A 57671-nucleotide genomic window follows, 5' to 3' on the forward strand; every position below is an offset into this window, starting at 1 on the left:
ATTAGCCCCTTGAGTGTTGCACGCAACACTCAAGGGGCTAATTCTACCGATAAGTAAGTTTATAAAGTGAATTTAAACAATTACAATTTATGCATTCAATGCGTTCGTTTCAGTTTACCAACTTGCTCGGCGGAAAGTCCCGTTAATTCGGCTATAGTCTTGATGTCCATGTCTTTATCCAGCATGTTCTGCGCCACTTCTAGTTTCTCTTTAGAGCGACCAATGGACTCGCCCTCTGCTCTAGCGCCTTCCAACATCGAAGCTTCATCATGCAGGGCTTTTTGTCTCATCTCATACATGCGGCGTGCTTCTGCATCTTGGCTTAAATATTCTAATGCTGTCATTGCTTTGCCCAAGGTTGGCTCATTCACCTTCAACACCTCCCAGTTGGTCGTGTCTTCGCTTTTCAGGAACAACAGCCAGTTTAGCAGGCCGCCTTCATTTGGTATGATGTGCTTATTCAGCTTTGACAGTTCCATGATGTGTATTTCAATGTCATCGATTAACGTTAGTCCGCTATTATCTTCACGTAAATGGAAGACGTTATGATAACGCTCATTGGGCAAGATTGTGAAGTTGAGGATATTAATTGTCACACATTTTTTGAGCTTTTTGTAGGACTGGCCTTCCTCCAATTGCCCTGAATATTGTTTGCTCCAGTAGAACAGCGTGCGCTTCTCATTATCGTACTTATTGAACAGCTGCATTTCTACGTTGATTAACTTGCCTTCGGCTGTCTTGGCCTGAATGTCAAATATCGATTGCTTATCACGCGGCGAATCCTTGTCTGTGTATGGATTCAACAGGACGATTTCGGTTAGTGGTGGCTCCCCAGCTTCCATAAAAGTTCTGTTAAGGAAAGCGAGTAATATATCTTTATTTTCTTCGCTACCGAAGATGCGTTTGAATACGAAATCATTCTTGGGGTCAAGCAGATCATGCATCCGAATCAACTCCAATCCTTATCAATATTATACCATGATTTTCAGTTCTGTTGCATAATGACGCACAGCGCTTCAGTTGATATTTTCCTCCAAGGAGTTTGATGGATAATATGAGGACACAGCGCTAACCACAGTGGTAGCGATAAGGTCAGGACTTACCCAGACTCCATACAAAAGAAAACCGCTTAGACACAAGGGATTCCTAGTGTTTGGCGGTTTTTCATGTTCGAAACTCATTTAAACGTCCAACGGGCGTGCAGCAAATAATTGCTAAGGGGCACGACGAACAGCGCAACCACTTGGCCGCCCAAGTATGGCCATGAGAGCCAATGTACGGCGACGTACATAATGCCCGAATTCAACAGCAGTCCGATCAGCGATATCACACTGAACTTGACGAAGCGATGGCTCATCCGTCCCTCTCCGGAGGGAAGGGCAAACGTCCATCGTAGATTGAGATAGAAGGATAGGATCAGCGTCAGGATGAAGCCTGCCGTCGAGCCCAGCACCGGATCGACCCGAAGTCCCTCTACCAACGCAATCAGCGTCCCCCAATGGACTATTGTACCGAGTATGCCTACAAGACCGTATTTCAGGATACGCTTAGTCATCTCTAGCTTTCAGCTCGCGGCTAATCAGATAGCGCGGACGGCCTTTGATTTCTTTGTAGATGGCAGCCAAATACTCGCCAATGATGCCCAGACTCACCATGATGATACAGCCAATGATCAGTTGGAGCAATATAACCGTCGTGAAGCCCGTCACGGCATCGCCAGTCATCTTGCGCAGCAGCGTCTGCCCGCCGAGGACAAGCGCGCCGATCAGAAAGCCGATCCCGGCCAGACTGACCAACCGCAGTGGCAGCGAGGAAAAAGCGATAATTGCGCCCACAGCCAGCTTGATCAGATTGTAAAACCCCCAGCGGCTTACGCCTGTCTTCCGCTCCATCACGTCGAACTCCAGCTGCACCTTGGAAAAGCCCATCCACTGGGTCATGCCTCGAAAAAACACATTGCGTTCGCCCATGGATTGCCACGCTAACAAGACACGGCGATCGAGCAGCTTGTAGTCCGATGCGCCCTTAAGATTGTAGCCCGTTAGCTTGCTCAGCAGGCTATAGAACAGCTCCGAGCCCAGACGGTTGCGCAGCGGCTCCGTACCCCGCATACGCTTCGTACATTCGACGATATCCGCCTTGCCTTCGCGCCAGATCGCCACCATCTGCTCCAGCATAGCCGGGGGATGCTGCATATCGGCGTCCATGATGATGACCGCCTGGCCCCGCGCATGCTCCAAGCCTGCGCATAGCGCAGCTTCTTTGCCGAAGTTGCGGCTGAGTCGGTACCCGTGCACATTAGCCCCTTCGTATTGCGCCAGTTGCTCCCACATGCCGTCAGTCGAGCCGTCATCCACGACGATGATTTCATAACGGTCCGTGATTGACGCCAATCTCGCTCCGATTTCATCCAGCGTTGCGATGATTCCTTCCGCCTCGTTATAGGCGGGGATCACCACAGAGATTTCCTTTTCATCGCGCCCGCCTTCGTGCTTCCTGCCGATCATTGCTCCTCGTCCTTTCCGCTGGGGTCTATAATCCGGTAGAGCCGCCATTCCCCGTCGACATCATACACCAACTCGCTGAATTCCGATCCGTTGGCAAAGAAATTGGGGTACACGCTATTCAAGATGCTCATGGGCGCCGTCTCACGAGGGCGGGGGAGCAGGATATAATCGACTCCATATTCCCAAGGTGCCGAGATCGATGCCTTGAACTCATAGTCGCTGGTGATAAAAAACTTGCGCGGATACTCGCTGCTCACAATAATCAGATAGGCCGAGTAAGAATCGACCATAATGGTGGCATCCGGGTAATGCTCATCCAGGTATGCGGCCAAGGCCCGGTCCCGCGTCTGCTGCTCGGTATGGGCCCCGCGCGTAATCGTCGTGTATTCGTCAGGCGCAATCTGCGGTTGGGACAAGGCATACCCAAGTACTGCTGCGCTGATAAGCAACGCGCCCATACAGCTAATCACATAGCCCGTGCGCGCCCGTGCTTGGCTGATCTCATAGGGGAGCCAGGCCACCGTAATCGGAAACACGTATGAAAAATAACGAAACCACACAAAGCTGGATTCCTGCAGCACAAGCAAGTACTGGAGAGCCGGGATGGAGAAAACCGTGAGCGCCATAATCAAGACATCTTTGCGAAAAAGCCGACCCTCAAACAAACGCAGCAGCAATAACAGGTAAAACAACACGCCGAAGTAACTGCTCTTCTCCATCACGACGCCCAGCGCGTACAAGGGGTCGCTGAACAGCTTATCGCCTCCGTCGAAAGTCGCCATCTGCGCTTGGTTCGAATACTCGGAATTCAAAAAGTAAAACGGATTGTCCATAATAATGTAGTTGAACCATATCCACAGCAATCCAGAAACTACAGCAGGCATCAAAAAAAGGATCAGCGTGCCTTCCATCTTGTTGAGGTGTTCACGCTGCACTCCGGTCCCCTGCCTGCGCACTTGTTCTGCAGCGATGACTAGCACGATACCGACAGCGACAGCTGCCCCAAGCGGTACCGCCTCGTACCGCGTCCAGAACGCTAGCGCCAGTGCAAAGCTGCCGACAATGACGGCATTAATGCGCTTGAAGCTCATCCAGATGGCAAATTCGACGACGGTCATCATAATAAACAAGTTAAATGGCGCGTCGCTGAGCCCCGTAAAACCGAAATAAAAGGTCAGCGGATTGAACGAAAATAGAAGTGCGATCGCTACGCTGATGCCGCGATTTAATTTGAATTGGGCATGACACGCGTGGTAAAGATAAACCGCCGTCAGCGCCGTGAAGGTGCAGCTCATCAGAACACCCGCGACGCCATGGGTAGCCATGACCGGAAAAACGGGATATAACGTCAAAAAAAGCATATTGGCCAAGCTAGGCAATGGATTCCAGACGAATCCAATGGCAGCTAGGTGGGGATCCCGGCTAAACATCACATAGAAGGCATTCGCCACCCGGCTCATCGCATCGGAGTGCATATAATTCAAATTGACGGTCTGGTAGAAGCCATAAGCAAATGGAGCCCCAAATACGACGACAAATAGAGAAAGCAAAATCCAGCGATCGATACGCTTCACCTCAACCCCCCCTTTGTTGCGACTCGACCGGGTACGCTATAGCGTCGATGAGTGTGACTGCCCGTTCTGATCAGGCTTGGCATCAAGCCCATGGGTTGTTTTTTCCCAATAGAACGGTTTGGTAATTAGCTGCCAGGCTGCTTTGTAGGCTGCAATGCTCATCATCATCCAGTACAAAGGCGTCAACAAGGCATATTTGACGAGGCGATAGGATACGTAGGTCTGTTTTTGCTTCTCCAGGCTACTGACAACCCAATAGACACCAGCTATATTGCTGTACACAAAGAAGAAGTTCGCCAGATAAAGCTCAATCGCTGCCAAATAATAAATGACGCTTGGAAAAAACTTGGGGATAAACGACATCTGCCAACCGAACCAGAGCAGAAGCAGCATCCAGAAAATCGGGTTGAGCATCGGAATGATCGGTGTAGCTAGCACGACAACCTGGAAGCCGAAGAAGCCGCGTGTGCCGACTTCGCGCCACAGCTTGAGCGGATGGCGCATATGGACCAGCCAGGTTTGCATATACCCTTTGATCCATCGGGAACGTTGGCGTATCCAGTTGCCAAAACGGCTGTTTGCTTCTTCCCACGTATGCGAATCGACGATAGCTGTCTTGTAGCCTGCCTTGTAGAGCCGTATGCCCAAATCCGCATCCTCGGTGACATTATAGGGGTCCCATGCGCCCATCTCCTTCAGTGTTTCCGTCTTGAAGTGATTGGAGGTGCCCCCGAGCGGAATGGGAATGTCCAGCCGCATAATGCCAGGCAGCAGAAGCTCGAACCACATGCTGTATTCCTGGGTAAACCAGCGGGTCAATAAGTTCTGCTCGCTATTAAAGTAGTTCAGCTTGGCTTGAACGCACACCGTATTGGACGAGCAAGCCTGGAAGGTCAGGTGAACCTTCTTCAATTGATCCGAGTCCGGGCGATCTTCGGCATCATAGATGACCACATAGTCGCCCCGCGCGCGGATGAGACCGAAGTTGCACGCCTTGGGCTTGGTTTTGGGCAGGCTATCCGGTACGACGATGACCGTGTAATAGGAGGGGAGCTTCATATGCTTTAACAGCTCCTGAGCCTCGACATCATCGTATTCGATCAACAGCCGCACATCCAGCTTGGCCTTCGGATAGTCCAGGCGCTCCAGGTTGGCGAGCAGATGCGGTATTACCGCGCTCTCCTTGTACATCGGCACGAGAATCGTGTAGACGGGCAGCTCCCGTTCATCCACCGCTTCCAGCTGCTCGGGCGTGAAGCGGTATTGGGCCCCGCTGCGCGACCCGTACATAATAATGACAAACTTGAAAAAGGTCATGAAAAAATAAACCAACTGCACGCCTATATTGAGCGTAATGGCTGTTCCGAGCGGATGCAGCATCAACGAACCGGCAAGGAGCGCTAAAATAATCCATAACGCTGTATATTGCCTTCGGGTAATCGTCGTGCTGGCCGAGTTATGCGGCTGCTCAATCGCCAGCTTCGACGTGCTCTCCTCCAGCATTTCCTCCCCGTACACGCTGGAGTAGAACATCTCCATCTCATTCTGCGTCGCGAGCACTTGCTCGATCGGCAGCTTCAGCAGATCTTCAATCTCTGCCAGCCGGGCGCCCTCGAGCGGAGCGGTGACCGCAGCAACATAGCGGTTGGAATATTGATGGATAATGACTATCCCGTAGTTTCGGGCGAGCGCCTCTGGCAGCCTCGTCTGTGACTCAAGATCTACATAACTGCCGATTCTGCCTATGCTATTTTGGGTTGCAATGGCGCGGTACAACTGCTCCGGTTCAATGAAGCGCAGCGAGAGCAGAATATCGCCGAGCATGCCGCCGCTTTTCTTCTGGAAAGCCAGCGCTTTGTCCAATTGGCTTTTGGTAATCAAATTGTGCTGCAGCAGCATATCGCCAAGGCGCAGCTTGTCCTGATGGTTGCTGGCCAGGAGCGTTTCAAGCTGCTCTGGCGACACATAGTCCAGCTCAACGACGATATCCCCTAGCCTGCCGCCGTATTGCTGTTGCATCTCGAATGCATGATCCAACTGCTCTTGGGAGATAAGCCCGCTGGCGAGCAATTGCTCGCCAAGCCTTGGCTTGGGCGGCTCGATCGTCGGCGTTTCAGCTGCCGCTGCTGCACTTGCCTGTTGCAGTCGCTCCGTCTGTTTGGCTCGCTCAGCAATTACAGCTGTATAAGGATGACTCGCCGCCAGATAGCTGGCGCTCTCGTCCGCTTCCTTGCTTTGCAGAATGCTGATTCGCTGCTTGGCGGCCAGGATGCGACGGCGCAATTCCTCTGCTTCCTCGTCAAGCTGCCTCAGCAGCGCTTGCTGATCCGTGCGTTGCCGCTCAAGCATCTGTTGCCGTCGTTGCAAATATGTCGTGTCATCCGTTGCGGGAGCCTCCACCTTGCCAGTACCCTTGCCCTTGCGATGTTTTGGATAAAGGGAGCTGAATAGGCTCATAACGGATCACGCGCTGCAATAAGCTGCGCCTCAAGCTCCTGAAGCTGTGCCAGCTGCTCCCGAAGCTGTTCGTTTTCCTGCTGTTTCTGGGAATACAGTCCAAGGAACGCTTCGCATTCCTGGGTAATGGCGGCATCTACGAGTTCAATGGCCTGGCGAAGCCGTAACTTTGCAAGCTCGTTCATACATTAGCCTCCTTCGGCTTCGTAGCCTCGACCCCGATAGTGACCGTCTCTAGCAAGCGAGTGTCCACAGAAGCGATGAAGCCAAGGCTGCCATTGTCAGAATAAGCAATCCCAGCCGTGGCGGGTGTCGAATGGCTCTGGGAGATGATGAAGCCCCCGCCAGATGTTACGATCAGATTCGAATGAAAGCTGCTCTCGTAGGGCAACAGCTCCGCGCCAGCCGGCAAGTAGTGCAGGGTGGTAATAATGGTCTGGATGGAGGGAGCATCGACCGCTTTATCTACCAGCTTAGACCAGCCGTTGGTGACTCTCGCATGCTCGGGATCGTCGGATAGCTGGCGCACTTGCTCGACCAACTGCTTAATCGCAGGCGCGCGCTCCTTGCTGCAGACGAGTATGCCCTCTGAGCCAGCAACGATAATGGCATCCTCAATGCCGGATACTAACACGGGAATGGATAAATCATTCAGAATATGCGTATTGCTGCTGGCGTTATCCTTTAATCCCTTCCCGGTAACCGGTTCATCCATCGTATCGGCTATCGCATGCCAATTGCCCATGTCCTGCCATTTGCCGTCATACTGCAGGCAGGCGATATTCGGTTCATGCTCGACCACCTCGTAGTCGAAGCTGCGGATCGGCAAAGAGGCATATTGGCTGCGCAAAGCGCCGTACGTTGTCGGGAAGCCGCGCTCCTGCAAGTGCTCGATCATGTAACGGAGGCGAAATGCAAAAACGCCGCAATTCCACAGGGCATTCTCTTCGATCAGCCGGGCTGCCGCCGCTGTCTCCGGCTTTTCCTTGAAGCCTGACACGCTGCGAAAGCCGTCGCTTGCCGGCTCATGGCTCTGGATGTACCCGTATTGCTCGGACGGATAGGTAGGGATGGCGCCGACCAGCCCCAATTGGATATGCGGATGGGCATCCAGGTTTTGCTCCAGCTCGGCAGCGCGCTCGTAGAAGCTTATATCCGCTTTGCCATCGACAGGCATGATCAGAATGACCTCGTCGCCGCTCACATCAGACATACTGTGCAAATAGGCGGAAGCCAGGGCAATCGCAGGGAACGTATCGCGTCGCTCCGGCTCGCTCAGGCAAGGGATGGCTTGTCCGATCTGTTCTGCGATCAAGTCCGCTTGCTGCGCGGAAGCCGTAACGAGCGTGTCCTCCAGCAATCCAAGCCTGCCGAGCTGGGCAACGGTATTTTGCAGCATGGACATCATATCGCCGGATGAGTTTTTCATGATTTTCAAAAATTGCTTGGAATTAATGTCGCCCGATAATGGCCACAGCCGTTTGCCCGAGCCTCCAGATAGAAGGATGATTTTCATAGTCAAAACCCCCTGGATTTCATTAGGGTGTGCAGATACCCCCTAGTCGCCGCGTTTGCGCAGAAGCCAGTAGCCTGCAAATACGGCAATGAGAGCGAGCAAGAGAATGATGGCGAATGCAATCCCTGATATGGTGAAGTCTTGCCAACGCTCATTGACAGTTGGTTGGCTGATCGGGCTGGCGGCGACGACATCCTCTGTCTCTGGAAAATTGAACATCTCGCCCTCTGCATCCAGAGCAACGAGACGTCCGCTGAGTTGGCCGCTCTGCTCTCCGTCAGCGATGGCCGTCCGCAAGTCCTGCAGTCGCTCTGGCGTTGCTGCTGCTGCGAGCAACAGGTAACGCTCCTGATTGAGCGGAGAGCGAGTAAGCTGCAGAGCAGCATAGTTGTGTGCCAGCGGGTCCAGCAGTTGCACCTCAGGCGTTTGCGAGTTCATCTTGTCCCCGGCAAAAGCGACATAGCTGGTATCGTAACCGTTGAATGCCTCAGGCATGGATGCTTGCGTGCCAATAAAAATCACATGCCGGTTTTTCGCTTCTTGCTGCCACTCTCCGCTAAGGTCCTGAACCAGTTGCAGTGCCGATACGTCGGGAAGGCTAGCGCCGATTTGCCCGATCAGGCCTAGTGCAAGCTGGAGCTCGCGGGTTCCCAATACGGGTGCGACCAGTGTAGTCGGCTCCCAGGCAGCGGCATTGGCGAACGGGTAAGGGAGGCTCTGCAAATTAGCCGTTTTGCGGCCAGTCGGGATGAAAGATAACGTCGTATGCTTACTTATAACAGCCCAATTGCCCAAGTTGTTGTCCTGGCAACGGAGCTCGCCGCCCACAGTCTCGCCGCTTCCATCGTTGGCAAATTGGACTTTAATATCGATGTTCAACGTACGGTTGACGTCGATAGCCGCAGGCGGGATGAACACATCCAGCACTTCCTCGGCATTGGCAGACTCGCTAAGTGTAATGCTTTTGACTGGCGTGCCGTTCACCGTTACCGTCAGCATCGATTTATTGTGATCGATGGCATCGGAATGGGAATAGGCAAGCTGAAGCTGTGCCCCGTCCGTGATATCCCGGTCGGCGGGAATGATGTATTGGAACTGGGTTGCGCCTTCGATGGCATTTTCAATCTTTAGATCACTGTAACCCATCTCTTGCAAGGTAATCGTATAACGCTCATCCACCGTAAGCTCTTGTGCCTCTGCAGGGAGCGTGAACTGCTGCGGTAGCGGCAATACGCGCCCTCGGAGCTGGCGGTATAGCTGCTGGGAAGTCAGAATCGTGGCCGCTTCCGCCAGCTGCTCGGCGTCGCCGGAGACGAGCATCGCTGTCTTGCCTCCGTTCCATGGAGAAGCCAAGATCGTGATGGCATGCTTAGCATCAGCAGAGACGCTGGCACTCACCTTGGCGGCGGCAGCCAGTAGCTCAGTGCCCGCGCTGCCCCATTGCCCGGGTTCGCCGATCCAGATCGAATGGCTGGACGCTGGCAGCTTGCCCGCGACGGCATCCGACTCTGTGTAGACCGGAATGGCGACCTTGCTGTCCGGCGATTGCTGGACGACAAATTGAGCGAGGCTGGCGGCGGCAGAGAAGCTGCTCTGGCTGATGTTATCGGGAACGACAAGGATGGCTTGCATCGTTGTCTCCAGGCCGCGCTCGATGAACGGGCTCGGATAGTGGCTGAGATCATAGGCCGCATAACGTGGCACGAAGTTCAGGCTGGCTGTGCTCTCGGCAAGGACTCGCAGCCAGAGCGCTTCGTTAAGCGGGTCCTCGCAATAATTATTTGACAGCTTCATAGATCCTTTCAGCGTCAGCTTATGGTAGCCTGGCCCCAGGGCCAGCTTGGACAGGTCGATGCGCAGCCGCTGCTTGCTGTCTGCGGCGCCGTCCAAGGCGACAGTCTCGAGTGGGATATCATTCAGCAATACGGTTAGCGATGACCATTCCTTCAACAAGAGTCGCGAATACGTATAATAGATGTCGATATAGGAGTCAGCGCCAAGTTTAACCCCGTTGCCAATCTCAAAATAAGCGTCCTGCTGGACGAGCGAGCCCCGAAGGGTCACTTCGCCATAGAAAAGCTCTGCGGATCGCTTGGTGGAGGGCGAGGCTTGCGTGACTTCCACTGCCGAGGCAGCGGCAGGCTGATCTCCTGCCGGAGCTTCCGCGGTTGGCGTCGGGGCAGGCAGCTGGCCTGCTCCGGACTGCTCCGCCCGCACGGCAGCAGGGGAATATAGAGGTTGAAGCCCTATAAGAACGATAAGGAGCAACAAGATATATTTTGGCGAGTATCGGGCAAAAAATCTCATAGGATCACTCCATTCCCTTCCAGCTTGCTCTGTGCGCTGTCCATCAAGCTACGGGCTTCGATGCCGTCAGCAGGACAGGCGGCGACCCCATACTTCATCCGTATTTTTACCTGGCTCTCTCTGCGAGGGCGCACCAGCATCAGCTCGGTAAAGGAATCGTTAAGGCTGTCCATAAATTGCGATACCTGCTCCAGACCCTCATCTTCATCGCGTTTAGGAATAATAACCGCGAAGGACCCGAGGCCCAGATGGCCCTTGGTAGGAGGGAGATTCTCCAGATCATTGATGGAACCTGCGATTTGATTGAGAAGGAACTGCGACTGTTCGTAGCCGAACAGCTCTTTGTAAGCCTGGAAATGATCGATTTCGGCGATAACAAGGAAAAATCGCGTCCGCTCCCGCAAGGAACGCAGCACCTCTTCTTCCAGTTTGTAAACAAATGCCGGACCTCCCAAAAAGCCTAACTGCTGCTCGACGCTGTTCAGCTCAATTTTGGACGGGTCTTCGACAGCCTGCATCTGTTCATAGAGCGTAAGCTTCTCCGTCAGCATGTTTGCGCTCCGCGTCAGCTTTTCGATCGAGCCGATAAGTCCGGCAAACGGGAAAATGGCCAGCCAAACAAGCTCGTTCCAACCCAAAGATGCTTCGGCGCCTTGCTGATACCAGCTGTAGAGCTGGAAAATGCCGTATCCGAGCATAGCTATGCCGGAGCCAAGCAACGTTTCAGAAGGACGGCGGAAAACGCCGACAAGCAGCAAGAGCAGAGAGAGCGCCAACCAAATATAGCTGTGCTGGAACATGGGGGCTGTCAAATAGGTATAGAGACAGAAAAACAGTGCGGCGAGCAATTGTACAAGGCGAAACATGATGCCCATCCTCCTAGCAGAAATTATCCTGTTCATTGTTGTATGTATGAAAGCTATGTGCGGACTCTTACAAAACTATACCACTAATATCTCAACAACTTCTGAACATCAATCCTATCATTTTACCATAAAACAACATCATTCGCCTCCAGTGCAAAATAGATCGAATGCGGTCGATTTTGCTTGCCATGCCTTAAGCCGATGGTCTGCCCGGTGGCTGTTGAGGCAGCGCAGATGATCTATAATTTGCTGATCGGCTTGGAGTAGCAGCCTGCTAATCATGCACAACTAACACAAGAAACGGCGCATCTGTCCTCGCAAGGGCAGACGCGCCGTTTCAGGTTTATTGTTACGCTTGGCCAACCGGTCCGCCGAGCTTAGGTGCTGCGGCCCTCTACCAGTTGCACGGGCACGACGATTTGCTGGAGGTCTGTCTTGCCAGCGATCGTGTCGAGCAGCAGCCGGACGGCTTGCATGCCGATGCTGAGCTCCTGCTGCTCGATGCGGCTAAAGAAGTAGCCCTGCAAATCTCGTAACGGCGGGCAATCGAAGGAGAGGATGGCCAGGTCTTCAGGAATAGCCAGCCCGCGTTCGGCGGCGATGGAAGCGACAACCACTGCCATGCCGTTGGAGAAAGCGAATATGGCGGTCAAGTCCTGCTGGGCGTCCATCCATTCCTTGACCGCCTGCTTCGTTGCTTCCATGTCGGAGAAGCAGACCTCATCCAGCCTGGTCAGCCAATGCGACGGCTCGAGCTTCAAGCCGGCCGCCTTGGCTGCATCCAGATAGCCGGAGAAACGGTCTTCCGAGCTGGCCGTGATGGATTTGGTGCCGGAGAGAATGCCGATTTTTTTATGGCCCTTCTGAATCAAATATTCGGTGCCGATATAACCGCCACGGTAGTTGTCCGAATAGACGGCATTGGTTTTGATGCCCGGCAAGTAGCGGTCTACGAGCACGAAAGGAAAGCCGTCATTTTTGAGCTGTAGGATGGCATCGCTATACGCTTCGCCATCGACAGGGAAGATGATGAGCCCGTCCATGCCCGCCTGCAGGAAGGCTTGGATCCCGCTGCGTTCTTCCGGCTGCTCCATAGCGAAGCGGATCGACAGCAGCACATTGCGTTCGCGGCATTCCTTCTCGATGCCCTGAAGCAGCTTGATGACGAATTCGTCATTGGCGAGCGGCAGCAGCAGGCCGATTTTCAAGCCGAGCTCGGCGTGCTCGCTGCTCTGCCGGGATAGAAGGCTGGTATGGCCATCCGAGACGAAGGAGCCTTTGCCCGCGATCCGATAGATGAGTCCGTCTTCCACTAATATCTTCATCGCATTCTTAATCGTGACCCGGCTGACATTAAATTGATCGACGAGCTCAGCTTCGGTAGGGATCTGGTCGCCCGGCTTAAGCTCTCCCTGTTCGATTTTTTGTTTGAGCATTGCTTGTATTTGTAAGTATAGAGGCTGGTTTGCCGAATTCATGGATTGGGACATACACTAAAAAGTCTCCTTTGAATTGAATCAAATATATTAGAATATATTATAACATTTTAGTCATGTTCCTTTCAATCCCAATTTTACAAATTGGCAAACCGTTAAATCAGGATTCAAATTTCAACTGAAGCGAATCGCAAACAGCCGTATAGCCTATCTTTTGATAAATGCTATTGGAGGTGGGATTTGCCAGGTCCGTGTACAAGACACACTTGGTAAATCCTTTATTCAAAGCCAACTGACTTAGCTGCGCCACAATTGAAGTGGCATAGCCCTTATTTCTCTCGTAAGGAGGGGTATAAACAAATGCCACTCCAATGGCCGTCTGCATTACCCTTGTATATCCCGCCATCGAGACGGGTACCCCGTTGACCTCTAAAACATAAAGCTTCTTTGCTGCGATTCGATGAAGATAGTGGGCCGCATCTTGCGGGATCTTCATTTCGGTTTTGCCATAACTCGCCGCAGCATAGAAGGCTTCAACCCAGTAGGGGAAAAAGTGCATATCCTTTTCATCCAGCAAGCGAAAGGTGCCCACCATTGGAATATCCGGATTGACTGCCGTTAGCTCATAAATACGCTGATTCATCGTCGTTGAACAGGTTAGTCCATGGCGTGAAGTATAGGCTTTGGCGAAATACTCGGCCAAGCTCCTCTCGGTCAAGACCCCTGGAATGTCATACTCCTGCAATCCCTCGATCAGACAGTCCACTGCTTCAGGATGAATGCGATTGCCGGTGGCATACAGCGTAATATTGTGCGGAGGCGTCATAATGGCGGTAAGTAGAATGCCCTTGGCATCGGATACCGTTGCCATCAGCCAGTTCGCAGGATCGCGCCAGTCGGATAGGTCTGTGCCTTCATGCCCTATTATAATGTTGCCAAGAGGAATCAAGTTTTGGGCTTCATGAAGCATCAACACCGGATAGGTCTCCTTATAAAACGCATGGACATCCTCGTACAATTTGAATTGCATGGCATAGCCCCCTTTCAGACGATCAATACAGCTTAATATAAAGCGCGAGGAATATATTGTCAATAAATCTAACGATAAACAAGCGATAACGAAACCCAACATTCCCGAGCATCTATCAAAAAATTTATTGCTTACTATTTAAGGCGCCCTTCATTTCACACGGAGGAGCGCCTTATTTGTGCGCTTTGCAGCGTTTCATCCCGCAATATGCTTAAAGGTGTTAAGTCCTCCGTCTATGTTAGATGAAAATAGTAAGCTCTTTAAAAATGGTTAACGCGAATATTGTGTTTGCAAGGAAATATGTTTATAGACGCTTTTGCAAAGCGATGGCTACAATGATGGCGTTGCGGCTTGGAAAGCAGGCGTCAGGCTTGGAAATTTAGGAGGTGAAACGTTGTATTGATAACCTTGTTGACAAAAATCGCCGCTCGAACACTGAAAGGAGCCAAAATAGGATGAAAAGTAAAAAGCTATCGATCCACGTATCGCGCATTCTTGTCGTCGTCATGCTGCTCTCCTTGTTGTCGTTTGTCCCCGTCCCGTCCGCTTCGGCCTCGGCTGATGGCGAGAGCACGGTTGCATTGAACCAACTCATCGCGCAAGCCGAAGCGCTAAAAGCCGGCAATAAGGAATTCCCGCTCCAGGTTAGCGAGAAAGGGGATGGGGCGGATGTGAACCAAGCGTTTCCTTGGGTAAGCGCCAGCGAGCTCGAAGCGCTCGAACAGACGCTGAAGCTCGCACGTAATCCGCTCACTCCAGTTGACGAAGCGATAGCGAGTCTTGAGGAAGCGATCGCGAAATTCAGCGCAACGATCAAAGCGGATGGCTCAGATCCATATTTCCGTCTGGATCCGGGTCCTGGCAAAATGCCTGTAAAAGTGACTGCGCCGACCAATGTCTGGACGACCAGAGCGCCGCTCGATAATCGTGTGCCCGCCGACTTTGCTGGCAGCACGCACAAGATGATTCCGTATCCTTTCGCAGATGCGCAGGGCAAATCGGATGTACTCCAGATCAATTATGTGCATAACGGAAAGAGCACGTTTGGCGGCATCACCCTGGTATCTCCGCTGTCTCCGGCTGTAAATGTGGCCGCAGGCGCAACGATTGAATTTGATGTGTACTACCCCAAGAGCGCGCAGGGCAAATTCATGCGATGGAGAGTACGCAACACGAACTCCGACCTCGATAGCTACCTTCGGGATTACCAATACAACAATCTGAATCCTGACTGGGTGGGGAGCTATAACGGCGAGACCTGGCTGAAGGCCCACCATAGCATTAACGCGACGGCAGGCAATTCGTCCAGCTTCATCCTTGAGCTGCACGGCGAGAATGGGCGTACGGCAGAGACAGGCATGCTGCTGGTCGCGAACATCCAAATCACCGAGCCTGATCCTAACGGCGAGGCGCTCCCTAATGTAGTCAACAAGGAAAACCAGAGCGCAGTAGCGCCGCTGAAGAGTGTATACAACAAGGAAAATGGCCTGTTTATGGTCGGCTCGATCGGCACCGGAGCCGTAACCGGAACACGAGCTCGCCACTATGAAATTTTCGTCGACGGCAACAATCTTAAGGCCGAGCCCACCCATCCCCGCGGTCCAAACTGGCTGAAAAGCGTAACTGGCGAGCCCCTGAGCGGCGCCACGACGACGCCTGGCTTGGCGGAATATAATTTCCCGACCGGTTCTTATCAAGCGATCCGGGATTCCGGCACTCCCGGGCAGTACAAAAATCACGGCCATGTGCTGGCGTGGTACAACCAGGCGCCTTCATGGATGAGGCAGATTATTCCCGCGAACCTGCCTTCCGGTTATACCGGCACGTCCAAGTTTTACGGATTGGGCAATGGCGTCACTACGACAGTGAAGGTAGACAAGGAAAGCGCCAGAAGGGTGCAGTACAACCACACGATGACGGTGATGCGGCACTTCCTGACGACGGATGCCAAGTACGGCTCCAGCGAATCTCGCGGGGTCATCCCCTTCAATTCGTGGGATGTGCTGAACGAAGAGGTCCACGAAAGCCGCCACAGCGAGAATATCCCGGCTGACCCGAACAGCTGGAAAGCAAGCCTCAAGCATACGAACTGGCTGGTTGCCATGTCGGATGATCAGATCGATGGCGACATCAAGGAGCATTATGTGTACCTGCTGTTCAAGTACGCCCATATCGCGGCGCCCAACGCCAAGATGGCGGCGGCTTACAAAGCCAACTATGCCGATCTTCCCGAGTATATGAAGCTTGACGGACACGACGCGAACGGCAGCATCGACGCTTATATCGTGGACAGTCCGCCGAAGCTGACCTACAACGATTACGACATCTCCTCCCGGACCAAGGCAAGGACTGCCTACAACATGATCCGCGAGTTGAACACGGCATGGCTCTCCGATCCGCTGTATGACGGCAGACCGCTGATCGAAGATATGGGCATTCAAGGGCATGATGCGGTCAAAGAAACGCTAGCGAGCGATAATCAATATGCGATGGCTCTTTATGCCTCGCTCGTTGACGAGGGTCTGCTGTCCGGTATTGCGTTCTCCGAGTTCGACCTGAAGCTTCCGACCAGCTCTCCAGGCGGCGGAGCGATCGCTCCTGCTGTACTTAACGTGAGACAGTCGGATGCGCTTGGCTATCAGTACGCGCTTATGTATAAGCTGTTCACCAAGTTCGCCCCGTACGTCGATCATATTATCAGCTGGGGGGTTACCGGCTCGGGATGGCAGGGCAGCTATGTGCTGTTCGACAGTCAGGCTAATGCCAATGCTGGCTATTACGGCGCCATGAATCCAGACCGATTTATTCTCGGCCATTCGTACCTGGATGATTTCTATGCGGGCGAATATGAGAAGCTCCAGGATGACTATGCGATTGACCTCGGCGATCTGGGAACCTATACAGTCGGCGGGCCCAAAGCGCCGGTCAGCTTAACCGGCGCAGATCATGTCTCTGCCGGCAGCGCCTTTGATCTCGTCTACGGCTTGAGCCGCGTGCAGGGCGAGGTGCTGGCGCAGGATGTGACGATTACGTATGATGCCGACAAGCTGGAGCTGGCCGCTCCGCCGCTCTCGACAGACGAGGAGTCGTTCCTCGTCGTCGATTACAAGTCCGAGCCTGCTGGCACACTCCGTATTTTGGGCGTTCATTTGGGAGAGAGACAGACGAACCCGAATGTGGATCTGATCAAGCTCGCATTCCAGGCCAAAGAGAAAGCAGCGGCCGGACTGACCAACATCGAGGTGACCGGGGTCGTGACGGCGGATAGTGCCGGCATCGAAACCGTCCATGGCGGTACGGTGCATACGGTCCAGATCAACGTCATCGACAAGGCGGCGCTGATCAGCCTGATCGCGACTGCCCAAGCCGCGTATGACGCAGCGGTAGAGGGTCATCTGCCAGGCCAATACACGGCAGGCGTCAAGCAAGCGTTGCTGACAGCGATTCAAGCGGCCCAGCAAGTCGCAGATAATGCGGAAGCTACCGAATCGCAAATTGTCGAGGCGGCAGCGAAATTGAATCAAGCCTTGACTACGTTCAGAGCATCGGTCAATGTCACGGATCGGGTCGACCTGAACAACGACGGCCGTTACTCGGTCGGAGATCTCGCGATGGTAGCGAAGCACTACGGCAAAAACAATCAGGACCCGGCATGGGATAGCTTCAAGGCTGTCGATGTGAACGGGGATGGCACAATCGATCTGCTTGACCTGGTGATGATTGCGAAGCTCATCATCCAATAGGCTCAGGCGGAATGCAAGAGGCTTGAATGCGGGGATAACAGTCTACGCGCAGCAAGCCGCAGGTGATGCAGCCGCTCGGGCAACCCGTCTGAGCGGCTGTATCCCTACGCTTCTGCTAGTTACGGATAACCACTGTGATTCCAAAGGAGCGATCGGCATTGTTCAAAAAAAATCGAAATCGGATTGCAGGCTTGTGTCTCAGCCTTGCCTTAGTCTCAGGCTGGCTGCCGGCGCACGAGGTTGAAGCGGCAACGGTCGTCAGTGTCGTCGATTGGAAGGATGAAAAGCAGGTGATGGACGGTCTTGGCGGGGCCTATGCCTTCAACAAGGCAGACGGCATCAAGCAAATCTATGACCAGGACCCTGTGAGAGGAAGAGAGCTGCTGGACCTGATGTTCAGCGACGAGAAAGGGATCGGGCTGGAGATCGTACGGGTTATCATCGGAGACGGAGGCATCGTCAACCCCCAGACCAAGGCCGAATGGGGCAACCGCTACTACGACGGACCGAGCGACTCGATCTGGCCAGAGCAGGATGGCGGCTTCGTATGGGATCAACCGGATTGGGCAGCGAAAAAAGCCGATTTCGACTCGGCCCAGGTGTGGATTATGAAGGAAGCGATGGCCTATGGCGTAGACACCTTTTATGCCAATGCCTGGACTCCGCCGTACTGGATGAAGACAAACAACAGCGTACTCGGTCAATCCGGGGCGAAGCTTAGACCTGAGCATTACCAGAATTATGCGGATTATCTAGTGCAATACGCGCTCGGGTACAAACGGGAATTCGGAATTCCAATTACCCACATCGGCCCGGCGAATGAGTCGGAAGCGGCCCATGCTTCGTATTCCGGTTTTGTCATTACTGCAGCGGAGTACAAGGATTTTATGCAAAATTACTTGGGCCCTACCTTGAAAAAAGCGGTCGATGAGGGGGCGTTCGCTGCACTCGATGTAGCCCCGCCCAAGATCGTCGCGCCGGAGGGGACGAACCTGGGCGCCTCTGTCAACTTCTTCCGCCCAATGCTGGAGGATGCGGCCTCGAGTCAATATATCGATGTCTTCTCGACGCATCTCTATGGGACGTCCAGCTTCAACAACGGTCCGATGACCTCGACGGGGACAGGGGGCAGTTATCCGGAGCTGCTACGCCAATTCCCGTTGTGGCAGACGGAGTACATGACGCAGAACAGCAACTCCTCCGCCAGTGTGAATACGCAGACATATGCCAATCAGACGATAACCGACGGCGTCTACTGGGGCAATCTGCTGTCGCATATGTTCGCCAGCGATCCTGGCTTCAACGCCTTCCTCTGGTGGTGGCCGGTAGCCAATAACGGCTCCGACGGCTCCGACCTGATCCGGCTGGCGCACACCGGCTCCCCGCAGGGGAACGGCTCGACGGTGACCGGGGAATACCGGATCTTCAAGCGGTTCTACACCTTTGGCAACTTCTCGCGGTTCATCAAGCCCAATGATGTCCGCATCGGCGCGACCCGGGTGCCGGTAAGCGGGACGAACATTACGGCCTACAAAAATCCGGACCGCAACGAGTTTTCGATTATTGCTGTCAACAGCAGCACAACAGGGCAAGAGGTCACCTTCAAGCTGGACAATTTCCCGGAAGGGGTCAAGGCTGTGGTCGGTTATCGGACGACGGGCAGCGAGAACCAGAAGCGTCTCGAACCGATCCGTGTTGTCGATGGCGCCTTCACGGCGAACCTTCCGGCGCATAGCGTCATTACCTTCGTGCCGGAGAAGGAGGATAATCTCCCCGGACTGGATTACAGGCGGGATATCTTCTCGACCCTCGAAGCCGAGCATCATGACGGCGCATCGGCTGACTTCAAGGCGGTGCCTGTCGGAGAGGGGCATGCGCTAACCGGGGTCGGCAATGGAGATTATATCAAGTTCGCTAATGTCAACTTTGCCGACGGCTCGGCAAACGGCGGTATCGTCAGACGCCACATCCTGGGCATGAATGCGATCCTGGCGTCAGTGAACGGCGGCATCATCGAGGTTCGCGTCGACGATCCCGAGAAGGGCAAGGTCGTAGGCGCCTTCACGATCCCGGGCAATCGCAACGGCGATCAGTATCAGTCTTACTCGATCCAACTTGATACGGGGGACAATGCGGCGTATGGCCACCGCGATGTCTACATGGTGTTCCGAGGCAAGGACAACGCCTTGTTCAACATCGACCGCTTCGAATTCAACCAGACGGTCCACCCTTCCGGGTCGCTGCTGACCAATGGCAGCTTCGAAGCGGTGCCGGGACCTGCATGGGAGCGGGCATATGGCAACTCCGGGACGACGCTGGAGCGTACGAATCTCCAAAGCTACTCGGCCCCTGTCACCGCAGCCAACTCGACGACGGCCTACTCGATCCGTGTGGCGGATCGGGAGGAGGCGGCTAATGGCGCGTCCCAGGTCATTACCGGCAAGCTGACGCCGGGCGCGAAGTATAAGACGAATGGTTTCTTTATGCCATCCGCTCAAGGAGCGACAGGCAGCATCCGATTGATCGCGCTTGATGCGGATGGGAAGGTTGTATCGAGTACAACGGTTGCCGAGCGCAGCAATCTCGAAGCGATGGTATGGTCGCAGGTCGATGCTATCTTTACGTACGTAGCGCCAACCGTCGATTTCGCGACGCTCAAAATTGTATTCAGCGACTCGGAGACAAGCGAGCTGTACCTCGATGAGGTCGCTCTAGTCCCGTATGTGGACAAAGCGGAACTGATCGCGTTGCTGTCTACCAACCCGACGAGAGAACAATATACAGAGGAAGAATGGCAGGCGCTTATGGCTCTGGTGGATGAAGGATGGGCATCGGTCGCCAGTCCGGAGGCCGATCAGGCAACGGTCGACGCCAAGGCCGCCTTGCTGGCAGAGGCGCTCGCTCCGCAGCGGCAGGCAGCAACCGCCTTGAGCGGTCCGGCTGAGGTCGCCGCTGGAGAGTCATTCGACCTGACCTTCGGCATCGTCAATTATGACGGAAGCGGGATGGCCCTGGATACGACGATAACCTATGATCACGAGAAGCTGGAGTTTGTCGCTCCTCTCGCGCTCGATGACGATCTGCTGGTCGTCGGTTACGATGACCAGCAGCCAGGCAAGATCAGGATTCTTAATGTATTCCTTGGCGAGCTGCAGGCCGCGCCTGTCGGGGATCTGATGCAGCTTCAATTCAAAGCCAAACGCGAGGCGACCTCTGGCGATGTGCAAATTGCGGCTTCCGACGTCCTGTTGGCGGACAACGATATTGTGGAGATTGCCATTGCGGGCAGCTCGCATACGCTGCATGTTGGCGCGATCAATAAGGCCTTGCTCGCGGAGCTCATCGAGGAGGCGCAGACGTTGTATGCCAACGCAACGGAGGGCAGGCTGGTCGGGCAATATCCTGTCGGCTCCAAGGCGCCGTTGCAGGCGGCTATCGCCAAAGCCATTGAGATCGCAGACAACCCGGCTGCCTCGCAAGCGCAACTGGACCAAGCGGCGGGCGACTTGAGACAGGCGATGGAGACGTTCAAGGCGTTAGTCATTACGTCGATTCCTGGCGACTTCAACCAGGACAATCGGATTAGTGTCGGCGACTTGGCTCTCGTAGCCAAATCCTACGGAAAAACGTCTACCGATGCCGATTGGGATACAGTGAAGGCTTCGGATCTCAATCATGACGGCGTCATCGACATCCAGGATTTGGTTCTGTTGGCCCGAATGATTTTTGACTGGTCGAACGAATAAACGATAAGACGGACAGACAACGTCGACAGATGACGCATTTGCAAGGGAGGGGACAGGAAGCTGTCCTCTCTTTTTTTTTGAAATTCTTTTTCATTCGACAAAAAGTGTATTGTTTCTTACATTTCGCTTCTGCTAGAATGAGGGGCGACGGGAGAGGACGAGCAGGCATAAGGATGTTTTTGAATGCGTTTACATATGGCGATCCGTACAACAATGCAAGCACGAATGCGCTAGGCATTGTTCGATTGGATTTCATGGATAGCAAGGAAGTGCTGAGCAACTCAACCTAAAGAGGCGATTCCGATGAACCAACGCTGGTTAGTAAGACAACTGATTACTTATGTGCCGATAGTTATGCTCATCATTTCGTTTCTGGCGTACACGGCCTTTTTCTCGCTCGCCGAGATGGCCAGGCATTCTACAGAGCAGGTCAACGCGCTGGCGACCGAGCGTCTGCTGCAGCTGGTAGATTACTCCCTGCAGGAGATCGACAAGCTAGTCATAAAGGAGCTGAACAGCAACGCTCCATTGCTTCGTTACTTCTATGCCGGCAACGACCTCGAAGAGAGCGAGGCATCGGAGACGATACGCAGTTGGACGATGCTCAATCCGTTTATCCATTCGGTCTACCTCTATCGGACAGCAGACGATAGGGTACTGACCAATAGCCTTCATGTCCCGCTCTCCGCCTTTACCGATGTTGACTTTCTACAGGAGCAGATGGAGCGTACGGAAAGCGGGCGATGGACGAATCCCCGTATGTATCGCGAGCCTTCCTTCCAGGAAAAAACGGAGCGGGTCGTGTCGCTGGTCAAAGGCGTACCCTTCACCAACGGGGAGCTGGGTCTGCTCGTCGTCAATGTCAAAACCTCCGCTCTGGAGCAAATCCTTCGCCCCGGCTCGGATGATGCTGCGAGTCTGGTCGAATTGTACGATACGAACGGGACAGCGTTTAACCCTCAGTCGCCAGAGCGCAGCCTGAAGGTGCTGACGGAGCTTCAATCGAGTTACACCGGCTGGATCATTCGCAGCGGCAGCGCTCCTTTTTCATTCGCCGACTATTTAGATATGAGTATGATTACTATGGTATCCGTGGGCTTGCTCACGATTGTCGCAGGGACGCTCTGGTTCATATTCGCGATCCGAATGAATGACAGGCCGATCGGTTCGATTATGAATCGACTCCAGGCGGCGACGGTGCTCAAGGAAGACGGTCCGCCACGGACAGGCAGTCATGAATTGCAGATCATTGAGGCGGCTATCGACAATCTCGTTCAGCAATCGCTGGATTATGAGAAGACGCACGAAGAGGATGTGACGCTGCGCAGACGCGTATTTTTTCATGATGTGCTGCGCGGCCATCGTATCGTATCCACCGAGGCGTGGCGCAAGGAAATGGAGCAGCTTCATCTGGCTCCGGGATCGCATGGCTTTCGAATGGCGGTGGCGGACATCGATCAGGACTCCCGATTGTATGCGGACTATCCCCAACGCGACAAGAATCTGCTGAAGTTTGCCATGGGCAATGTTGCGATAGAGCTGGCCGCCTCCGCGAAGCTCCCGATCTGGGTGGAGTGGCTGGAGGGGAGCCGGATGGGGATTTTGTTCCTTGACGATGACCCGGCGCTTAGCTCTGTTGTACTCGACATGCTGGAGCGTTATCGCGAGTGGGTGCAGCATCACTTGAAGTACACGGTAACGATCGGTCTAGGCTCCTGCGTGAAGTCGTCCGAGGATATCCTGGCGACCTGCGGGCAGGCGGAGGAAGCGCTGGAGAACAAAATGATAACGGACGTGAATCAGGTCCTGGTCTATGAGCAGATCGTTCAGGATGCGCGGCAAGCGCCGTTACATGCAGGAGGCTCCTTTGAAGACGACACGAGAGCGTCCCGGGAAGCCAGGCAATACGCGCCCATCGTCGAACAGATACGCAGGTATATCGACGAGCATTACACGAACCCGGATATTTCGCTAACGCATTTGGGAGAGGTCTTTCAGACCAATCCCAAGTACATCAGCTTTATTTTCAAAGAACAGCTTGGGATTAATTTTGTCAATTATTTGACCGACGTCAGAGTCGAGCAGGCCAAACGTCTGTTGGAATCTACGGATGATTTGATTCCCGACATTGCGGCTCAGGTAGGTTATATGCATGCGGTATCTTTTAACCGGGTGTTCAAGAAGGTCGTCGGGATGACGCCCGGCGGCTACAGAAGTCGCAATGTATAGAGGCGGGGAACGAGCTGTGCTTTAGTGCGAGTTGTTTAGGTACACTATCGTTTGAACCGTTTATTCCCTATAATCAGCGGTCTGCTATCGATAAAATAGATGTGGCAGGAGGTCGTGCCGAATGAAAGGTGCAGGAGGATAACAGCATATGCGGGGTTTTTTCAGATTCGATACCGAAGTGGAACGGCGTGCGCTATTAGCGCGAGCCAGGCAAGGGGCTCTGAAGGCGCTTCAAGCGTTCGATGTGGAGTGGAAGGGCATTCAGTTCATCCAGCTATCCGATACCATCACTTACAAAATTGAGTGCGATACCGCCCCTCATTACTTGCTTCGCATTCATTCCGATCGACTGAGCCGTGAGGAGATACGGTCCGAGCTGTTGTGGCTCCAGTCCTTGAACGCATCGCAGGAGCTGAACGTCCCGGAAGGGATAGTCAATCGGGAGGGGCTCGATATATTGGAGATCGAAACGGAAGCGGGGTATAAATCTCCTTACGTGACGATGATGCGGTGGGTAGAGGGCGAGCATGTCCAGGGCGAGCTTACAGATCGCTCTGCCTATAACATGGGGGTGTTGATGGCTAAGTTGCATGCAGCAGCCCGTACATTCACTCCGCCTTCCGAATTTGCAAGACCCAACTGGGGGCTCGACAGTTTTTATCGAGAGATTGCCAAGTTGGAGCAATATTATGAACGCTTCTTGTCTGATGAGGGATGGATGCTGTATCAGGCTGCAATCCGCAAGGTCATGTCCGAGCTTGCCGCTATGCAGCCCAACGAGCATAACTATGGGCTGATTCATGCCGATTTGCATCTCGGGAATGTGGTGTTTCAGGAGGAGGAGCCGTATCCGATTGATTTCGGCAGATGCGGCTACGGGTATTATCTCTACGACCTGGCAGGAGCTGTCCTCGAGCTATGGCCGAAACATCGATGGTTTTTCATTCAAGGCTATAAGAGCATTAGAAGGCTGGAGTCGGACTATGCGCAACAGTTGCCCTGCTTTCTCATTATGTTCATGATCGAAAACTATTGTCACCACGCCTCCAATCCACGGGAGGCCGCCAGCCTGATCGAGGAGCAAAAGTACGCTCAGGCATACATCAAGGCCTACTTGAACAACAAGCCGTTTTTGTTTGAAGTAATCGAGCCTGTAGAGGTCTAGTAGGCCTGTGTAGGAGCGATTCTCATGAGGTCGCTGGCATTGCTTAACTGCAATAATACCTCTAATTATGCTCCAAAGCGCGTGCAATCAGGATTTTAATGCAAAAGTGCAGTTGTTTTTGAGAAAAGATACACCGTCAGGCGAATCCGCTTCATTTAAGTGCGCATTTGCATTTATTTACCTGTTTCTCCCCCGTTTCGCCGCAAATAAATGTATTTTTACATTTATCACTATCCGGCCTTTGTTTGTGCTAAGGCGTGAGATAGAAAAAAGGCTGCGTGAGGCCGATCCTCATGCAGCCTTGTGCGTTAGACAGTCCGGTTAGTTCACTGGCTTCAGTGATTCAACCTCTGCTTTAGAGAGACCACTTGCTTTTGCAACGACCTCAACTTCCAATCCTAATTCAAGCATATTTTTGGCAATCTGAATGGCTTTCTTTTGTTCCCCAGCAACCATGCCCTTTTCTGTCGCCCACTCAATCATAGAAGCCTCATCATGCAAGTACTTCTGTCGCTCTTCATAGTATGGTGCTGAACCAAGCTCAAGCTGCTCCTCCCCGCATCCAAATGGCGATCTATGTAGCGCAAAGAAATCTAGTAAGAAAACCCTCAAGCAGGAATAATCGCTTATCATGTCGAATGTTCATTGTCGAAATGAAAGCGTTTGATTAATAAAATATCAGAATCGCAGCAGGGGGAAGAGGGGTTTTTAGGGATGAATTACTTTAAAAGCATCTCGATAAAAAATAAAATTTTCGCGACCATTATCATTATCGTAGGGATTTTAATTGCCGTCATCGCTTTTTTTTCGAATAGCGTCTCTCAAAAAGCAATCATCGACAAAGCGATGAACAATTCATTGCGTGAGCTTGTCCTCATCAACAATAACATCGAGACGTTGATCACCTATGTCGAGGATTACTCGAAAATGCTGGCGACGGATTATCGTCTGCAGGAGGTATTGTACAAGGACATGTCCATGGAGAAGTCGGAGGGCGGACTGGAAAGCTTAATGATGAGTACAAAAATCTCGGAGATCATCAGCAACTTCGTGGAGCCCAATACGATCGTCAAAGCGGCCAGTGTATTGTCGTCCCGCATGCAGTGGGCAGATGCCGGTTATGGAGACAATCGCTACGCGACGCAAGTGTTCGGTGCGGAGCCGACAGCAATGGAGCTCGCCAATAACAATCAACCCATCTGGACGGGACTGGTCCCTTTTAGATTCCGCTACGATGCATCAGAGAGCAATGTCTTCGCTGTATCCAAAGCAGTCGTGCACAAGGAACTGGGAAAAACGATCGGCATGGTCGCGCTTTATATCAAAGAATCAGCCATTGCGGCGATTTACGAAAACAGTTTAAACTACCAGGGCGGGGAATTCTATGTCTTGGATGATACAAATCGTATCATTTCATCTCGAAACAAGTCGTTTCTGTATCAAAACTTTACGGAAATGACTGCGATTTCCCTTCCTCGTCTCGATGAAGGCGAGCTGAGCTTCATCCTCGGCAAGGGTCAGGGCAAGCTGCTCGTATCTACGCAGCGGTTTGAACCGCTAAGCTGGACGATTATTAGCGTGATTCCACTCGAGGTAATCACGGCGGAAAATAAGGAGATCAATGCGCTTATTATTCGCACTGGTATCTTATGTCTCGTATTTGCGCTGGGGATTTCTTTTTTCCTGTCCCGTTCGATTACGAAGCCGTTGCTTATCCTTGCCAATACGATGCGGAAAATCCGAAACGGACATATGAATGTTCGCAGCACATACAAATCTACGGATGAAATCGGACATCTAAGCGACGGCTTCAATAGTCTGATGGACCGTATCGAGGCGCTGGTGGCCAAGATTGCAGAGGAGGAACGAACGAAAGGCGAAATTGAATTCAAGCTGCTTCAATCGCAAGTAAAGCCTCACTTCCTGTACAACACGGTCGAGACGATCATCTCGCTCATCAAGCTGGATATGAAGACCGAAGCGATGGCCGTAGCCAAGTATATGGCGGACTTTTACAATATCTCTTTGAGCAGGGGCAACGATGTCATCTCCATCCGGGAGGAAATGAAATTAACGGAGAGCTATCTGGAAATCCAGAAGCTGCGCTATGTGGAGTATATGGATTACAGCATGGCGATCGACGAAGAGATTTTGCGCTATGCCACCCCCAAGCTGATGCTCCAGCCGCTCGTGGAGAACGCGATCTACCACGGACTCAAATGGAAAAAGGAGAAAGGGGAATTGCGAGTCGTCGGTTATCTGGACAATGGTCAGATCATCATCGAGGTGCAGGATAACGGCGTCGGGATGAACCAACAGCAGATCGATCACCTGTTGCAGCCCGCAGTGGAGGACCGGCAAAAGGCAAGCTTCGGGGCTCGCAGTGTGAACCGACGCATCAAAATGCTGTACGGGGAGCCATTTGGACTGGACGTCGAAAGCGTCTCCGGCTCATATACGAAAGTTACCGTTCGTCTTCCGCTCATAGAGCTATAGGAGAAAGGGGCAGGGTCATGTATAAAGTGCTTATTGTTGATGACGAGTATTATTTCCGTCAAGCGTTAAAAGTATCTTTGCCGTGGGCCGAGCTGGAGCTGCAGCTCATAGGGGAAGCGAAAAATGGCGAGGATGCGCTCGAGCAGATGAAAATTCTGCACCCGGACATCATTATGGTCGACATCAATATGCCGATTATGGACGGCTTAACCTTTATTGCAGAAGCCAGATCGGCAGGTTATAACGCTAAATTCATCTTGCTTACTGGGCATAGCGAATTTACGTATGCTAAACAGGCCATCCAGCTAGGCGTGTTTAACTATGTGTTGAAGCCAATCGATACGGAAGAAATCCAACATTCGTTAAACGAAATCAAGGATGTGATCAACCAGGAGAGGCATGCCAGGCAGGAGCTGATCGGGTATGTCCAGGTGACGCGTTCCGCGTTGAAGGTCAGCTTGTATTCGATGGACAAGAGAAGCAGCTTTTTGAAAAGTATGAGAACCGGCAATGCATCTGAGGTAGAGGCATGGCTGAGCGAGTTTTTTAGTCATGCCCGTGCAACTCAAGCGTCCTTGGACATGCTGCTCGTAGCCGGCTTTGAAATCTATTCGACCTGCATGGAGTTTCTTGAGGAGGTCGCTCCAGATATCCACAACATCGTCCATGCGCAAGCCGAGCCTGATCTGCAAGGACTTATCGAACGGATGGATTCCTTTAGCGAATTTGAGGCGTGGATACGGAGCCTGATCCATAACATGATGGAGCATGTGCATACCAAAAAATCAAGCCGCTCAGCGATCATAGTGGCGGAGGTACAGTGCTTTATCCAGACCCATTATCGTAATGAAGAGCTGCGGATTGAGGATATTGCCAGAGGCGTTCATATGAATTATACCCACCTTTGCTATGTGTTCAAAAAAGAAACCGCCACGACGATCAATGATTACTTGACCCAGGTCCGAATGCAAAAGGCCAAGGCGCTTTTCGATCAGGGCTATATCATCGTCCAGGACGTAGCGAACCGGGTCGGGTATTCTGACGCCAATTATTTTGGAAAATGCTTCAAGAAGTATGCGGGGATTACGCCTAGCAAATATATCGCCAACATTGGCAAAGGATAATGGGCAAGCAAGTACCGACAATATTCCTCCCTCCCCTAGAATCGTCTCTGTAAGTGGACGGGGCGGCTCGCTAAAATAAAGCATGTAGATGGTAACGCTTACTGTATGCGGCAATCATCCTACAAAAATAACGGGAGGTCGGAACCTTGAAATCCAATCGCAAACTGATTTTAACGACTCTGCTGGCTTGCACTATGGTGACTGGAGCCGCTTGTTCATCCAACAATTCGCCTTCACCTTCGCCTTCGAACTCGTCCACGCCTTCGACGGGCACAACAGAGAAGACCAATGAGGGGAAAACGAAGGAGGAAAAAATCAAGCTTCGTGTCATGACCCTCACGACGGATGAAAACCGAAACAACATTATGGACCAGTTTATTAAACCGAATCTGGCCGAAGCGTTCCCCAACCTGGAGGTGGAGTTCGAGCCAGGCGGCGGTGGCGAGGATATGGCCAATAAGATCAAAACCTATAATGCTTCTGGAGATATGCCGGATGTCTTCTGGAACGATGCCGGTTTCTTTACCTCCTTGAACCAGGCAGGCAATATTATGGATTTGAAGCCTTACATCAGCGAAGACGGTTTTTTGAACAAATATAAAGTGCCTGAAGCCTTAGAGCATTTTGACGGCAAGATTTACAGCATTGCCTCTGGCGCGGATACGTATTTTACGCCGGTTATCTTTTATCATAAAGATCTGTTCGAGCAAGCAGGCGCGGAGGTGCCGCAAACCTTCGATGAGCTGATCGAGGTGTCGAAGAAGCTGAAGGATAACGGCATCGTGCCTGTGGCGACGCCGGGCAAGGACGGTTGGGCACCGAAGCTGTTCATGCTGCAGCAGATGGTTCAGATCGCAGATCCCGAGGCGATGAGCAAGCTGGTCAACAATGAGACAGACTTCAATGATCCAGCTGTCATTGCAGGGGTTGAACGGATGGAACGTCTGGTTAAGGAAGGCGTCTTCGCAGAAGGCATCGCCAACCTCGACTATGGTCCAGCGATGGAGATGTTCACGTCGAAGCGGTCAGCGATGCTGTGGATGTTCACATGGGAGTTGCCGAATATGGCGAAAATCGAAGGTGTCGATTTCTTCCCGTTCCCGAGCGCAGGCCCGGCTTATGATCAGAATAAAGTCGTGCAATTCTGGGGCTCGCCTTTGAATGGCTATGCTGTCAGCGCCAAAACAGCCCACCCCGATGAAGCGGTCCAACTGGCCGAGTTCCTGGCAATGCAGGATGCGTTGTACTTCGAATCTGTTGGGTCTGCGATCGCGCTAGAGACCGGCAACACGGTATCGGATCTGGATCCACTGATGGAGAAATTTTTGACTTGGTACAATGCGGCAGAAGTGATGATTCCTTCGATGGCTCTCAATTCGCTGGATGCGCGGATGTCCTCGGAGATGTCAACGCAAGGCGCCAGACTGCTGACGGGCGAATATCCGGCAGCCGACTTTATCAAAGTGATGAACCAGGAGTGGGAAGCCAATACATGGTTTGATTAATCAATCGTTCGGCGTTATGCAATAGAGATCAGGTGGTCCCCGCCGGGCGCTTGTCTGGCGGGTCCACGCCTGCGATAGAACTATGGATGGTGGAGAGTGACTTATGAATAAGTACTTCAGTACCAAGCTGTCGATAACCGTCTTTGCTGCTCCCGCTCTCATACTATTTACTCTGTTTTGTGTGTATCCGCTGCTGCCGCAATTATGGATGAGCTTTCATAATCATAACGGCTTTCAGAACCAGGGGTTCGTCGGACTCGATAATTACTGGAGCGTCATCCAGCAATCGTCATTTTGGGTGGCTCACAAAAATACGTATTTAATCGTCGGCATGTCGCTGTTGATCGGGCTGCCGCTTTCCATGATATTGGCACTTTTTATCGATGCCCAGACCCCGAGGTTGCGCAGGTTTTTCAAGACCGCTGCGATGTTCCCGGCGATCCTCTCGGTCATCGTTATCTCTCAAATCTGGGTGGCCTTCTACGAGCCCAACTGGGGGTTGTTCAACACCATCCTCAGAGGTGTCGGCCTAGAGAGCCTGACTCGCTCCTGGCTGACCAACTCGAACACGGTGATGGTCAGCATCGGCCTGACGTTCCTGTGGCAGTACATCGGCTTGAACGCGATCCTGTTGTATACCGGGATCAAGACGATCCCCAAAAATTATTATGAGGCGGCCTTGATCGATGGCGCCACTCCTTTTCAAGTGAACATGCGCATCACGATCCCGTTGCTGCAGGATGTGATCAAATATGTCCTCATTCTCTCAACTTTAGGCTCGATGGCCTTCTACGCCCATGTTCGGGTGATGACGGCTGGCGGTCCAGGCGATTTATCAAGAACCGTCATCTATCAGATGTATTACACGGCTTTTGATACGTCTCAATTTGGCAAGGGAACTGCCATTGCCGTCATTTTTATTGCGCAATGTCTTCTGATTTCCTTCCTGATTCAACGCTTCGTCGCCCGAGAAAAAGTAGAGTTCTAGGAGGCATGGGACAGTGAACTATTTTTTGCGCATCTTTTGGGTTATTATCGGCTGCACCTTTTTGTTCCCGTTTTACTGGATGATCACGACCTCCTTGAAGTCCAAATCGGAGGCGTATGAAAATCAGTTTGGCTTGCCTCAGACCTGGGAATGGCAAAACTTCTCCGAGGTATTGACCAAATACGATTTTGTGCTGTACTTCAAAAACAGCTTCATCTACACCGGCGGCACGATCGCCATTACGCTGCTTGCAGGGACGATGCTTGCCTACTGCTTGAGCCGGATGTCGTGGAAGCTGAACGGCATGATGCTTTTCTACGTCTCTCTGGGGTTGATCGTGCCGATTGAGGTGGTCGTCATTCCGTTGTTTCAATTGGTCAAGTCGCTCCATATCAATGATACGCATTTTGCGTTGATCCTGCCTTATACCGGCTTCTCGCTGGCAGCCTGCGTGCTCATGCTCTATGCCTTCCTACGGTCGTTGCCCAAGGAGCTGGAGGAGGCGGCTTGTATCGATGGCACCAATGTATACCAAGCGTTCTTCCGGATTATCCTGCCGATCGTCATGCCGGCGCTGATGACGCAGACCGTCCTCATCTTCATGCGGGTGTGGAACGAATTCCCGCTAGCCTTCATCTTGGGAGCCAGAGACCAATTCCGGCCGCTGACGGTAGGCTTGCACAGCTTTTTCGTCAGTGTCGGCGTGTCCCACTGGGGGCTGATCGGGGCAGCGATGCTGATGACAAGTCTGCCGACGATGATGATCTACATGATCGGCAACGAGAAGATCGAGAACGCCTTGACGGCAGGAGCCATTCTGAAATAGCGAGGGTTGATTTTCGATTGTGGAGGTGATCGGGCATGTAGAAGCAGCGCGCTTGTGAAAGCGCTTAAAATCTGATTAAAAGAGAAAAACGGCCGAAGAGGCACGGAATCGAATCTGGGGACAACAGCGATCGAAAGATCGATCCCGTGACCGTAGGCTTCTTTTTCGCTGCTTTAGATTTTACCTTATCCAAGGAGGTTATATGAGCGTGAGGAAAAAAGCATTTCTGTGGATGATGAGCTTGATGCTGGTCTTTTCCATGCTGCCACTGACGGCAGCGGCAGCTGCGGCTGACCAAGCGACCGGCGAGACAACGAGCAACACGACGAGCAATCCGGTAAGCAAAACAATCTATGTGGCGACGACAGGCGACGATAACACGGGCGACGGCACACAAGCCAAGCCGTACAAGACGATTGGCAAAGCAAAGGAAGTTGTGAGAACGCTGCCAAAAACAGACGGCGACATCGTCGTACAAATTGCAGACGGCTTTTATTCGCTAGATGAGACACTGGTGTTCAGCAAGGAGGACTCCGGCAGCGCTAGCAGCACGATCCGCTACGAAGCGGCTCCGGGAGCGAAGCCCGTGGTCAGCGCTGGCGAAATGCTGGACAAGGGCGTATGGACCGAAGCGGTGGGTCTTACCCAGACGGGCGGCTTGAAAGCGTACAAAACAACGCTGAAGCGGGACGACAAGCTGCGCGCGATCTACGTCAACGACAAGATTGCCAGCATGACGCTGAGCGCGCCTGTCGCTTCGGCCAACCGAACCGTCAACGGGACGCCTACCGTCAGCTTCTCCTCCGCTGATAACGATTGGGCGTGGCGGGACGGCAGCAACATCCGCGCGGGGATCGTATTCGATGCCAGCGTAGGACTGAAGGCCGACACCAAAAACCCGCAAAACATCGAAGCCGAAAGCGTCGGCGGCTCCACGGCCAGATGGGCGAGACCGTTCGTCACCTTCGCGTCGATCGAGAAAGCGCCGGAAGCAAGCGGCAAGCCGGGCGGCGTTATGCTCCGCTTCCAGATGCCGTACGGGGCAATCTCGCAGTCGTTAAGCAATAACACGCAATACAATCCAGGCAACAATCAGGTGATCCGCAATGCGTTCGAGTTTTTCAACAAGCGCGGTGATTTCTATTTCGACCAGGCGGAGAGTACGCTGTACTACATCCCGCTCGAGGGCGAGGATATCAATAAAGCCGACGTGGTCATCCCTAAGCTGGAGACGGTCCTCGATATCCGGGGCATCCCGGTAGGCGACCGCTTGAACCCTGTAGCAGGCTCGGATGATGGACGCGTCCATCACGTGACATTCAAGGGGCTGAAGTTCGCCCATACCGACTACAAGCTGTTCGAGCTGACGGGCACGTACACCCTTAGCGACGGCACGGGCAAAGTGACGAGCAGCTCCCGCGGCTATGCGTCTGTTCAGGGCTCGATCGTCAACACGGTGTATTTCCCCAGCAGCATCAACTGGCATGAGACGTTCTACCGGGGCTATGATATCCCGCCAGCAGCGATTATGATCAATGCGGCCAGACATATCAAGGTGCTCGACGGAGAGATCATGCTGACCGGCTTTAATGGCATCCATATCGAAAACGATGTCAAGGACATCGAGGTAACGGGCAACTACATTGCGGATACATTGGCTTCCGGCGTCGTCATCGGCCATCCGCATCATATTTACGAAAACGACAAGCCGGATGTACATGAATCGAGAGTTTCGGTCTCGGGCACGCCAATTAAAAATTGGGCCGGAGTGGATAAAGAGAAATTCAAATCGGGTACGGAAGCCGTCCCGGAAAACATCTACATTACGAATAACTTCTTGTTCAGAAACTGTTACGGATTCCCGGGGGCCAACTCGCTTGCCTCCTTCTACACGACGAACATGCAGGTGCTGCACAACTACTTCTATGATTCGACGTATGGCGCGATGAGCATCGGCTGGGGCTGGGACGAGTACGATGGGTTCGGCTTTACCGCCCAAGGCACCAACAAGACTGGCGGTCCCTACCATGGCACGCACGAGACGAGTCTCGCCAGGTCTCCAGAGATCACGACAACGTCCAGAAATAACAAGATCAGCTATAACCGGGTCGAGGAAATCTGTACGGTCGTCAACGACTCCGGCGCGATCTACTCCCTCGGACGCCAGGGCGATCCCGGCACGCTGCCGAACGGCGGCACATGGGACTCGATCAGCACGCTGACCAACAACCCGGTCACCGACAAGAGCAGCAACTGGCATCCAGACAACTGGACGAACTATACCGAGATGAACTACAACTTCCTGGACCCGAATCCGACAGGCAAGCCGACGACCTCCAACAATTGGACCAACGGCTTCCATCCGGACGAGGGCAGCACCTTCATCAAGATGATCGGCAACGTCGTACAGTCGAAGCTGTCGCATGCTCCCGGACAAAGCCGACTGTTCGAATTTAACAACTGGAAGCGCAAAAGCGATATGATCGCCACCAACGGCTACGTTGACGGCAACAACAACCAGAATGGCGCGCCAAGAATTACGTATGACAACTACAAAAGCGAAGCGCGCATCTGGCCGGTAGAGGGCAATGCGATCGTGTTGAACTCGGGTCTGAAAAACGAGTATACGCACATGATCCCGAGAAGCCTGATCGCCGATACCGAGTTCGAGCTGGCGTCGAACGTCATCGTCAGCGTCGGCGGCGAGAAGGTCAGCCGCAGAGGTCTGCTCAAGGCAGAGGATACGGTGTGGCTCGCGCCTGCGAACACAACGACCTTCAAGGAAGGTCCAACGATGACCAAAGCAGCCGGCAACGCGACAAGCATCAGCACGCCAGCTGCCGCAGGACAATACAAGCTGTACATCGTCTATGCCGACGGTAGAGCTACAGCGACCTCCAAGTATACGGCTTATGTCGATGCGAGCGAGCCGCCAACCAATGTGGAGGACGGCAAAAGCTACGAGGTGTCCAAGGCGCAGCCGCTTAAGCTGACCTTAAACGCCGAATACACCTTTACGCTGAACGGCACGACTGTAGCGGATGCTTACGAGATTAGCACCGCAGGCAATTGGACGCTGGTCGTGCGCGCTGCGACGTCGGAGACGACGATCAAGTTCACGACGACTGTATCGGAGGCCAACAAGCTGCTCCAGGCTGACGTGACGGTAGCGCCGGGCGGGACCGTCAGATTCGCTTATGATCTGGACGACGCGACCAAGAAGGTATGGATCTCTTCGTCGAGCGGCGGGCATTTCGACGGCGGAGACGACGAGACGGTCGCCTCGGGCGACGCGCTCGGGATGAAGGCGCCGATGCTGCCGGGGCCGTATGTCATCTATGTGCTGGCGGAGGACGGTCAAGTGCTCGGCCAGTCGCATGCCCGCGTCGTCGTCAGCGAGACGGCGCCGGTAGACCCGACCGTTGACAAAGCGCTGCTGAGCGCCTTGATCGAAGACGCCAATACCAAGCAAGCCGAGTTGTACACAAGATCGACCTGGAATGCCTTTGCACGGGCATTAAACGAAGCGAAAACGGCCGCTTCCAATCCTGCGATCGGGCAAGACGCAGCAGACAGCGCCTACTATGCGCTGCGCAACGCAACGAAGGGACTGCGGCTGCTCGATACCAAGCAGCTTGTCGAAGTGTTCCGGGAAGATTTTAACGCGTATGCTGCAGGCACAGGTACGTTGGACACTGCCAAATGGCAGGGCCAAAACAATCAGGTATCCGTAACCGAGGACAAAGCGCTCCGCTTCGCGCCAACCGGGGGCAGCAACGTTAGAGCCCAGACGGTCGAGACCTTTGGCGATATGGAGCTGACCTTTGACTTCAACGTCAATTCGGGGACGAATGATCAAGGCTTCTATATCTACTTCCGGACGACGGATCGCAACGTTCCGGCCAATCTGTCCAATCGCAACGGCTTTGAATTGGCGATCGGTCCTGGCTTCAATCCGAATCTGCGAATCCTTGAGCATGTGAACAACAATCTCGTCTCTCAACTGTCTGGCGGCAGTACAGCGATCCAGCGGGAAGGCTGGTATACCGCCAAGATCGTCATGGACGGCAGTCAGCTGCAAGCGAAGATCTGGCCAAGAGGCAGCGAGGAGCCGACGCAAGCGACGATGTCCGGCGCGATCAGCAACAATGCCATCGAGCGGGGCAAGGGACATCTGAGCTTCGAATTCTACGGCAATACAAGATCCGGCTTGGTCGATAACGTCATCGTCAAAGAAATGCGTACGGTGGACCTGGAGGAAAATGCCGAGCTTGACGGTCCGTCTACGGTCGTCACAGGACATCCGGTTCAGCTGTCCGTCGGTATCGACAATCTGGTCAGCGGGATCGACGCGTTGTCCGTGGAAGTCAATTACGATCCAGCGAAAATCGAGTACCAGACCGTAACCGACGATAGCGGTATCGTCAGCCTGGCAGAAGGCGCGATCACCGAAGTGAGTCCTGGCTTGAACATCCTGGCTACAGCCGTCAAGCCGAGCACAGGCAAGATCCTCGTCATCGCTTCGACGAAGGGCGGACTGTACCAAGAGAGCGGCGAGCTGTTCGTGCTGAATGGCCATGCGTCGAGCAGCGCTGCTGCAGGAGCTACGAGCGTGTCGCTGTCTGACTTCGTAGTCACTGCGCAAGCCAACGCCCGCAATATCAACACCCAGTATGCTGTCCTGGATATGCAGGTGAGACTGACTGATGGCGCAGCGCTGGCTGCCGTCATCGAGCAAGCGCAAGAACTGCTGCGTACGTCGACCGAGGGCTCGTTGCCTGGACAATATCCGGTCGGCTCCAAAGCGAAGCTGCAAGCTGCGATCCAAGTGGCGACCAACGTCCTGGCTAATCCGAGCGCTACTGAGAATGATATCGCCCAAGCGATCACGGCGCTGGGCCAAGCGATCGCGACGTTCCGTAGCAGCGTCATCGCCGATCCGAGCATCGACAAGTCGGAGCTGATCAAAGCGATCGAAGCGGCGAAAGCGAAGCTGGACAGCGTCGTTGAAGGCAACAAGGTCGGTCAGTACGCCTCCAGCGCCGTCCAGACGCTCAGAGCAGCAGTACAGCAGGCAGAGGCTGTGAGAAATGACGGCTCCGCTTCGCAGTCTACGGTGAATCAGGCCGTGACGACGTTGAAGGAAGCCGTAACGGCCTTCGCTTCTGGCATCATCACCCTCGTACCGGGTCAGAGCGCAGTCACCATCCTCGACCTGTCGTACTTGGCGAAATACTATGGCACCAAATCCACCGATCCGAACTGGAGCAAGGTCGAAAAGGCCGACCTGTTCGGCAGCGGAGAAATTACAATTCGGGAGCTGTCGGCAGTGGCCCGAATGATCGTCGAAAACTGGTTGTCCGAGTAACCCGCCCCACCCGGAGGTCGGCTCCTGCCGACCTCCGTTCCTCTAACCTACAAAAAGGATGGTTCCGACAATGAGACGAAAAATCATGCACCTATGGTTAACGCTAATGCTGTCCTTCTCGCTCCTTCCTTCTCTAGCATATGCGGAGGAGGCTTCCTTTTCCCTGACTGTGGACAATGATAGCCCGGCCATCGGACAGACGTTCCAGGTTACTGTAACCGGAGACCGCTTGACCGATATGTATGGCTATGAGATAAACCTGACCTTCGATACAAGCCAGCTTCGTTATGTCAAAGCGGAAACCAAGGTGCCGGGCTTCTCCGTGCCGCTCGAGCCGAAGGGCGGCGACCTTGTATTTGCCCATACGAAGGTTGGCAAGGTGGCCGGCGAAAGCGGCAAAGTGATTTTGGCTACGATTACGTTTGAAGCTACAGGGACAAGCACAGAACCGGCCGCTGTCGCTCTTACCGAAGTAGAGCTGGTGAAAAGCGACTTGACGGCTACGAATCATGTAACGAATGCCAAGCTTAGCGTCACACCGGTTGCCAAGAAACCGGCGGTCGTCTTCACTGACCTTGACGGTCACTGGGCGAAGCAAGAGATCGAGCGGGCAGCCGGACTTGGCTTCGTGAACGGGTATCCCGACGGCACCTTCCGACCGCAAAACGCTGTCACCCGAGCGGAGTTTATCGCGATGATCGCCCGGGCGATGGAGCTGCCGCCTTCAGGCGTTGCAGCGACCGATTTCGCCGATCAGGAGGCAATCCCGGACTGGGCTAAGCCGTCGATCGCCGAAGCGCAGGCGGCGGGCGTTATTACCGGATACGAGGATGGCACCTTCCGTCCGCACAGCTTAATTAACCGCACCGAGATGGTCGCTATGGTCGTGCGGGCATTGGATCTGACGCTTGACGAAGGCGCGCAGCCAAGCTTCGCCGATACCGACAGCATTGGAGCGTGGGCGCAGCCATATGTGGCTGCGGCAGCCGAAGCTGGTCTGGTCAACGGTAGGGGCAACAACCAGTTTGTGCCCGCAGCGAACACGACTCGCGCCGAGGCGGTCGTCTTGATTTTGAGGATGCTGGCTCTGGCGTCTGACTAGCGTGTCTACCCACTTCAAAGTGAATAACCCAGTACCGCTCAGGTACTGGGTTTGATCTTTCTTCCTTCAGGAACACCAAGACAAGACAATATTCAATGAACTTTGGAGAATAGTCGCTATTCGCGACCGCAGCAGAGGCTTATACTTTTCTTGAATGAGGCGCGTTCATAATTGAAAGCGTTTTATATCGACGGCGAGGTGACGGGTGGATGCATAAGCTGCTAATTGTCGATGACGAGGCCTTGGTCTGCGAAGCGATCCGGGAACAGATGGACTGGGAGAAGATGGGGTTTGTGTGCATAGGCGCCTGCGAGGATGGCGTCGAGGCGCTTGCGTTTATCGAGCGCGAGCAGCCGGATGTCGTCCTGACCGATATCGGCATGCCTTTTATGGACGGCATCGAGCTGACGCATGAGCTTTCGATGCGTTACCCGGATGTCAAGGTCGTCATCCTGACCGGGTACGATGATTTTGAGTATGCCCGTCAAGCTGTTCAGATGAAGGTAACCGATTATATCCTGAAGCCGGTCACCGCTGCCGAGATGGAGACGATTATGCGTCGGCTTGGCGGGCAACTGGATCAGGAGCATACCCAAAAACGCGACTATGAGAGATTGAAGCGACGCTTGCACGAGAGCATGCCGCTGCTCAAGGAGCGTTATCTGGAACGTATGGTCGCCTCCTCTATGACGGCACAGCAGATGCGGGAAGGGTGTACGTATTATGGGCTGCGTTGGAGCGGCCCCTGGTTTATCGAATTGGCGATCGATGTGGACGAATGGGCCGTGCATGAGCCGTTATCCTCTTCGGATGATGCGTTGTTCCGATTTGCCATCTACAATATCACGCAGGAGGTATTGAAGCCCTATGCTGGCGTGGAAACGTATCGGGATCGCGAAAATCGCATCTTGGTCATTATGACCTCCCCCGAGCAGGAGGAACTGCGGGAGCGGGCGGGCCGGGCAGCCGAGGAGATCCATCGCGCGCTCGCCGATTACTTGCCCTTGAAGTGCTCCATCGGCATCGGGCATGTATACAGGGAAGAGGATAACCTCGGTCTCATCCACAGGACCGCCCTGTCGGCGCTGGATTACCGGTTTGCCGCAGGCAGCGGCAGTATCATACGCATTACGGATATGGAGCAAGACGCGCGGCCGCAGCTGCTGTCTGTCGTCAGGTGGGAGAATGAGCTGATCACTAGATTAAAGACCGGGGCGCCGCAGGAGATGGCGGAGTGGGTCGACCGATTGATTGCGGCCTTTCGAGAGCAGCGGTTCCCGATTGATGTATGCACCCTCTATTTGCAACGATTTACGCTCTCGCTGATGCACACGTTGTACGAGATGGGAAGCGACATCGATCGGACATTTGGCGATGCTGCGGCACCGCTAGAGGAGATCAAGCGGCTAGCTACACTGGCGGACATGGAGCGTTGGGTGAGGTCGTTGTGCGAGCAAGCAATGACGCTGATCCGCAATACACGGGAGGCTCATAGCATGCAGCAGGTTGCCAAGGCGATGGCTTATGTCCAGACGCATTATATGGACCCGGAGTTATCACTCAAGATCGTATGTCGGCATGTGGCGATCAGCACCAGCTATTTCAGCACGATGTTCAAGTCGGTCACCGGCAAAACGTTCGTCGAATATGTAATCGAGGAGCGCATGGAAAAGGCCAAGGAGCTGCTCAAGCTGACGCAGATGCGAAGCTATGAGATCGCTTATGCCGTCGGCTACAAGGACCCGCAGTACTTTAGCAGCGCCTTCAAAAAAGCCGTAGGCTGCACCCCCAAGGAATACCGGGGCAAGATGGCGGCGCGTCAATGATGAAGCCGCCGGCCTTCCTTCGCTTTCGCAGCATGCAGACGAACATGGCGCTTGCCTTCGTGCTGCTCATCCTGACGATGGTGCTGATCATGATCGGCGTCTCGTACATGCTGTCCCAGGATGCGGCGCAGGCCAATGCCAAGGCCTATACCACCGAGCTGGTGAAGCAGGTGAACACGAACATCAAAGCGTACGTCAATGGCATGAAGTACATCACCGACATGGTGGACGGCAATCCGTATGTGCAGCAATATCTTGCGCCGTCGGGATATCAGACCGAAGGCGAGGCATATCATGGCCGGATGGCTGTTGCGATGTTCCTGGAGTCGATGGCCGTATCACGAGAAGATATTTCGTCCGTCAGTGTGTTTGGCTACAACGGGCGCTTTGCCACGGGACACCCGTCTCTGGAGCTTAATCCCTATGTAGATTATAAACAGCTCAATTGGTACCGCAATGCCCAGGAAGAAGGCGGCGCCTACGTTATATCCTCTTCGCATGTCCAGCCGGTATTCAAGGATCGTTACCCGTGGGTCGTCTCCCTAAGCACGGAGCTCAGGAGCCGGAGCGACGGTACGAGGCTGGGCATTTTCCTCATCGATCTTAATTTCAGCGTCATGAACAATATGCTGCAGGATATCCGGCTAGGGCAGCAGGGGTATCTCTTCATCATTGATGCCGAGGGCAAGATTGTCTATCATCCGCAGCAGCAGCTGATCTACAGCAATCTGAAGACCGAGGAGATCACGAGGGTGCTCCAGGTGAACAACGGCTCCTTTACGAGTGGCGAGGGGGACAGATTAAAGATGTACACCGTACAGGATTCCGGCTTTGGCTGGAAAATTGTAGGGGTCGCTTACATGAACGAGCTGGTCGGCAATCTCGATGAGATGAGGTTGTCGTTTATCGTGCTGGGCCTCGTTTGCATTGTCCTTGCGGTTATTATTTCGTTTATTGTGTCCCGACGGATCGGGCAGCCGCTCAAGCAATTGCAGAGCTATATGAAGGAAGTGGAGAAGGGCAACTTCGACATCCAGGTGCCGGTGCCGACGACGATAGAAATCGGCCGTCTGGCCCGCGCCTTCAATATGATGGTCGGCAAAATCAAGGAGCTGATGGCCCAAGTCGTGCAGGATCAGGAGCTGAAGCGCACCACCGAGATCCGCGCGTTGCAGGCGCAGATCAATCCGCACTTCCTGTACAATACGTTGGACTCGATCATCTGGATGGCCGAAAGCAAGAAATCGGATGAGGTGGTCCTGATGACCTCTGCGCTGGCGAAGCTGTTCCGTGCGTCGATCAGCAATGGCGAGGAGCTGGTAACGATCCACATCGAGCTGGAGCACATCACCAACTATCTGAAAATCCAGAAGATGCGCTACAAAAACAAACTGGACTACGAAATCCAAATCAGCGAATCTGTCCGCAACTATATGACGATCAAGCTGATCCTGCAGCCGATCGTCGAGAATGCGATCTATCATGGCATCAAAATGAAACGCGGGCCCGGTCTGATCACGATCAAGTCCGAGGAAACGAAGACCGACGTCGTGATCATCGTCGCGGATAACGGCTGCGGCATGGAGCCGGCTCACGTGTCGACGCTGCTGGAGCGCTCCGGGAGAGCAACCAAGGATGGCCGGGGCGTAGGCGTCGGCAACGTCCACGGTCGGCTCAAGCTGTACTATGGCCCGCAATACGGTCTCCGATTCGAGAGTACGCCGGGCGAAGGCACAGCGGTATATATCCGCTTCCCGAAGCAGCTGACATCGCAGCCGCCAGAGCCTGTACCGCAAGCGGGGGGAGCTAACCGATGAGCTGGAAATATACACGAGCCCTTGCAGCGATAGCTCTGTTGCTTGTCGCTGTGGCGAGCTTGTCCTATTACGCAGCAGGGCTCTCGCAGCAGGAAGCGGTCCGAATCACTGTCATTATCAAGTCCGATGCGGCTTCGAGCGAATTTTGGCAAGTACTGATCGACGGCGTCTATGAGGCAGCCGAGGAGTTCGGCGTGCAGCTCCAGGTAACAGGCTCCCGGTCGGAGACCGATGTGGAGGCGCAAATCGCGCTGGTAGAGCAAGCGATCGAGGAGCAGCCAGATGCGATCGTATTGGCCGCCAACGACTTCGACAGGCTGGTGCCTGCGGCGGATCGAGCAAGGGCTAGCGGGATCAAGCTGATCATCGTCGATTCGGGCATTAACTCGGATGCGCCTCATAGCGTAGTTGCGACGGATAACGTCATTGCAGGCCGGAAGGCTGGCGAAGCGATGGAGCAGGAGCTGGCCAGGCCTGCCAGCATCGTCATATTAAGCTATGTGAAAAACGCCGCCTCCCATATTGATCGCGAAAAAGGGGTTCGCGCCGTGCTGGAGGAAATGCCGGAGAACAGGGTGGAAGCTTACTACGTCGAAGGGTCGGAGGAAAATGCGTATCTCAAGGCATTGGAGATTCTGAAGTCAGACCAGGCGGTCGTTGGTATTATCGGGTTAAACGAGCCGACAACGGTCGGAGCCGGACGGGCGATCCAGGAGCTTGGGCTAAAGGAGCGCGTGGTTTTGATCGGCTTTGACAGCTCGGTCAATGAGATCAAATTGCTGGACGAAGGGGCGATGAAGGCGACAGTCATCCAGCGCCCTTTTCAGATGGGATACTTGAGCGTCAAGACGGCATTGGAGGCTGTACAAGGAAAAAAGGTGCCCGATACGATCGATACCGGCTCCTTGCTGATCACTAAGCAAAATATGTACGAAGAAGAAAATCAAAAGCTGCTTTTTCCGTTTGTTAATGATTGAGCAGGTGCAAACTTCGAAATGTATTCCACTTTTATAGAATAAAATCACATGTTAGTAAAAAATATGATGATGTATAGTTGAATCACCACCGGAACAGTGGATTCATATAGGGGGTGATACAGTATGGAGCAATGGGTTGTCCGTATGGAAGGGATCGAGAAACGCTTCGCCGGCGTGCATGCCTTGAAACAGGGGCGCTTCGATCTCAAGTCGGGCGAGGTGCATGCGCTTGTCGGAGAGAACGGCGCCGGCAAATCCACACTGATGAAAATATTGACCGGTGTATACCGCATGGATGAAGGGAGGATCGTCTACAAAGGCCAGGAAGTCCGCATCGCGGATACGCGAATGGCTCAGAGGCTCGGCATCGCGATGATCCATCAGGAGCTGAATCTGGCCAAGGACTTAACGGTCGCCCAAAACATTTTTATCGGCAGGGAGCCGCGAAAAGCATTGCCCATGTTCGTAGACGACAAGGAGATGAACAACCGGACCAAAGCGTTGCTCCGGCAAATGCGCCTCGATATCGCTCCCGCTACCCCGATCGCACAATTGACGGTGGCGAAGCAGCAAATGGTCGAAATTATGAAAGCGATCTCGTATGAATCGCAGGTGCTCGTCATGGATGAGCCGACAGCCTCCCTCAGCGACTCCGAGATCGACGAGTTGTTCCGCATGATCGAGCAGTTGAAGAGCAAGGGCGTCGCAATCGTCTACATCTCCCATCGGATGGGGGAGCTGAAGCGCATCACCGACCGGATTACCGTCATGCGAGACGGCGCTTATATCGATACGGTGCCGACTGCGGAAGTCGACATGGATCAGATCATCGCTATGATGGTCGGCAGGGAGATCTACCAGCCGAGCCGGCCGGAGCGCAAGCAAGCGGAGCAGGCGGCGCCTGTGCTGCAGGTGAACGGCTTGACGCGCAAGGGCAAGCTGCACGATATCAGCTTCAGCCTGCGCAAAGGCGAGATCCTCGGGGTGGCCGGACTGGTAGGCGCAGGCCGCACGGAGCTGGCGCGGGCGATCTTCGGCGCCGATCGGATCGATGCAGGCGAGATCTTGGTGAATGGGCGCAAGCTGCAGACTACGAGCCCGCATCAGGCAGTCAAGGGCGGGATCGGCTATTTGTCGGAGGACCGCAAGCATTTTGGCTGTCTGCTGGAAATGGATGTCAAGACGAACCTGGCGCTTGCGAGCATGAGCAGCTTCGCCCGCGCCTTGTTTATGAATGACAAGCGGATCGCCGAAGCGGCTGAACAGAGGGTAGAAGAGTTGAAGGTCAAGACGCCAGGCATCGGACAGCAGGTGAAGTATCTGTCGGGAGGCAATCAGCAGAAGGTGATTATCGGCAAATGGCTGACCCGGGATTGCGAGATCCTGATCTTCGATGAGCCGACGCGCGGCATCGATGTCGGCGCCAAAAGCGAAATCTACCGGCTGCTCGAGCGTCTGGCTGCGGAGGGCAAATCGATCATTATGATCAGCTCGGAGCTGCCGGAGGTGTTGCGCCTCAGTCACCGAATTCTGGTCATGTGCGAGGGCCGAATTACAGGCGAGCTGATGAATGATGAGCATGCGTCTCAGGAAAGGATTATGAACTATGCTACAAAACGAATTGTATAAAGGCGGGCACAAGGAGGCAGGAGGCCTATGAGGGATACGGCGATTGCGCCCGCTAACTCAAAGTTTGTGTTCAAATCGGGCTTGCAGCAGCTTTTGGCTTTTGGCAGTTTGATTTTGTTGGTTGCCTTCTTCTCCATTGCCTCAAGCAATTTCTTTCATTTTTCGAACCTGGTGGGCATCTTGCTCTCCACGGCAGTCATTGGCGTGCTGGCGCTTGGCTCGACCTTTGTGATCGTCTCTGGCGGGATCGACCTGTCGGTCGGCACCGTCATGACGTTAAGCTCTGTGATGACGGGCGTATTCATCACGATGTGGGGATTGCCGATTGGGGTCGGAATTGTCGGCGGTTTGCTGACTGGATGTGTATGCGGTTTCATCTCTGGAATGGCGATCGCTCGGCTGGGCGTCCCTCCCTTCATCGCGACCTTGGCGATGATGATGATCGCCAAAGGGCTGGCGCTCGTCATCTCGGGCACGAGGCCGATTTATTTTACGAACACGCCCGATTTTATGAGGATCTCCCAAGGCTCGCTGCTCGGCACGCTCATTCCCGGCTTTAACATTCCTAATGCGGTGCTGATCTTCTTCCTGGCTGCAATCGTCGGCAGTATCATCCTGTCTCGCACGATTATCGGCCGTTACAACTTTGCGATCGGCAGCAATGAGGAAGCGACGCGCCTGTCGGGAGTAAATGTGAAGAACTGGAAGGTGGCTATCTATACCATGACCGGTTTATTCACAGGCATTGCCGGCATATTGATGGCCTCCCGATTGAATTCGGCGCAGCCGTCGCTTGGTATGGGTTATGAGCTGGAAGCGATCGCGGCAGTCGTCATCGGCGGCACTTCGCTGAGCGGTGGCAAAGGGACGATCGTCGGCACCGTCATCGGGGCTCTGATCATGAGCGTGCTGACCAATGGACTGCGCATCTTGTCGGTGCCTCAGGAATGGCAGACGGTAGTCGTCGGCCTGGTCATCTTGCTTGCTGTATACGGGGATATTTTGCGTCGGCGGAAGGCTTGACCTTCATCCTTGACCTTATGTAGTGATCATCCATAGAAGAGGGGAACCCACCATGAACAAAAGAATGCTCTTGACGATCCTTGCGCTCGTCATGGTGCTCGCGGCCTGCAGCACAAACAGCGGCGGCAGCAATAACGGCAATAAGCCAGCAACAACGCCTCCGGCGACATCGTCAGGCGATAGCGGTACGGCTAAGCCGACCGAAAAAATCTATGTGCCGCTCATCTCCAAAGGGTTCCAGCATCAGTTCTGGCAAGCGGTCAAGATGGGAGCGGAGCGGGCGGCAACAGAATATGGCGTCGAGATCACGTTCGAGGGTCCAGAGACGGAGTCGCAGGTCGACAAGCAGCTGGAGATGCTGCAGGTGGCCCTCGACAAAAAGCCTAGCGCGATCGGACTCGCTGCGCTGGACAGTCAGGCGTCGATCCCGCTGCTGCAGCGGGCGCAGGATGCGGGCATCCCGATCATCGCCTTCGACTCTGGCGTCGACAGCGACATCCCGATCAGCCTCGTGACGACAGACAATGTCGCGGCTGCGGGCAGCGCAGCCGACAAGATGGCCGAGTTGATCGGCGGCGAAGGCGAAGTGGCGATCATCGTCCATGATCAGACCAGCCGCACCGGGATCGACCGGCGCGACGGATTCGTCCAACGGATCGAGGAGGCTCACCCGAATATCAAGATCGTCGATATCCAGTATGGCGGCGGCGACCACTTGAAGTCTACCGACCTGGCCAAGGCGATCATCCAGGCTTACCCGAATCTGAAGGGCTTCTTCGGCGCCAACGAAGGCTCGGCCATCGGCATCCTGAATGCGGTGACCGAACTCAAAGCCGAGGGCGACATTACGATCATCGGCTATGACTCCGGGCAAGCGCAGCTCGATGCGATCCGCAGCGGACTGATGGCAGGAGCGATCTCGCAAAATCCGGTCGGCATCGGCTACGAGACCGTCAAGGCAGCCGTAGCGGCAGCCAGAGGCGAAAGCGTGCCGGAGCATATCGACAGCGGTTACGTCTGGTACGACCAGTCCAATATGGACGAAGAAGATATCAAAGCTGTCCTGTACGAGTAAAGAAGCCCAAATTATGCTGCCAGCGTCCGCAGCGGAATGGAGATCGGCATGAGGAGAAAAGTATTATCGATCCTGACGAGCTGTGCAATCGTAGCGACGGCGTTCCCGGCAATGCCTGGCCCTGTGGCGGTGCAGACCGCCGAGGCCGCAATCAACGAGGAGTCTGGAGGCTCGTCAAGCTGGAAATACGGCCTTGGCGACGCCCTAGGCTTCAACGAAAACACCTATAAGTCGATTAGCCGAAGCGCGCCTAACAACAATTGGCGAGACGGCTCAGTCACGGCCAACGGCGAGATCGGCTTCATCGAGAGCGCCGACCCGGATGAGGATGTCTTCATCTTCAACAACACCAAAATCGTCACCGATAACGGCAACTTCTATGAAACGCCCAAACTATACCCGATCCTGGACGCGCAGCGGAAAGGCGCGGTGCTCAGAAGCGGCAATAACGACTTTCCGTGGACGTCCTATGTCAATGAATATTCCCAAGCGGAATATGGAGCCAACTGGGGCACGACCTGGCCTCGCGACTATCAGCCGGCCTCCCAGTTCCGGATCAAAAACAACAGCTTTACGGAAGCGAACAAAACCAGCTACAACCGCTATACGAATTACGAGACCGGGGAAGTTGGCGTCCAGTGGAAGGATGCGCAAGGCAATGAGTGGAACCGGCTTTCCTTTGCTTCCCGCAGCGACGAGGTGATCGTCACGTACATCGAGGCTCCGCAAGGGATGGAGCTAGACTTGACGATGACCATCGACCACATCTTCCAGATGCAAAACGGGGGCGAGACGGAGTATCACGATACCGATTACGTCGTGACGCAGGATCAAGGGAAGATCATTGCGATGGGGATGGTCGGCAAATCCCCGAACCTCAATCGCAAAGGCACCAAAAATGTGGAGAAACGACTGTTTGCCGAGGGCGGCTGGGGTACCGCTACCCGCATCCTGACCGATGGCAACATCGACTATGAGGATAAAAAACGCACCTTCACCCCGGGATCGAATGGAAGGGTCAATAACTTTGTGACCGGTAGCGCTCCCGTGGTGGCGAACGACCCGACGGTGACCGTCACCGGCACGAACACCCTCATGCTGGTCACCAAGGTAGATCGGATCGATACGGGGACGCAAAACGTAAAGGATGTAAAGGAAAAGCTGTACGACAAGCTGCTGACCGACATCGAGCGCGTCCTGGACAAATACAGCATCGACCGCAAAGCAGCTAAAATAACCGAGTATGAGGAGCTGTTGAAGCCGCATGTGGCGATCCACGGCGGAATGTTCAACAATGTGCGAATCGAGTTGGCCGAGACGGAGGAGGAGAAGGCCGACCGCAAGCTTACGAATACGGAGTTGATCGCCAAGCAGAACAGCAATAAAGCGATCATTAACAAGGCCTTCCTGGAGCGCGTGTACAATAACGCTCGCTTCGGCTTGATCGCAGCCAGCGGCTATCATTCGTCGCGCTTGGGCGCGATCTGGACTGGCACCTGGAAGCCGCAATGGTCAGGCGACTTTACGTTGAATGCGAACAACAACCTGCAGGTGTCCGGCATGAACGTCGGCAATATGGAGGGCGCGAGCCATGGATACATCAACTTCATCGTACGGATGGTGGCCGACTGGGAGGACGACGCCCACAATCTGTACGGCATGGTCGATGCGATCAAGGCGCCGCCGCGTGTGGACGGCACCGGGGAGTCGGGCAGCTATCACTTCCTGAACGGCTATCCGCACACGTATGTCAACGGCATCACCGACTGGCTCATCCTGCCGATCTTCGAGTTCTGGCAGAGCTATGGCAATCGCCAAATTCCTGTCGGCAAGGACATCGACTTCAAGAAGGCGAGTCGCTCCACCGGCAAGACGATCGCTCATGTGCTGGACCTGAGCGCAGCCGATGTGGCGCGAATCGAAGAGTCTGGCTTTATGGACCTCGAAAACGACATTCTTTACCCGCTTGTCAAAAAAACGATGAACTTCTGGCTGCAATTTGTAGATGAGCGTTTTTACACCGACGGCAACGGCAATCATCACCTCGATGACGGTACGACACTATCCGAGGCGGTGGCCAAAGGCGACACGGGCGCGCAATATTTGTACACCCCGACGTATTCGCCGGAGAACACGCCTGCCGGACAAAGCGGCAATTCCATCTACGCCCTGGCCTATAACTCGACGATGGATATCTCAGCGACGCGGAATACACTGTCGATGGGCAGAACGTTGCTGGAGCGCATGAACATCCCCAACAAAGAGGAGGTTCTGGCGGAATGGGCCGCGTTCGAGAAATATATCCCGGCCTACGTGTATCAAGAGGGAACGGGCGAACTGAAGGAATGGGCCGACAAGCGGCTGCGCGAGCAACATGCGCACCGGCATGAAAGCCACGCCTATGCGGCTTGGCCCGGTCAAGAATCGCGCAACAATCCGGCGCTGGCCGAAGGCATCGCGCTGGCTATGGACTACAGATCGGCGGCGTACAACGGCTCGGAGGCTGCGGAGTCGCACGGCGCGATGCACAAAGCCTTGGTGGAGGCGAGGCTGAAGCGGCCGGCGGGCTTTGAGCATGCGGTGAAATATTTGATGACCTCAAGATATCATTACTCCTCGCTGATGACGTCACATAACAGCAATCTGACCTCCAGCTATGTGACGGATATGGCGTTTGGGATGATGGGCGCGGTCAACGAGTCGTTGCTCTACTCGAACTTCGGTGAGATCGAGATCGTGCCGACGCTGCTGCCGGGCTTCAACGAGGGAAGTGTTAGCGGTCTGCGGGCAAAAAACAACACGCTAGTCGACACGATCGAGTGGAATCTGCACGGCAGAACCGCAAGCGTGACGATGACGACGGATGAGGAAACGAATGTCATCCGGCTGATGAACGGGCTGGCCTGGAAGCGAGCAACGATCAACGGCGTCGAGCAGAAGGTCGAGACCGATGAGATGGGTCGCAAATACATTGAGGTGACGCTCGTCAAAGGCGTGCCTGTAACGGTCGTGTTCGAGCTGCAGGAGGTGGACATCGAGATCTCGACGGAAGCTGAGCTTCACAAAGGCTTGATGGCGGGGACTTCGATCGCCTTTAACGCGACTGTCGATCCTCAGGCTGCCATCCAATGGTATGCGGAGGATGCGACTACCGGCCAACCAATCGAAGGCGTGACGATCTCGGCCTCTGGCGAGCTGACCGCAGCCAAACGAGGCGCGGACGCCATCGTGGGCAAGACGGTGAAGGTGTACGCGATGACGACGGACGGTCTCTACAAGTCTAATGAACTGACGGTTAAAATTATTGCCAATCCTGCCCGCGAGCTCGTCATCGACATGCTGGAGCTGGATTACGGCTTTGGCAACTATGTCCTGAGCGCTGACAAGTTGAATTATGTCGGCAACGGCGTCGGGCAACGCGCCGCCTGGAAGTATGGCAAGATTGACTTCAAGGGTATGGAATCGATCAGCTTCACGCGGGTATTCCCAGGCGAGGCCAAAATCAGTCTCTATGCCGATCTGCAAGAGGCGGATGACAAAGCCTACTATAACAACTACCAGACAGGCCAGGGCAATGGTCAGGCCAACAAACGCTACCAGCTCTCCGGTCTGACGATCGACGAGGATAAGCTGATCGCCAGCGGTCTGGTCGATACGAATGTAATGGAGTATACCCTGCCGCTGAACAAGTCGCTGAAGGGCGTGCATGACCTGTATGTAGTCGTGGAGGTGGCGAGCGGAACGTGGGGCGGCGACTACCGTTACATGATGCTCAATTACGCGCCGGAGCTGGCAGCGACCCTGAGCGGCCCGGATCATGTCTTCACCGGCGAGCTGTTCACGACGACGTACGCCTTGAACCATGGCAAGGATGACGTGTACGCGCAAGATATGACGATCGCCTACGATCCAGAGGTAGTCGAGTTCGTCCGGGCGGACTCGGCGCGCGCAGGCTTCGATATCGTAGGGGAGCAGACGGGCGACGGGAACGTCAGGCTGCTCGTCGCCCAACTGGGGCAGGCTGGCGATTCATACGGCGAGCTGTTGACGCTGCATTGGCGCATCAGGCCTGGCAAGGCTTCAGCGACCATGTTGACCCTCGCCAATGTCGTGATTGCCAATCAGCGGGGCGAGGAGACTGTCGTGCCGGGAGGCTCGACGAGCATCGCCATTACAACCGTTGACAAAGCAGACCTGCAATCGCTCATCGAGACGGCGCAGGCCAAGCACGATGCAGCTATCGAGGGCACACAGCCAGGCCAATACCCTGTCGGCGCCAAAGCGACGCTGCAGGCGGCGATTAACCAGGCAGCAGCGATTGCAGCCGATCCGAGAGCTTCTGAGGTCCAGGTCGAGCAGGCCGTAGCCGCGCTCAGCTCTGCACTGAGCAGCTTTGAGGCTTCGGTCATCACCTACAGACCTGGAGATCTCAATACAGACGGCAAGTTCACGGTAGGCGACCTCGCTCTGGCAGCCAAGCATTACGGCAAAACCTATGCCGATCCGGATTGGGATGCCATCAAAGCGGCCGATGTCGTCAAAAACGGCAAAATCGATATCGAGGATCTGGTGTTTATTGCAAGACTGTTATTGCAAACGGACTTATAATCGATCGCACCCCTAATCGACACAATGGGAGGCACAGTCCTGCGGAAGCGGGACTCTGCCTCCTTATGGTTCTGTCTGGCTTGCGCGAAGGTAAGTACCAGACGATCATGTCATTATGCATGTTCGCTCACCAGTCTTAGTTGTTGTTATTGTTGTTGTTGTTGTTGTTCATCGTTGCCCACCTCCTTTCAATCTATAAATTAACATAAAAGTAAATATATAAAAACCTGCTGAATTATAGGTTCGCCTTGTTCCGGCCGTCGCGATATGCGGACGATTCATAGAGTAGATGCGCTTTAGTCTTTGCGCTTTCTTTTTTGGTGCAGCGAAGGTACAATCTATTAGAACGCGTATTCGCATAGTGGAACAAGACATAGTAGTCAAGTTAGGAGATGTCTATACAACGATGATCAAAAAAGAAGTCGCCCATATTCGCAAGCAGTTCAAGCTGGACCACGAAATGCTCACCATTCACGACATTCTAAACGTCTATATTATGAAGGAAAGCGATGAAATCTACCATTACGAGTGCCAGCCGTTCGCGCTGGTAGATCGGGAGAAGCAGGAGCTGTACATGCTCAACTTCAAGAAGCTGCTGACCGGCGAGCTCGATCAAAAGCTGTTCGAGTTGAAATTCCAGGAGGAGGCGGAGGACCCGACCCGCGTGCTGTTGCATCAGGGGATGGTGACCGGCGACACCGAGGAGTGGATGAATCTGATGCTGCATCTCGTCGAGAAGATGCTGACCGACAACACGTATGAGCGCGATACGGTGGTCACGTTCGTCCGCGGCCATTATTACCGTCCGACCAAGAGCCGCAACGACGAAGCCGAGGTGAGCGAGAAGGACGAGATGTTCTCCCATCCGTTCATCCTGTGCAGCGTCAATTCGACCGAGCAGCAGCGCAAGTCGCTCCTGTTCGACTATGTCGAGCGGGAGTTCAAGTACAACGTCAACGTCGATCCGATCATCAAGCTCAGCACGCCGGAGCAAGGCTTCCTCTATCCGAGCGTCACCGACAATGTATCGGATGTGAACCGCGTGCTGTATTGCGTCGGCAAGATCAATGAGCCGAATACCCAGTTCATCACACAGGTGCTCAATGCCGAACGGACGGTGACGGCGCTGGAGGAACGAACGATCTTCGAAGAGATCGTAAAAGAGGTGGCTGGCGATGAGCTGGATGCAGCCACCATTGCCCAGGTCTACGAGGAGATCCATCGGGTCATCGAGGACCATGAGGAGGAGGAGCCGCCGAAGCTGGATTATCGCGATGTGGAGCAGCTGCTTACGGTCAGCGGGGTGGAGAATGTGACGACGGAGCGGGTGGAGGAAGCGTTCCGCACCGTCGCCGACGACCGCAACTATGAGCTGAAGGCGAGCAGCGTCATCCCCAAGTTCAACTCCAAGTCGATCAAGATCCAGACCAAGGTTGCCTCGATTGCCGTCAGCCCGGAGGATCTGAGGTACGTCAAGCAAGTTAACTATCGGGGCAAACGATGTATCCTCATCGAGGTGGATGAGGAGGTTGTCATCGAAGGCTTCACGTTAACGACCGAGAACCTATAAAATTTCTATTGAGCAGAAACAGCAGTATCCCAAAGAGGTGGACTGATGCGTTGTGAACAAGTTTCAGGCTTTGCGTGTGTGGCGATGGGAGCAGGATGCGACTCCCGTCACCTTCGCCACGGACTGTGCGTTGTTGCTTTACACTGAAGGCAGGGGAGTTGTCTGCTTTAATGGCAAGCGGCACACCTTGACTCACAAGCATATCCTTTATGTCCAGCCCGAGACCCAACTCCGGCTGGAACCGGCTGAATGTGATAGTCATCCGATAATCGGGCTGTTTTTCCAAAGCTATGTCTTACAGGAGACCACAGTCGATTCCCTCGTCTATCGCCTCGATTATTCCAAGTTGCCTTACAATGGCTATGTCATTCGACCGCTCGCTGCTCGAATCTCGGCGCTTGTGCTTCGGTTGGCGAGGCTCCAACAACCGGAATCTGCGAGCGATTATCACTTCGATCACGGAATCGACGAATTAGTCGGGCTCATTCTGTCACAGATGGACAAGCAGTTGGCTAATCGTTCTTCGTCCGAGCAAGCGGTGGTCTCCATTATGCAAGGCATCTTGGAGCATTGCGAACAAGACTGGAATCGCGACCAGGCGGCGCGGGAAGCACGCTTTAATACCAGTCACTTCTCCAGGGCATTCAAGCAGTATAGCGGTTACAGCTTCTCCGGCTTTCTGAGCAAGGTGAGACTGAATCATGCGCGTATTCTGTTGCTCACTACCGATCTGACGCTCGATATGATTGCCAGCAGGACCGGTTTTCAGAACGGACTGTATTTTAGTCGCAGGTTCAAGCGGGATAGTGGCGTACCGCCTTCGACTTATCGCTCGCTGTTGCAAGGCACTCAGACAAGGATTGCCACAATGCATCATGCCGGGGATCTGCTAGCGCTCGGTGTTCAACCGGTGGCGGCTTCCCTGGCACCCTGGCATACGTCTCCGCTGCTGCATGACAGGCTGATCCAAGGCGGGACGGTTGTCAGCAACGGGCTGGAGGATGTGGCGCTTTTAACATCCGTTCAGCCGGATCTTATTCTTATTCCGGATTACTTGCTGTTGCAGAATGCTAATCGACTGCAGCAATTTGAACGAATTGCTCCCGTGCTGTGCCTCCCTTCCTATCGATACCCGCCGCTTGAGCGCTTGCGTCTTGTGGCGGACATTCTCGGTCGCAGGCAGGAGGCCGAGCAGTGGATTATTCGCTATCAGCGGAAGGCCGACATCTGGAGAGACAGGCTGACAGACTATATTCAGCCCGGCGAGACCGTTGCCCTCTACGAGCTGCGAGGCAACGATACAGTCATCCTCTGGTCGCTTCAGCTTCGCGGGGCCTCCAATCTTTTTGAAGCGATGCGATTCCAGCCGCCTGCGGCAGTAGCGCAGGAGGTGTTGGCGGCGGGGCAATCGCTCACGATCCCGATAGCGCGGCTGGGGGAGTATGCCGCAGATCATATGTTTGTTATTGTGGGGGAGTCGGCAGACGGACCAGTACAGTTCCTTGCGCGAATTGGCAGTGATCCGGTCTGGTCTTCGTTGGAGGCCTTTCGACAATCCCGAATCTATTACTTGGCTCTGACGGATTTTTGGTCGGACGACGGGATGGCTCTAGCGGAACAACTTCCGCTGCTTTTCCAGGCTGTGGAGAAGGCTCACGGGATGGCCAGTCCTGGCCCGGCTACGTAACGATGCAACCAAAGTCCATAGAAATATCGCGATAGGATGAAATATCGATGGCGTCCGCAACTCGATATAATAGGCTGGTGCTAGTTAATAACGAGAATCAGTCTCAATTAAAAGGAGCGGACAAAACATGTTTCATACCTTGCAATCATTTTACAGACGAGCCTTCCTCGTCGGCATAATCGCGATCGTCCTCACAGTTATCGCTGCCTGCGGCAACGGCAATGCAGATCAAAAAGAAGTGAACGAAGCGTCGAATGCGACGGGCTCCCAGCACTCAGCCCCGACAAATGACACATCCGGCGAAACTGAACCATCGTCGGAGGACGAGGCCCAGTCCTCTACCCGAACCTTCCACACCATTAAGGGTGACATCGTCATCCCTGCCGCTCCGCAGCGCGTCGTTACACAGGGCTTCTTGCCTTACTTCCTGCTGTTTGATATCAAGCCGATCGGCGCCCCCTACTGGGAGATTGAGTATCCTCATCTGGCTGGATTAACGGACGGCATTGAAGATATCGGACAAATCGATGGCGGTTCGGTCGAAAAGATCCTGTCGCTGCAGCCTGATCTGATCGTAACTGTCGCTCAGGATATGTACGAGCAATACAGTAAGATCGCACCGACCGTGGTCATCCCGTATGAGAGCATCGGGGATGCGCATAAAGATCTGCGACTGTTCGGGGAACTGCTAGGCAAGGAGGCCGAGGCGGAGGCATGGCTCGAAGACTTTGACCAGAAGGTGGAGAGTAGCAAGCAAGAGCTCCAGACCTTGAATATGGAGAATGAAACGTTTTCCTTGATTGGGGCGTTTGACAAAACCTATTTCATCTATGGAGATGGCATCTACCGAGGGGGGCAGGCCATGTACAAATACCTCGGCTTAAAGCCGCCAGCGATCATCCAGGAGCAAGTAATGGACGCTGGCAAAGAAACGCTGGAAATCTCGATGGAAGTGATTCCGGATTACGCAGGCGATCATATTTTCCTCGATGTCTCCAACGGTGCGGTATTTGACGAGAAAAGCGCGCTCTGGAATTCCATACCTGCCGTCAAAAATAACCGCGTATACCGGTTGAATACGGACATCTTTTGGCCGTACGATCCCCTGGCCGTAGAGATGCAGCTTGATGAAGTGCTGAAGCTGCTGAAGGGCTCGCAATAGAGGCTTTGATATCCAGTCTATAACAGATAGCGCTTGTCTTACTGAATATAAGCCGCGACCCGCTCTCTCATCTCGCGAGAGGGCGGTACGCCCAGCTCGCGGAGACACGCGGCCTCGAAGGCTGCGAAGTGACGTCCTATCCGCCCTGGCGTGCCGCGCTGCGCGTACAGCTCGATCAGTCCCAGGTTCATCTCCTCGCTCAGAGGGTAGATGGACAGGCATGTATCGAGACGATGCTCTGCGCGGTCCCATGCCTGTGCGAGCCTGTCGCGTCGCGTCAGCTCGCGCACCAGCGCCGTATATTGTTTCTCATAAGCGATCTCCAGTCCGGACTTCCACAGATACGGCTTGCCCTCGAGCAACGGCCCCTTATACAGCGAGCATAGATACTCCGCCTGCCTCGTATCCCATCCTTCTTCCCGCGCGGCAAAGTCAAACCGATGATACGCTATCAGATCGCATACCTGATCGCCCATCTCCAGCCGATAGCCCTCGCTCGTTTTGCGAATATCGACCCCAAGCTCCAGCGCCTTCAAGCCCTTCTTTAAGGAATAGATCGAGGTGTGCAGACTGGGTAGCGCCCGTTCCTCCGGGGTGTCTGGCCAGAGCAACTCGACGAGATGCCATTTGTCGAACTCTTTGCTTGCGTGACAGAGGAAATAGGCGAACAGCTCTTCGGTCTTGCGCGTCCGCAGGCGGAGCCTGCTGTTGTCCGGCTGGATCATCTCGAAGCCGCCGAAGCATCGGATGCGGAATTCCTGCGGCATCCATGACGTCGATGAACGATGCTGCTTGAGCAGGCGCGAAGCAACGCGCTCGATAGCGAGCGGCGTGACCGGCTTTAGGATATAGTCGATCGCCTCGACCTGGAACGCCTCGAGGGCGTAATGCTTGTAAGCGGTAGTAAACACGACGATGGTCCGATCCGAGATCCGGCTGATCTGCTCAGCCAGCTCCAATCCGCTCATCTTCGGCATCTCGACGTCGAGGAACACAACATCCGGCTGTAGCTCCGGGATGTGGCGGAGCGCCTCGAGCGGACTCGTATAGGCGCCGACGATCGTATAGTGGGGATTGCGGCCGACGACAACTTTCATCAGCTCGAGTATCGGCTTTTCGTCTTCGACGATAACTGTACGAAACAAAGGTGATCCTCCCCGAAGAGTGATGGTGAGTGCTGGGTGAGCCAGAGTGAGTCATGTTGAAAAATTAGTGAGTTATGACGAGTCATGGGACAAGTCGAGCCCTCTGTCGACGACTGATACCGCAGGCAGCAGGACGGTCACGGTCGTGCCGCGTCCCGGCTCGGATACGAGCTGCAGTGAAGCGCCGGGCAGGCTGCCCAGCCGCTTGCGGATGTTGGCCAGTCCGATTCCTCGATTCTCCTGGCGATCCTTCTCCAGTTCCTCCTCCAGCAGCCGCCGCTGTCGTTCTGGCCACATGCCGACGCCATCGTCTTGTACAGTTATCTCGATGCCGACGGCTGTCTTGCCGACTCGCAGGGAGACAGTGCCGGGACCGTCCTTTTCGAATAATCCGTGACGGATCGCATTCTCCACGAGCGGCTGGATACAGAGAGCGGGGATCTCCAGATGGTGCAGCTGCGGGTCCACCTCGCATACGAATTCGAAGCGATCCTCGAAGCGCGCTTTTTCGATCTCGATATACGCCGCGATCAGCTCCAGCTCCCGGCTCAGGCTGAAATACAGGTGGGAGCGGTCCAGATCGAGGATATGGCGCAGGAACTGGCTGAGAACGGATAACAGATGCGCCGCCTTCTCACCATCCGTGTAACAAAACGAGATCACGCTGCTCAGCGCGTTGTACAAAAAATGCGGCTTGATCTGCGCCTGGTAAAACGCATATTCATTATGTAACGCTTCGCGAATCGACGTCTTCATGGCGATCAGCGTCTGGACGCGGGCAATTAGCGTCTCGCCCTCGAACGGCTTGGTCACATAATCGTTGGCTCCCGCCTGGAAGCCAAGGGCGATGTCCTGCGGCGTGTCCTTGACCGTCGCGAACAGGATAGGCAGATCGAGGATCGAATGGTGGCTGCGCAACGTCCGGCATAGCTCGATCCCGGACATCCCCGGCATCATGACGTCGAGGATGATCAGGTCGACAGATGGATGCAAGCTGAGCTTGTCCATCGCTTCTCTGGCCGAGAAGGCGGTCAGCACATTGTAGCGGTGCTGCCGGAGCAGGCCCAGCAGCGTATGGATATTGGATGCTTCGTCGTCGACGATCAGCACGGTATGCTCATGCTCGCCGGTAATATCCAGAGACTCATCGGGATAAGCGATCCGCTG

34 protein-coding genes and 2 pseudogenes (1 of these 36 running past the window's edge) are annotated in these 57671 nt (G+C 54.2%); 22 read left to right on the forward strand and 14 right to left on the reverse strand.

Features of this window, described 5'->3' with window-relative positions; genetic code table 11:
• Window positions 1-95: 95 nt before the first annotated feature.
• The 11 genes from PA598K_RS25710 to PA598K_RS25760 form a co-directional block, all read right to left on the reverse strand.
• A complete protein-coding gene (locus PA598K_RS25710) occupies window positions 96-944 on the reverse strand; it encodes an Rpn family recombination-promoting nuclease/putative transposase (protein WP_128659706.1) in 849 nt (282 codons plus the stop codon).
• A gap of 233 nt (window positions 945-1177) precedes the next feature.
• Window positions 1178-1555 (reverse strand): GtrA family protein, encoded by a 378-nt coding sequence (locus PA598K_RS25715; RefSeq protein ID WP_128659707.1) that lies wholly within the window; start codon window positions 1553-1555, stop codon window positions 1178-1180.
• Window positions 1548-2507 (reverse strand): glycosyltransferase family 2 protein, encoded by a 960-nt coding sequence (locus PA598K_RS25720; protein ID WP_128659708.1) that lies wholly within the window; start codon window positions 2505-2507, stop codon window positions 1548-1550. Before PA598K_RS25720 ends, PA598K_RS25715 begins: the two co-directional genes overlap by 8 nt.
• Window positions 2504-4081 (reverse strand): ArnT family glycosyltransferase, encoded by a 1578-nt coding sequence (locus PA598K_RS25725; protein ID WP_260405612.1) that lies wholly within the window; start codon window positions 4079-4081, stop codon window positions 2504-2506. The genes PA598K_RS25720 and PA598K_RS25725 overlap by 4 nt, the downstream gene beginning before the upstream one ends.
• A gap of 36 nt (window positions 4082-4117) precedes the next feature.
• Window positions 4118-6430 carry a glycosyltransferase family 2 protein gene (locus PA598K_RS25730; RefSeq protein ID WP_260405613.1) on the reverse strand — a complete coding sequence of 771 codons (2313 nt, stop codon included), beginning with the start codon at window positions 6428-6430 and terminating at the stop codon, window positions 4118-4120.
• 104 nt (window positions 6431-6534) lie between these two features.
• Complete coding sequence (locus tag PA598K_RS25735; RefSeq protein ID WP_128659710.1) at window positions 6535-6723, reverse strand: hypothetical protein; 189 nt, start codon at window positions 6721-6723, stop codon at window positions 6535-6537.
• Window positions 6720-8054, reverse strand: a complete 1335-nt coding sequence (locus PA598K_RS25740; protein WP_128659711.1) for a sugar phosphate nucleotidyltransferase — start codon at window positions 8052-8054, stop codon at window positions 6720-6722. The genes PA598K_RS25735 and PA598K_RS25740 overlap by 4 nt, the downstream gene beginning before the upstream one ends.
• Window positions 8055-8096: 42 nt before the next feature.
• The gene (locus PA598K_RS25745) at window positions 8097-10361 is read right to left on the reverse strand and encodes a cellulose biosynthesis cyclic di-GMP-binding regulatory protein BcsB (RefSeq protein WP_128659712.1); all 2265 of its coding nucleotides are present in this window, start codon (window positions 10359-10361) and stop codon (window positions 8097-8099) included.
• Window positions 10358-11227: a diguanylate cyclase domain-containing protein gene (locus PA598K_RS25750; protein WP_185602232.1), complete on the reverse strand. Its 870-nt coding sequence runs from the start codon at window positions 11225-11227 to the stop codon at window positions 10358-10360. The genes PA598K_RS25745 and PA598K_RS25750 overlap by 4 nt, the downstream gene beginning before the upstream one ends.
• A 377-nt stretch (window positions 11228-11604) precedes the next feature.
• A complete protein-coding gene (locus PA598K_RS25755; protein WP_128659714.1) occupies window positions 11605-12717 on the reverse strand; it encodes a GntR family transcriptional regulator in 1113 nt (370 codons plus the stop codon).
• A 106-nt stretch (window positions 12718-12823) separates the two neighbouring features.
• Window positions 12824-13693: a GNAT family N-acetyltransferase gene (locus tag PA598K_RS25760; RefSeq protein ID WP_128659715.1), complete on the reverse strand. Its 870-nt coding sequence runs from the start codon at window positions 13691-13693 to the stop codon at window positions 12824-12826.
• 455 nt (window positions 13694-14148) lie between these two features.
• Between PA598K_RS25760 and PA598K_RS25765 the strand changes: the two genes are divergently transcribed.
• The 4 genes from PA598K_RS25765 (at window position 14149) to PA598K_RS25780 (ending at window position 24576) form a co-directional block, all read left to right on the forward strand.
• Entirely contained in the window at window positions 14149-17436 is a 3288-nt protein-coding gene (locus PA598K_RS25765; protein WP_128659716.1) for an endo-1,4-beta-xylanase, read from the forward strand.
• A gap of 158 nt (window positions 17437-17594) precedes the next feature.
• A complete protein-coding gene (locus tag PA598K_RS25770; RefSeq protein ID WP_128659717.1) occupies window positions 17595-21182 on the forward strand; it encodes a carbohydrate-binding protein in 3588 nt (1195 codons plus the stop codon).
• A 303-nt stretch (window positions 21183-21485) separates the two neighbouring features.
• Window positions 21486-23411 carry a helix-turn-helix transcriptional regulator gene (locus tag PA598K_RS25775; protein WP_128659718.1) on the forward strand — a complete coding sequence of 642 codons (1926 nt, stop codon included), beginning with the start codon at window positions 21486-21488 and terminating at the stop codon, window positions 23409-23411.
• A gap of 148 nt (window positions 23412-23559) precedes the next feature.
• The gene (locus PA598K_RS25780) at window positions 23560-24576 is read left to right on the forward strand and encodes a phosphotransferase enzyme family protein (RefSeq protein WP_128659719.1); all 1017 of its coding nucleotides are present in this window, start codon (window positions 23560-23562) and stop codon (window positions 24574-24576) included.
• A gap of 321 nt (window positions 24577-24897) precedes the next feature.
• On the opposite strand, the pseudogene PA598K_RS39225 reads toward PA598K_RS25780, so the two are convergent.
• Window positions 24898-25098, reverse strand: a pseudogene (locus PA598K_RS39225) (Rpn family recombination-promoting nuclease/putative transposase); the annotation flags it as partial.
• 192 nt (window positions 25099-25290) lie between these two features.
• Here PA598K_RS39225 and PA598K_RS25790 point away from each other — a divergent pair.
• The 18 genes and pseudogenes from PA598K_RS25790 (at window position 25291) to PA598K_RS25875 (ending at window position 55359) form a co-directional block, all read left to right on the forward strand.
• Window positions 25291-27072 (forward strand): sensor histidine kinase, encoded by a 1782-nt coding sequence (locus PA598K_RS25790; protein ID WP_128659720.1) that lies wholly within the window; start codon window positions 25291-25293, stop codon window positions 27070-27072.
• A 17-nt stretch (window positions 27073-27089) separates the two neighbouring features.
• Window positions 27090-27425: pseudogene (locus PA598K_RS39055) on the forward strand (response regulator); the annotation flags it as partial.
• Window positions 27426-27833: 408 nt separating this feature from the next.
• Window positions 27834-28196, forward strand: a complete 363-nt coding sequence (locus PA598K_RS39060; RefSeq protein ID WP_376739076.1) for a helix-turn-helix transcriptional regulator — start codon at window positions 27834-27836, stop codon at window positions 28194-28196.
• 146 nt (window positions 28197-28342) lie between these two features.
• A complete protein-coding gene (locus tag PA598K_RS25800) occupies window positions 28343-29701 on the forward strand; it encodes an ABC transporter substrate-binding protein (RefSeq protein WP_260405615.1) in 1359 nt (452 codons plus the stop codon).
• Window positions 29702-29804: 103 nt separating this feature from the next.
• Window positions 29805-30689: a carbohydrate ABC transporter permease gene (locus tag PA598K_RS25805; protein ID WP_128659722.1), complete on the forward strand. Its 885-nt coding sequence runs from the start codon at window positions 29805-29807 to the stop codon at window positions 30687-30689.
• 13 nt (window positions 30690-30702) lie between these two features.
• A complete protein-coding gene (locus tag PA598K_RS25810; RefSeq protein WP_128659723.1) occupies window positions 30703-31515 on the forward strand; it encodes a carbohydrate ABC transporter permease in 813 nt (270 codons plus the stop codon).
• 202 nt (window positions 31516-31717) lie between these two features.
• Entirely contained in the window at window positions 31718-36883 is a 5166-nt protein-coding gene (locus PA598K_RS38230) for a cohesin domain-containing protein (protein ID WP_260405616.1), read from the forward strand.
• A gap of 70 nt (window positions 36884-36953) precedes the next feature.
• Complete coding sequence (locus PA598K_RS25825) at window positions 36954-37985, forward strand: S-layer homology domain-containing protein (protein ID WP_260405617.1); 1032 nt, start codon at window positions 36954-36956, stop codon at window positions 37983-37985.
• Window positions 37986-38194: 209 nt separating this feature from the next.
• Complete coding sequence (locus PA598K_RS25830) at window positions 38195-39811, forward strand: response regulator (RefSeq protein ID WP_128659724.1); 1617 nt, start codon at window positions 38195-38197, stop codon at window positions 39809-39811.
• Window positions 39808-41628 carry a sensor histidine kinase gene (locus tag PA598K_RS25835; RefSeq protein WP_260405618.1) on the forward strand — a complete coding sequence of 607 codons (1821 nt, stop codon included), beginning with the start codon at window positions 39808-39810 and terminating at the stop codon, window positions 41626-41628. Before PA598K_RS25830 ends, PA598K_RS25835 begins: the two co-directional genes overlap by 4 nt.
• Window positions 41625-42605 carry a substrate-binding domain-containing protein gene (locus tag PA598K_RS25840; RefSeq protein ID WP_128659725.1) on the forward strand — a complete coding sequence of 327 codons (981 nt, stop codon included), beginning with the start codon at window positions 41625-41627 and terminating at the stop codon, window positions 42603-42605. The genes PA598K_RS25835 and PA598K_RS25840 overlap by 4 nt, the downstream gene beginning before the upstream one ends.
• A 123-nt stretch (window positions 42606-42728) precedes the next feature.
• Complete coding sequence (locus tag PA598K_RS25845; protein ID WP_128659726.1) at window positions 42729-44234, forward strand: sugar ABC transporter ATP-binding protein; 1506 nt, start codon at window positions 42729-42731, stop codon at window positions 44232-44234.
• A gap of 27 nt (window positions 44235-44261) precedes the next feature.
• Window positions 44262-45257, forward strand: coding sequence for an ABC transporter permease (locus PA598K_RS25850; protein ID WP_128659727.1), 996 nt, complete (start codon window positions 44262-44264; stop codon window positions 45255-45257).
• Window positions 45258-45309: 52 nt separating this feature from the next.
• Window positions 45310-46332 carry an ABC transporter substrate-binding protein gene (locus PA598K_RS25855; RefSeq protein ID WP_128659728.1) on the forward strand — a complete coding sequence of 341 codons (1023 nt, stop codon included), beginning with the start codon at window positions 45310-45312 and terminating at the stop codon, window positions 46330-46332.
• 48 nt (window positions 46333-46380) lie between these two features.
• Window positions 46381-50940, forward strand: a complete 4560-nt coding sequence (locus tag PA598K_RS25860) for a glycosyl hydrolase family 95 catalytic domain-containing protein (RefSeq protein WP_185602234.1) — start codon at window positions 46381-46383, stop codon at window positions 50938-50940.
• Window positions 50941-51346: 406 nt separating this feature from the next.
• Complete coding sequence (locus PA598K_RS25865; RefSeq protein WP_128659730.1) at window positions 51347-52510, forward strand: DUF4317 domain-containing protein; 1164 nt, start codon at window positions 51347-51349, stop codon at window positions 52508-52510.
• Between the two features lie 52 nt (window positions 52511-52562).
• The gene (locus tag PA598K_RS25870; RefSeq protein WP_128659731.1) at window positions 52563-54197 is read left to right on the forward strand and encodes a helix-turn-helix domain-containing protein; all 1635 of its coding nucleotides are present in this window, start codon (window positions 52563-52565) and stop codon (window positions 54195-54197) included.
• 127 nt (window positions 54198-54324) lie between these two features.
• Window positions 54325-55359, forward strand: a complete 1035-nt coding sequence (locus PA598K_RS25875; protein ID WP_128659732.1) for an ABC transporter substrate-binding protein — start codon at window positions 54325-54327, stop codon at window positions 55357-55359.
• Window positions 55360-55397: 38 nt separating this feature from the next.
• On the opposite strand, the gene PA598K_RS25880 is transcribed toward PA598K_RS25875, so the two are convergent.
• Both PA598K_RS25880 and PA598K_RS25885 read right to left on the reverse strand, forming a co-directional pair.
• Window positions 55398-56504 (reverse strand): response regulator, encoded by a 1107-nt coding sequence (locus tag PA598K_RS25880; protein ID WP_128659733.1) that lies wholly within the window; start codon window positions 56502-56504, stop codon window positions 55398-55400.
• Between the two features lie 72 nt (window positions 56505-56576).
• Window positions 56577-57671: the final stretch of a hybrid sensor histidine kinase/response regulator gene (locus tag PA598K_RS25885; RefSeq protein WP_128659734.1), read on the reverse strand. 2034 nt of this gene lie beyond the right edge of the window; 1095 of the gene's 3129 nt are visible here — the last part of the coding sequence; its start codon lies off the right edge, out of view — the gene reads right to left on this strand; the stop codon is at window positions 56577-56579.

The sequence above is a fragment of the Paenibacillus sp. 598K genome, from assembly GCF_003851045.1.
Classification (GTDB): Bacteria; Bacillota; Bacilli; order Paenibacillales; family Paenibacillaceae; genus Paenibacillus_D.

What these genes read in the sequence shown, in the direction of transcription:
- PA598K_RS25710 (WP_128659706.1), bottom strand. Translation starts at nt 944, where the DNA reads ATGCATGATCTGCTTGACCCCAAGAATGATTTCGTATTCAAACGCATC.
- PA598K_RS25715 (WP_128659707.1), bottom strand. Translation starts at nt 1,555, where the DNA reads ATGACTAAGCGTATCCTGAAATACGGTCTTGTAGGCATACTCGGTACA.
- PA598K_RS25720 (WP_128659708.1), bottom strand. Translation starts at nt 2,507, where the DNA reads ATGATCGGCAGGAAGCACGAAGGCGGGCGCGATGAAAAGGAAATCTCT.
- PA598K_RS25730 (WP_260405613.1), bottom strand. Translation starts at nt 6,430, where the DNA reads ATGCTTGAGCGGCAACGCACGGATCAGCAAGCGCTGCTGAGGCAGCTT.
- PA598K_RS25735 (WP_128659710.1), bottom strand. Translation starts at nt 6,723, where the DNA reads ATGAACGAGCTTGCAAAGTTACGGCTTCGCCAGGCCATTGAACTCGTA.
- PA598K_RS25740 (WP_128659711.1), bottom strand. Translation starts at nt 8,054, where the DNA reads ATGAAAATCATCCTTCTATCTGGAGGCTCGGGCAAACGGCTGTGGCCA.
- PA598K_RS25745 (WP_128659712.1), bottom strand. Translation starts at nt 10,361, where the DNA reads ATGAGATTTTTTGCCCGATACTCGCCAAAATATATCTTGTTGCTCCTT.
- PA598K_RS25750 (WP_185602232.1), bottom strand. Translation starts at nt 11,227, where the DNA reads ATGTTTCGCCTTGTACAATTGCTCGCCGCACTGTTTTTCTGTCTCTAT.
- PA598K_RS25755 (WP_128659714.1), bottom strand. Translation starts at nt 12,717, where the DNA reads ATGTCCCAATCCATGAATTCGGCAAACCAGCCTCTATACTTACAAATA.
- PA598K_RS25760 (WP_128659715.1), bottom strand. Translation starts at nt 13,693, where the DNA reads ATGCAATTCAAATTGTACGAGGATGTCCATGCGTTTTATAAGGAGACC.
- PA598K_RS25765 (WP_128659716.1), top strand. Translation starts at nt 14,149, where the DNA reads ATGAAAAGTAAAAAGCTATCGATCCACGTATCGCGCATTCTTGTCGTC.
- PA598K_RS25775 (WP_128659718.1), top strand. Translation starts at nt 21,486, where the DNA reads ATGAACCAACGCTGGTTAGTAAGACAACTGATTACTTATGTGCCGATA.
- PA598K_RS25780 (WP_128659719.1), top strand. Translation starts at nt 23,560, where the DNA reads ATGCGGGGTTTTTTCAGATTCGATACCGAAGTGGAACGGCGTGCGCTA.
- PA598K_RS25790 (WP_128659720.1), top strand. Translation starts at nt 25,291, where the DNA reads ATGAATTACTTTAAAAGCATCTCGATAAAAAATAAAATTTTCGCGACC.
- PA598K_RS39060 (WP_376739076.1), top strand. Translation starts at nt 27,834, where the DNA reads ATGGAGCATGTGCATACCAAAAAATCAAGCCGCTCAGCGATCATAGTG.
- PA598K_RS25805 (WP_128659722.1), top strand. Translation starts at nt 29,805, where the DNA reads ATGAATAAGTACTTCAGTACCAAGCTGTCGATAACCGTCTTTGCTGCT.
- PA598K_RS38230 (WP_260405616.1), top strand. Translation starts at nt 31,718, where the DNA reads ATGAGCGTGAGGAAAAAAGCATTTCTGTGGATGATGAGCTTGATGCTG.
- PA598K_RS25825 (WP_260405617.1), top strand. Translation starts at nt 36,954, where the DNA reads ATGAGACGAAAAATCATGCACCTATGGTTAACGCTAATGCTGTCCTTC.
- PA598K_RS25830 (WP_128659724.1), top strand. Translation starts at nt 38,195, where the DNA reads ATGCATAAGCTGCTAATTGTCGATGACGAGGCCTTGGTCTGCGAAGCG.
- PA598K_RS25835 (WP_260405618.1), top strand. Translation starts at nt 39,808, where the DNA reads ATGATGAAGCCGCCGGCCTTCCTTCGCTTTCGCAGCATGCAGACGAAC.
- PA598K_RS25840 (WP_128659725.1), top strand. Translation starts at nt 41,625, where the DNA reads ATGAGCTGGAAATATACACGAGCCCTTGCAGCGATAGCTCTGTTGCTT.
- PA598K_RS25845 (WP_128659726.1), top strand. Translation starts at nt 42,729, where the DNA reads ATGGAGCAATGGGTTGTCCGTATGGAAGGGATCGAGAAACGCTTCGCC.
- PA598K_RS25850 (WP_128659727.1), top strand. Translation starts at nt 44,262, where the DNA reads ATGAGGGATACGGCGATTGCGCCCGCTAACTCAAAGTTTGTGTTCAAA.
- PA598K_RS25855 (WP_128659728.1), top strand. Translation starts at nt 45,310, where the DNA reads ATGAACAAAAGAATGCTCTTGACGATCCTTGCGCTCGTCATGGTGCTC.
- PA598K_RS25860 (WP_185602234.1), top strand. Translation starts at nt 46,381, where the DNA reads ATGAGGAGAAAAGTATTATCGATCCTGACGAGCTGTGCAATCGTAGCG.
- PA598K_RS25865 (WP_128659730.1), top strand. Translation starts at nt 51,347, where the DNA reads ATGATCAAAAAAGAAGTCGCCCATATTCGCAAGCAGTTCAAGCTGGAC.
- PA598K_RS25875 (WP_128659732.1), top strand. Translation starts at nt 54,325, where the DNA reads ATGTTTCATACCTTGCAATCATTTTACAGACGAGCCTTCCTCGTCGGC.